Raw genomic sequence first — 56,772 nt, 5'->3', positions numbered from 1 at the left:
CGGGCATCGCTGCAATATCCTTTGCGCTTTCAGTGGTTTTCACCATGTTGTCCGCTCAGGCATTCGACCCTCGTCTGATTTGGGATACTGCTCCAAAGTCTCTAAACGCCGAAGGTGAACCTGCGCATGGCCGATGAGTTTGAAGTGTCTGGCGAGCGGCTGAACCTCGCCGAGCCAACACCCGAAAAACGTAAGCGCCGCCTATCGGTCGTGTGGTTGATGCCTCTCCTCGCGCTCGTCGTTGCGGGTGTGGTGGTATGGGGCAACTACTCATCGCGTGGGCCACTCATCACTATCGTGTTCCAGTCAGCCTCGGGCATTTCCGCGGGCTCTACCGAATTGCGTGTGCGTGATCTTCGGGTCGGCGTGGTCGAAAAGGTCGGGTTTTCTGATGGAATGGGCGCTATCGAAGCAAAGTTGCGTCTCGATAAATCGATTGCCCAATTTGTCGATGCCGATGCCCAATTCTGGCTTGTCGAGCCGCGTGTCAGCGCACGCGGGGTTAGTGGCATCGGTACGTTGTTATCCGGTGTTTACATCGCCGGTAACTGGGATGGAGAGTCCGGCGCACCGGCAGAATATTTTGAAGCATTGCCTAACCCACCATTGGTCGGACCGGGCGAAGAAGGTACCCGTATCGTCTTGCGCACGCGGGCAGGTGGTCAACTCTCAGCCGGTGCTCCCGTTCTGGCATCTGGCATCGAAGTCGGACGCATTGGCCAACCGTTGCTTTCGGAAAGTGGAACTACCGTCACCATGGATGCTTTTGTAAAGGCCCCCTACGACAAGCGCCTTACGGTGAACGCCCGTTTCTGGAACGCTTCGGGAATTTCCGTCAATGTTGGTGCCTCTGGTCTGGCGCTAAAGGTAGATAGTCTAGCCGCGCTGCTCGAAGGCGGCGTTAGCTTCGGCACGCCCGTCACCGGCGGCAAACCGGTTGCGGAAGGTCACGTATATGATGTTTTCACCACAGAGGCGGCAGCGCGGAGCGATGCATTTGAATCCGATGTGGCGCCTGACTTACCTGTGTCCATTGTCTTGGACGGTGATGTCGAAGGTCTTGGTATCGGCAGCATAGTCCGCCAACGCGGCGCAAAGGTTGGCGAAGTTGTCGATGTTGTGGGCGTCGCAGGGGATGATAGCGAAACCAACGCCGTCAAGCTGCGCATCGATATGGACATCTCGCCAACGCGATTGGGAATGCGAAAAGATATGAGCGTCGAAGAGATGCAGGATATTCTAGCCCAACGCGTAAGTAGGGGGTTGCGCGCACGCGTCGCCAGTGAGGGACTGTTCGGTCAAACCGCAATTGTCGAGCTCGTCACGCTACCCGATGCAACTGCTGGCGAGATATCGCTCAACCAGTTCGGTCGCGTGACCCTTCCTGCCGCCCCGGCGGCGATTGCCGATGAGAATTCAGGCGTCAACGGCCTCATAAAACGCGTTTCCAACCTACCGTTCGAGGCCTTGTTGACCAATGCGACCCAAGCGCTGGCAGGTGTTGCCAGTGTCACGTCGGCTGCAGAGGACGTGTTGCGTTCGGATGGTGTCGCCCAAGTTCCCAAGTCGCTGGAGCTGACTTTGGCGGAAATCAGGGGCCTTGCCGAAGACATCCGCAAGGGTGGTGCTATCCAGAACCTCAACGAAACGCTGCGAACGGCAAACGGGGCGCTCAAATCCATCGACGGTGCGGCCAAGACGTTGCCTGGTCTTGCCAAACGCCTCAATAGCGCCGCAGATGGCCTTCAGGCCGTGGTCAACGGCTACTCGCCACAATCGCGCGTTTACAAGGATCTGCGCGGTGTTTTGCGCGAACTCGCATCCACTGCGGAATCTTTCCGTTCCCTAGCCCGCACCATTGAGCGGGACCCCAGCTCCGTTCTCAGAGGTCGCTAACTTGCGTATCGCATACACTTTCATTCTACCTGTCGTCCTGATGGCAGGCCTCGTTGGTTGCGTAAACGAACCGTCCCCCCGATTTTCGGTCGACACCGTTCTGTCGACCATGAAGGTAACGCCGCGTTCGCGCACGATCGCAGTCGATAAGGTAACGCTGCCATCCTACGCGAAGGAAACTAACCTCTTCATGCGCAATGCAGCCGGAGCCTTGGTGCCGGTGCCGCAGGCGGACTGGGCCGATGATCCAGAACGCGCGCTAAGTTTGACGTTGGTGCGCAATCTGACAGAGATTACCGGCGCAAAGGTGGCTCTTGATCCATGGCCACTAGATGGTGAACCCGAAGCCGATTTGCGGGTTGAGGTTGAAGAAATGATCGTCAATGCAAACCGCGTCATGACGTTGTCAGGTCAATATGCAGTGCGCCGCGGTTCATCCCGAACCAGCGATACCGTTCAACCTTTCTCGGTCAAAACAAATGCAGCCTCATTAAAAGCCCAAGACATTGTCGCCGCCCACGCACAGGTATGGAAGCAACTGGCAGAGCGCATCGCTAAGTCGTTGTAAAGTATCATCATAAGCGAACAGGTCTGGTGAAAACATCATACGTTAAGCAGTGTCGATAGAGCCATAGAACCGGAACTCGCCATACGCTACGAAAGGGATGACGAAAGCGTGCGCTTTATGTCTAAATAATCTCGTCTTCATCAAGCAACACATCATCTTCGAGTTCGCTGGTCAGCCCGTCGATACGCTTTTCTGCAGGTATGTCGGAGCCGATGCGTGCGACGTGAAACAGGCCGTCACCCTCGTTGACGATCGGGAGATGGGTACGACCAATCATCAGGCCTGAGAACTCGGCCACGACCGGGGTTTCCTCCTCCCCGAACGGATCGGAGATGGTGCCGAGTATATCGCCCTCGGTCACGGCTTCCCCGATATTCTTGTGGCTTCGCAGCAACCCACCTGCCGGAGCGCGCAACCAAGAGCTTGACCGTGATACAATGGTCGGCAGTTTCCGTTTCGGTGTGGCGATGCCGGGTATCATGTCCAGATGACGCATGATCCGCAGGATACCGGACACACCCGCGCGTACGGCAAACTCATCGAACCGCAGGCCCTCGCCCGCTTCGTAAAGAAGGATGTTCACGCCCTTCTTATCAGCTGCATCGCGCAACGAACCGGGGCGAATTTTTGAAGTCAGCGTCAGTGGTGCGCCGAAAACATGCGCCAGTTCCATAACTTCTGGTCGGTCCGGCGTTACGCGAACTTGAGGCAGGTTGGTGCGGTGAACGGCGGCGGAATGCAGATCGATACCCAAGTCGGACCGCTCCACAATTTCGGTCAAAAACAGATGGGCCAACCGTGAGGCCAGAGATCCTTTTGGCGACCCGGGAAACGAACGGTTCAGGTCACGTCGGTCCGGTAGATAGCGCGAGTGATTCATTAGCCCAAAGGCGTTGACGATGGGGATCGCCAGCAACGTACCTCGAATGCTGCGAAGCGCCGGAGTCCGCAAAAGACGGCGTACAATTTCAGCACCGATCACCTCGTCGCCATGAACGGCAGCACTGACAAACAGCACTGGTCCCGGCCTTTTGCCGTGCACGACATGTACAGAAAGCGTTACGGGCGTGTGGTCAGACAACACGCTGACGGGCAGGTCCACCGTTTTACGGGTTCCTGCATCAATCGTGTGCTCGCCGACAGTAAAGCCATCGCGCGTTTTGCTCGACATTCCGTTCAGCCCGTACCCTTGGTTTTGGTACCGCCTTTGGGGGCCTTCTTTTCCAACAGTTCGATGATCTTGCCTGCAATATCGATGCCAGTCGCTTTTTCTACGCCTTCCAAACCGGGCGAGGAATTCACTTCCATCACCACAGGCCCGTGGTTGGCACGCAGCATGTCGACGCCGCAGACATTGAGGCCCATCGCTTTGGCAGAGCGGATAGCCGTCGAGCGTTCTTCCGGTGATAGTTTCAGTGTCTTCGCTGTACCGCCCCGATGCAAGTTGGAGCGAAACTCGCCATCGGCACCGGTGCGCATCATCGCGGCGACGACTTTGCCACCAACGACCAGCGCACGAATATCGGTGCCGCCAGCTTCTTTGATGAACTCTTGCACCAAGATGTTGGTGTTGGAGGCCCGGAAGGCTTCGATGACAGATTTCGCGGAACGATCTGTATCGGCCAGAACGACACCTAACCCTTGCGTGCCTTCCAGCAGCTTGATGACCAACGGCGCACCACCTGCAAGCTTCAGCACTTCTTCCGTCTGCTTAGGATCATGCGCGAAAGTTGTGACCGGGAGGCCGATGCCTTCACGTGCAAGGATCTGCGTAGAGCGAAGTTTGTCGCGTGAGCGACCGATGGCGACGCTTTCGTTCAGCGGATAAACACCAGCCATTTCAAACTGCCGCAGCACGGCTAGGCCGTAGAAGGTGATCGACGCACCGATTCGGGGAATAACCGCATCATAGCCAACCAGCTTTTCGCCATTGTAGTAGATATGTGGCTTACGCGAAGCGATGGTCATGGTGCAGCGCAGCGTGTTGATGATGTCGAGCGTGTGGCCCCGTTGTTCTGCCGCTTCCTTCAAACGCTTGTGCGAATATAGGTTGGGGTTGCGGGCCATCATGGCGATTTTCATGTGCAATCTCCTAAAGAGGCGCGCTACTGCCGACGGCTGTTGTTAGAGGTTTATTTCGGGCGCCTGGCAACAGGTTGGCCTATAAGGAAAGACTTCCCCGGCGCGACCATCAGCTTGTGTCGACGGATGGCGGTTCGGCCCAAAATAATGTCGAAAACCATTTCTTCGCGGTCGGCCAATGACACCTCAATGCGCCATTTCCGTTTGCCAATCAGCAGCAGTGTTTCGATGACGTAACGGCTTTCCACCACGCCACTTGTGTTCTTGATATCCCGCTTGTCCACGAGCGGAGCCCGGTCACGATGAGTTCGCGGAACGCCTGATCGAGGTATGTGGAACGAAATATGCGGGACGCCATCAACGTCTTCCTGCTTGAGATCGACGGCATGCAACGCCGAAGTTCGCGCACCGGTGTCGATCTTGGCCTTGATAGTGTCGATGTCGAAGTCGGGTAGCGCTATGTGTTCCTGCCAGCCGATGATGCTCCAGTCAGAATAAGCCGAATGTGTGTTTGTATCGTCTCTCACGGTCATTTTTCCCCATCACCGGCTTTCGCCCGGCAAGGCTCGCCCACTTTGGTTTGTCTCACACGAGCCGCAATCTTCAGTCGCGACCGGTAGCAACACCATTGGCCTTGCTGCAGACGTTTAGCAACCGACATCAAACAGAGTTACGTGACCTGAGCCTACGATGCCACCGGTCACAGCAAAGCGTATGATCATCCGGACTCGTTTTCCAAATCGGCGGTGGTAATCTTTGTGCAGCTGTTCCGAACAAATGCTGTCTACCGCGACGTATGCGAACTTGAACGTCCAAACACGGCCAATGTGCAGGTGATGATGGTCGTCGGCCATCGACGGTCCGGCACACTGTTTCCACCCTCTGAGATTTTGGCAGAAGTGCAGTGAGTCGGCTGACTGACTGAGCGCATTCTTGCAAATCACAAAAGTTGTATAAGAATGGTATGGTATATTTCTTTGTCTAAGCGTTCGGCAGATTCCGATCTGCCGGCAGTGCTTTCTATAACGACAGCTCGCTTGTCTTCGACCGGTTATGGTCAAGCAATTTCCATCTGGCACAGAAGTCTGCGGAGTTTTGTTTAGACAAGTAAGACTGGTTTTGCAGGACGTTGCAGGTGCTGGCGGAAACCAACATTAAGACTCGGTTGCGGATAGGAGTTTAATCGCTTGACCTCACAATCATAGATTGCAATTCTTAACCTACACGCTTTTGTTGCGTGAGGGTTGGGTCGTTGGTTAAAGCGAATAAGCGTGCGGGGGGTGATGCCAAGAAGGCCCGGTTTTGGGTTGGCCTTGGTGCGTCTGCTGGTGGGTTGGAGGCGCTGCGGGGGTTGGCGCGCAACCTGCCGGATGATTTGCCCGTCACCTATATCGTGGCGCAGCACATGGCGCCGCATCACAAAAGCATGCTGGCGGAAATCATCGGTCGCGAGGCGACCATCGATGTGCAGGATGTGACGGACAATCTGGCTCCGAAGCCGAACACGATTTACATCACGCCGCCCAACAAGAATGCCATCGTCAAAAACAACAAAATCAGACTGGTGGACCCCAGCACCGAGCCGGGTGCGCCGAAGCCTTCCATCGATACGTTTCTCACTTCGCTTGCGATGGCAAAGAAGGAATTTGCGATCGGGGTGATCCTGTCAGGCACGGGGTCCGACGGGGCCAAGGGCATTTCCAGCATTCGTGCCCATGGCGGCATCACCATCGCGCAGGACGAGCTGACCGCGAAATATTCCAGCATGCCGGTGGCTGCCATGGAGGGCGGCAATATCGACCTCGTGATGTCGCCGGAGGAGATCGGCGCGCAAATTCCCAAGATCACCAAACTGCCGCGCAATCTGGGGGCGCTGCGGGCTTCGCCGCTGAATTTGGATGCGACGTCGGAACTCGTTCAGCTGCTGCACGACCAGACCAAAGTGAACTTTCGCCACTACAAGACGGCCACATTTCAGCGCCGGGTCGAGCGGCGCATGGCGGCCACCAAAAATGCACGGCTGGAAGACTATGTGGACATCGCCCGCCACTCGCCCGACGAGGTGCAGTTGCTGTTCAAGGATTTGCTGATCTCGGTCACGTCCTTCTTTCGCGACCCGGTCGAGTTCGACGCGCTGAAAACCCATATCGCGGCCATCGTGGCCGGTAAGGGCAAGGACCATATCCGCGTTTGGGTGCCGGGCACCGCGACGGGCGAAGAAGCCTATTCCATCGGCATGTTGTTTTCCGAAGCCATGCGAGAAAACGGTGCCGCCGATAACGCGAAATTGCAGATTTTCGCTACCGACATCGACACCCATGCGATTGAAATTGCCCGCAGGGGTTTTTACCCGCACAGCGCGCTGGACCAGGTGCCACCGCACTTAATCCGCCGCTATTTCGACGAGGTGCCGTCCGGCTACACGGTCAAGAAAATGCTGCGTGAAAAGATGGTGTTCTCCGTCCACAACATCGCGCAGGACCCGCCTTTCCTGAAGGTGGACATGATCAGCTGCCGCAACCTGCTGATCTATTTTCAGGCCAGTTTACAGTCGGAAGTGTTCAACAGGTTCCACTACGCGCTGCTGCCGCGCGGGCTGCTGTTCTTGGGGAAATCGGAAGCCGTGTCTGCCTCCGAAGCGTTATTCAGCCCCGCCGATGGCGACAAGCATCTGTTTTTCCAACGCCCGTCGAAGGAGCGCCGCGCACCGCGCGAAATGCTGTATCAGCGCCCTGCGCCCATTAATAAAGCGCAGCAAAATGTCGAGATGGTGCCTGCTGTCCAACTTGCCCAGGCGGAGGGCCGGTTGGAGGCCTTGATCGCGCGGCTTGGTACGGCTGCGGTGCTGATCGATACGAAACTAAACATCGTGAAATCCTACGGCGATTTTCAGCGCTATGTCGGCGTGTCCTCCGGCATGGTCGACACCAAGGTAACGTCGCTTATTCGCGAACCTTTTTGCCGTGATCTGCAAGCCTCTGTGCCCGGTGTGTTGCGCAATCAAATCGTGTCGGAAGGGTTCACCCAAACGGTAGAGGGCAGCGAGGGAACCCTGCGCGAAAAGGTGACGATCTACCCAATCGAGACCGAACATTGCGAAGGGCCGATGGCGCTGGCCGTGTTCAAGGAATGGAAAGAGGAAAGCGTCGAGATCGAACCGCTCGATGCCAGCCCGTCGGCCGCGGCTCTTCGTAAACAGGTAGCGGACCTCAGCAGCGAATTGGTGATCGCCAAGACCACGCTGCAACAAACCGTGGAGGAGTTGGAAACCTCGAATGAAGAGTTGCAGGCGCTGAACGAAGAGATGCAATCCAGCAACGAGGAGTTGCAGTCCACCAACGAAGAGTTGGAAACGTCGAACGAGGAACTGCAATCCACCAACGAAGAATTATCCACCGTCAACGAGGAATTACAGGTTAACGCGCAACAGCTGTCGATCCTCAACCAGAGCCTGTCTAGCATTTTGGACAATGTCACCATTCCGCTGCTGGTGGTGGACCGCAACCTTTCGATCACGAATGCCAGTGTCGTGTCGGAGGAATTTTTCGGCATCTCCCACGACCTGACGCTGGCCCATGCCAGCCGCTGCAGAATGCGCCCTGGCTATCCCGATCTTGTCGACAGCCTGCAGGCGGCGCTCGATACAGGCGAGCCGATGGAATGGCATATCCGCAACAAGACGCAGAGCGCGACAATGAAGATCGTGCCGCATTTTTCCAGCTCAAACGAGTTGCTGGGTGCCATCGTGCTGGTGGTGGACAACACGTCGGAACTGATGAGCGCCCGCGACGAGTTGCAACTGATCTTCGATACCGTGCCGGTTGGCATCATGGTGCGCGACCGGAAAGGCCGCGTTATCCGCTCCAACGGTCAGGCCGCCAAGCTGTTGGGTAGCACGGTTGAAGATTTGAAAAAGGGCGTGTTTGCAGACAATTTCAGCAAGGATTCCGGGGCAGCGATCAAGCGGCGCGATCTGGAAATTCTGGAAACAGGCGATCCCAAATTATCGGAGACATCGCGCTACAGGCTGAAAAACGGGCAGGACATCTGGGCGCGCACTAGCGGCATTCCGGCCAAACACCCCACCCAAAACGACACCGCCATCTACGCCATCGTGCAAGACGTAACGGAGCAATACGAGGCAGAAGCCGCGTTGATGCAAAGCGAACTGCGCCTGAGCCAGGCCCTCAAAGCCTCCCGCATCGGGCTGTGGGAAGAGGACCTGATTTCCGGCGATGTTTATCTGTCGGAACGACAGAGCGAAATTTTGGGTGTGCGCAGTGAGGGCGGCAGACACTATAGCCGCGCCATGGATGCTTATATTCACCCCGAAGACCGCAAGAAGGTGAACCGCAGCCGCAAGCAACACCTCACCAGCGACCACCCCTTCAACGAAACCTATCGGGTAAAGCGTGGCGACGGCCAATATATCTGGGTGAAGTCTTACGGGCAGGTGGTGCGCGACGACGAGGGCACGCCGATCAAGCTGGTGGGCACAATGGCGGACGTGACCGCCGACCGCGATATGCTGAACTCGATACGTGAACGAAAAGAGCAGCTGGAACTCGCCGCGGCCCTGTCCGGCGTCGGCTACTGGAAGGTCGATTTCAAACACGATGAGGTGTTCTGGTCCGAGCAGGTGCACGTCATTCATGGCACCACCCATGAGACCTATTCGCCTGATCTGGAAAGCGCGCTGAACTTCTATCATGCCGACGACGTGTCGATGGTACGCGACCATCTGGAAGCAACGGTGGAGCGCAATGCGCCGTTTGAAATGGTAGCTCGCATCATCCGCGCAGATGGTAAGGAGCGCATCGTTCGCACCATCGCCACGTTACACAAGGGTGATGATGGTGAAGCGGAATCCCTGTTCGGCGTGTTCCGCGACATCACGGAAGAAAAGAAGAAAGAGGTCGATCTGCAATCCACGCTGGAGGAACTGGGCCGCTCCAACGAAGAGCTGAACCGCTTCTCCTATGTCTGCTCCCACGACCTGAAGGAGCCGGTGCGGCTGATCGAATCCATGGCCACGTTGCTCATCGATCCTGATTTCAATGTGGATGAGACAAAGCAGACCGAAATTCTCAAACGCATCGGCAGCAACACCTCGCGGTTGAAAGGCATCATCGACAGCCTGCTGGCCTATTCCCGCATCGACGCGCGGGTGGAGCTGGAAGATGCCGACCTGTCGAAAATCATGAAGGATGTGCTGGATGGCCTCGCGCTGGCCATCAAGGAACACAACGCCGTCATCGAGGTTGCCGACCTTCCCGTTATCAAGGGTGCATCGGTGCATTTCATGCAGCTGTTTCAGAACCTCATCGGCAACGCACTGAAATTCTCCGACAAACTAAAGCCCGTCGTAAAGCTCTCCACATCACAAACGGAAACCGGCTGGCTCTTCGTGCTGGAAGACAATGGACCGGGCATTCCAGCCGATTCGCGAAAAGACATCTTCAACTTGTTCAGCCGCTTACAGCGCCGCGACGAGGTGGAAGGCACCGGCCTCGGCCTGTCCATCGCGCAGCGTATCGTCATGCAATATGGCGGCACGATCGAATGCACCGACAGCGCGCTGGGCGGCGCGGCCTTCCACATCTACCTGCCGCACAAGGTGTCAGAAGATGGCTGATATGGTGATCCCGGAAATTCATTATCTCGATGATTCAGACGACGAGGCTTTCATCTCCAAGCTGCTGCTGGAACGGCAGCAGGTCAGCGTGCGGCTGAAGCATCACGTAACATACGCGTCTTTAAAAGCCGCGATGAAGAAACGCGATGCAGACCAGCCCATGGTCATTCTGGTCGACCTCAACATGCCGGGCATCAATGGCAACGAGGCGTTGAAACTGATCGACAAAGAATTCGGCGATGCGCGCCTGATCGCCGGCATGTGCTCCGGTTCCGATGATCCTGCCGACAGGCAAAACGCGTTCAAGGCTGGCGCGCATTTCTTCGTCAACAAACCACTCGACAAACAATGCCTTGCAGCCATTTGCGGAGTCATCGACCAATTGCACATCACTGAAAACGATGCCGCCACACAGTTGGTCTGGGCGGCGTAAAATCGCACGAAACAGGCAACCAGAAGAGGAAAATCCAGCGTAAAAATTCAGCGTAATACGGGCGGAACGTAGAACCTGAAAGAACGACCAAAATGACGAAAATACTCTTGATCGATGATAACGCCCACCAGCACGAGCTGTTTCGGTGTTACACGATGAATTCTGATGATCTCGAAATGCGCTACTCGCAGGAGCTGCAAGCGGCCGTCGATGTGATCGCCGAAGATATGCCCAACATCGTGCTGCTGGATAACCGTCTGCACCCGTTCACAGACTTCCGCAAAACTGTGCCCAAAATCCGCGAAGCAGGCTTCGACGGAAAAATCGTCGTCATATCCTCCGATGTCGATCACCCCGTCTTTCAGGACGCACCGAATTATGCAGTGCATTGCTGCATCGACAAAGCTGACCTCAATTTAAAAAACTTCCGAGAGAAGATGGTTATGATCGCCGATCAGCCTGCTGCAAGCGCCACTTGAAACGCGACCACTGATTGCTAACGGCGAACATCGGCTCGTTAGCCCGCCAGATATTTTGGCAACGCGAGCATATGTTTATGAATAACTGAACACGCCGCAGATCGTGCTGGTCGCGGCGAGCCTTTCATTGGGAGTTCATGTTTGCCTGCGCCATGCATAAGACGCCAGATATTATAGAACAGCACAGGCTGCTGACGTGGGTAGCAGGCGAAATCGACGCGGGCTGCATTCGTGCAACGGGCACCGAGACCATATCGCCGGTCAACGCTGTCTATATCCGCAAGGCGCACCAGATGGTCGAAACCGAACGTACCATCGGGAAGATTATGTTGGAAGGTTGGGGCCTCATCAGAAATCGACTTAGGTTTTAATGATCGGCAGACGGCAGACGCCGCGCACCTTCCGACAGTGTGACAGATGCAATTGCGAATACGAGCCCAAAACAGATCAGCACTGGCAACTGTGTGGAGGACGCGGAAAAAGGATCGCCAAAAACAAAAGTGAACGAAAGCAGGATGATGAATGACAGTGCTGCTGGCAGCGCCGCTGTCGTGGCCGGATATGTTCGGTATCCCGCCACTGTGCATGCCATCATCACGGTCATGAACATGGCCAAGTCGTCGCCTTGCAAACGGCTGCTGCCAAGGGAACCAGACACCACCACCCGTACGCCCTGAAACGCAGCGAAACTGGTTATCATCACAGTGTGGGTCGGCAATTCCTTGGTGAAGATAGAGACCAACGCTGCCGCCACGAATGGTGCAGCCCCATAGATCAAGGCAACATTTGCAACACTGCTCAGCTTGAAGGCCGGAATGAATGTGGCTGTCCCAAGGCCCATCATGACCGTGACGAAAAATGCAGGTTTACCGAGCACGCACATTTCGAGGACCGAATGCCTGCGCATTACCAGATAAATCAGCGTAAAGTTCGCAGCGGAAACACCGCGCCAAAAACGATATCCCCGATGGTGTGGGCGCCCATTTGGTAAATATGCCCGCAGAGCTGAAAACGATTGCAGGCAGGACAACTAGCGCGACACCTGTTGTTCAGGTCTCGGATTCTTGATTTTTCACAGCACGATTCTCAAAGAGATTGCGCTATCGATACTGGGTCGCTGCTGCCAACTATGCGTCAGTAGTAATTCAGTTCGATGCAATTCTACGAGGTTTGATCGTGTCCAAGGCAACAAGATTTTTCGAAGTCATTCAGCTTCTGCGCACTGCCAGAAAATCGGTCTTGGCGCACGATCTTGCAGCGACATAGGAGGTGTATATTCGAACGATATATCGTGACATTGCTACCTTGCAGGCCATGCAAATCCCGATTCTATGCGAACCTAGAATAGGCTGCGTCATGAGGCAGGGATGCGATCTTCCCCCGTCAATTTCGATGGGGATGAAGCGGAGGCTATTGCAGTCGGTTTGAACATGATCGCGCGAACCGGCGATCCAAAATTGTGGCAGGCCGCACGTCGTGCGTCGAGCAAACTGCAAACAATTGCTGCCAGAACCTGCAAATTGATTGCATCGTCATTGGGCGCGAAAAATATACCTGCGGTCGACCTGTCGAAGCTAAGGCTAGTTATCCGGCAAGAGCAGAAGATGAAACTAACTTACGCTGATGTGAAAGAACGATGAACGGTACGGGTTATCTGGCCTCTGGTGCTTATATGTTATGTCGACATGGCGCTCGCCGTTGCATGGTGCAAACTACGACAATCAGCGCACCACTTCAGGTTGGACCGTGTTTCAAAATGCACTTTCCTGGCTGATGAGTTCAAAGGCAAAGGTGATGCCCTGATCGCGGAATGGGAAAACACGCAAAGTCATGATACTGTCTCAACGAAGAGCTTGGCGAAACTTGATATGTAGAGCTCGACTTTACCGGCAGATCAAGTCTTCATTCTGCCTGTAAAGATGATAAAGTAAGCTAGGTTTAAATGTCCGCTTTTCGTTGAATTTCGAGGATCATGAAGTTTCTGGTTCCGGCCAAATGCGGTCCTCGCCGCGTAGTCCAGCAAGCAAGATACGGATATTCTCCTTGCTGGCGGAGCGCTTGCGTGTCTTGCGACGGATGTCCTTCGCCGTCCGATCGGCGGCATCCTGGTGGAGTTCTGTCTTCTGTCTCATCGGTCACTCATCGTGGGTGATGATGAGCCAGACCACTCCGTTAGAAAATCAGCGCGTGCTATTCCATTGGTGCTGACGCCGGACTTAGAGGGTACGCGTTGACCTGCGCCCCATTTCTTAATCCAGTTTTGGGTAGAATTTGTCATCTTTAAGGAGGCGGATTATGAAGCGATCACGGTTCAGCGACGAACAGATCATCGGAATTGTGAAGGAGCAGGTCTCCTCTGCCGATTGCTGAGGTTTGCCGGAAGCATGGTGTCAGCACGGCGTCGTTCTACAAATACAAGGCGAAGTTCGGCGGCATGGATGTGTCTGACACCCGCAAGTTGAAGGCCTTTGAAGACGAGAACGCCAGGCTAAAGAAGCTGCTGGCGGAGCAGATGCTCGACAATGCCATGCTGCGAGACATCAACGCAAAAAAGTGGTGACGCCCGCCGCCAGAAGGCAAGCCGTGGCGCACCTGTGCGAGACGCACGGCGTGAGCGAGCGGCGGGCGTGTTCCACTTTGGACATTGATAGGTCGACGGTGCGCTATACAAATGTGAAGCCGAATGACGCCTATCTGCGTGAGGCCATGAAGGCGGTTGCGGCGGAACGCTGCGACGGATGTATCGCGAGGAGAAGCTTCAGGTGCGCAAGCGTAGCGGCCGCAAGCGGGCGTTGGGGACGCGTCGATCGATGGTCGTGCCAAGCTGTGCCAATGAACGGTGGAGCCTCGATTTCGTGTCGCACGCCTTCACCGATGGACGCAGGTTCAGGGTGCTGGCTGTAGTTGATGACTTCAGCAGGGAATGCCTAGCGCTCGTCGCTGATACGTCGCTGATACGTCGCTGTCCGGCCTGCGGATGACACGTGAGCTGGATGCGATCATCCAACGGCGTGGACGACCACGCACGATCGTCTCTGACAACGGGACTGAGATGACCAGCATGGCGGTCCTGAAGTGGTGCCAGGAAACGGGCGTCGAATGGCACTACATCGCGCCCGGCAAGCCGATGCAGAACGGCTTCGTCGAGAGCTTCAACGGCAGCTTCAGGGATGAATGTCTCAACGAGACGCTCTTCTCGTCCGTGCGGCAGGCCCGCCAACAGATCAGTGAATGGAAGGAAGACTACAACCGGGAGAGACCACATTCCTCGCTGGGCGACATCACGCCCATCGAGTTCGCCATGAAAACGGCGCTGCAAAAACAGGCCGCATAAGGCCATCAATCAACCGACGAATTCTCCCTATGGCTGGAGGGAAGTCGGATCGCAGGTCAGCCAATCAGACTGAGGCTAAGCTCTACGTCGCTCATAACTGGCCACTTGCGGCGAGATGCTCACGAACCAGCCTGTTTATTTCACTATGGAAGTCGGCAGGCGCGCGGTTTGGTCGCCATTGATAGGTTTCCCAGGCAACTCCAGGCTGTGAGCTTATCGATCATGTCGGTATTGCGTCCGCTGGGATCCTCAAGAAACTGATACGGCAGAACCGCAAATTTCACATCGTTCAACGGTACGTGCCGAGCATATGCCACTTCGATGGCGGAAGCGCGTCGATCCGGACGATTGCTGCCGACAGAAGCCAGTCTTGCTATCTTACCGAATGTTTTTGGACCGGAATCCCAGTCTGGAATGTCCTTTCCAAAGTCTGACCTCAACTTGCCATCGTAATAATCGGCAGAATTCCCGAAAGCCCATGCAATATGATTGTTGACAGCTCGGAGTGTTTCTTCGAGCGCATAATCTTCAAGATACACTGCGGGGCTGGCCCCCTCATCGAGGGCGCCGCCCGTGTCAAAAGGGTATACATGATAAGGAGCGCCGAGATTTTCCGTACTGACCAGGAAAAAATGGGAAATAATCGAGAATGTCATTCTTCTGGTCTTCGCCCAGTAACTTGTATGCTGGACGCATCGCGAAAAAATATATGAGATTCTCCCCCAGTGCCTTGCAGACACGGGATTCGATTTAATCTGCTCGAATAATCTCGCGGGCCACCCCAACCGCTGTAACATGAGCGAGATAGAAATCCGCATTTGCGGAGATCGCCCGACCCCGGAGAATACAGTTCGGGATTCCGCTTGTTCGTCTTTTCAATACTGCCACACAATGCGTTCCTACTTCCAAAATGATTTCATCTATATACGGTCTCTACGGCATCTTCGCCAATGCAAGGCTATAACAATGATAGAGCAGAGCTAAACATGGCTGTAAGCATTAATGCTCTCGGGCCGGATCAGATAGCTAATGCACGCTTGCTCTCATTATGATTGAACGCATCGGCGTAAATTTGCACGGTTACTGTGGAACATCCTTCTTCGCGCAATGCTTGTTTCCAGTTATTCGCGATCATCTCCGCCATCTGGAACGCCTTCTGCTTAGCATCGACAGGCGTAATGTCGAAAAACTCACAGGCTTCTAGCGCGATATCAAGCGAGGCGTGGAACGAACCGCCCTGGACGATACCGGTCTCCAGAACCCTGTGCCGTGATGGTGAGGGATTGATGTTGAAGGCTGGTGACAGCCGCCAACGATCACCACCTGCATAGATGAATCCGTGGTTCTTCAGATGATCGTCCTTGTTTGACACGAGGATCGTGAAGACGATCCGCCGCCAGAGCTCGTGCAGGTCATCCACGGGCTTGCTGGAAATCTGCCGGATCACATCTGCGATATCCGTATAGTAGCCGCCTTCGTCACCCTGCCAGTCCAGCGCGGTTCTCGCTGAAATATAAGGGATGCGCGTCTCACCGCGGCGGTCGAACCGCCGTATGAGCGCGATCGGGCTGTCACTGTCCCGTAACTCCAACTTCGCCTCGGCAACCCGCAATCCGCACATGGCCGCAAGTTTCAACGTGGCGACCTCTGCGCGTTCGACAGGCTTGGTGTCCTGCGCGGAGGTGAACTTGGCAATCCAGAGGTGGCCATCCCCCTCGACATTGGCCTTCGGGCGCGCGCCGCCGAGCGAGCCGGCAATACCGGCCAGATCGCGCGCCTCTTCCTCCGCGCCACCAGGATCGCGTTCGAACCGCTGGGTAAGCCCGCGCAACCGTTCAAGCTCGACCAGACGCGGGATCGTCGGCGTCAGGTCGGACAGCGGCTCCATGTCTTCGCCGAGAAACCGTAACGCGCCCTGCCGTGTGCGATCGTCGGACAGCACGAGATAGTCGAACTCGCTGAGACCGCCGCCGAGCGCCTTGGTCATCAAAGCCCGCCCCCAGGAATCCGGTGCGGCGTCGGCAAAGCATCCGGACAATGCCGAACGCTTGTCCTCCTTGCCGGTGCTGAAATGGCGGCCTTCGCGCAGGGGTAATCCGGGCGACAGCGCGAAATGGTCGGATGCGGCCAGCCATTCGTCGGCGTACTCAAACTGCGAATGCTGACGCCGCCCGTCACTCTCAAAGCGCAGACGGCCGACGACACGCTTGCCTTCTCCAAGGGCGACGATCGCTTCCGGCATCAGAAACCGACCCCTTCTTCATCATCCGCATCGGACAAGGGGGCGGAGTGGCCTTTGTCGGATGGCGGTGATCCGGGTTTTCGCTTTTTATCGATCCGTTTGGGGAGCGCTTCCCGATCAAGAAGCAGCCCGGTATCGTCGGACCCGGCATCAAGAAAATCGGAAATGCGCTCGATCTCGCCAAGGACGAGGCAAGCCATCGCCAGCGTGCCAATGCTGACACCGTCGTCGCCTTTCTCCAGGCGTGTGATGGTGCTTTCGGACACACCGACCCGCTCGGCGAACCCCTTTACGGAGATGCGTCGCTTCAAGCGCGCAGTCTTGACGTTCGCGCCCAGAGCCTCAAGCGCCCGCCGTGCGTTCAGTGAACTTATATTAACTGCCATATCTGACGCTCTTCCAGTTATTAGCCGTCAAATATGACTGTTTGCGGAAAAAACGTGTGGGCGCAACTATCCTTGACAGTTATGCCAAGAGTTCAGCAACTGGTTGAGAACCCAGTTCAGCTTTGTCTCTCTTTTATGGCCATGGCGATATAAAGATATAATTTCAAAGCTCAGCGCCTATTCACTTTAGTGATCATGAATTTTGTCGCCTGTGGGGCGACCAAATTAGCCAGAGACACCGTGACAATGCCAGCCGACCGAACGTTGGGATAGAGCTCTGACAGCCGATACTTCTAGGAGACCAATATTTTCGCACCTCTCATTCTGATGAATGAATCCGACGGCTGTCCGCACCTCATATATATTGTAGAAATTTAGATTGATATCATAATAATCAGTAATTTTCTAAGAAATACTGAGGATGGTTCTGAAATGCGGTTGATTGAAAAAACAGACGGGTTTTCTGTCCAAGCAATATCAGGGACGCGCGCGGTCATGCTCGCCATGAATGCGCGCAAAAATGCACTGGATGGATTCCTCGGCTTTGGGGTCGGAATAAAACCCGCAGTTGGTGACGCCATTCGTTGGCTCAACGGGTTCAAATGCTTCCAATAAGTTGAACCCGATCCGGAACGAGCGGAACGTTTCAAAACCGCCGAACACCCGGTGCAGGATTTCAAATGGGGTCATTATTGGGCCGAGCTGGACACCGAATACCACTATGTGATCCGCCCAATGTTTCGGCCAGCGAACGGCGATTCATCCAACCTGCGCGCGGGAACGGATATCGAGATCACTGTCCGAACCGAATCCAAAGACGACGGCACCCACTCGATCTTATTCAATCGTGGGGCCATTATCAGTCAGGCCTATGCCGAGAAATTTGAGCAAGGGAGTTTGCTAACACAGCAAGAGCTGGCCGATGAGCTTAACGATCCCGAAGCAGAGCCTACCAAATGGATCTCGCGCGGGCTGCTGGAAGGCGCTCTGTCCTTCATCGCGCAGGCGCGTGACAGTCGTTTCAGCCTGCATTGCGGGTTTTATGAATTGACCTACCTGCCCATATTGCAGGCACTTGCCGACGCTGCGGCGCGCGACGTGCGGCGTGCGGGTTGAGGTCGCCTTCGAGGCAGACTTCTTCAAACGCAGCGAGAACCGCCGGGTCGAAACCAAATATGGAAAGATGAACCGCGCTGCCATCGAGCCCTTCACCGGTCGAGCCAATCTACACTTCAAAGAGCAGATCAACTTTATCGCGCTGACGCACAACAAGTTCATTGTCCTGAAAGAGAACGGCCACCCGACACAGGTCTGGACGGGGTCGACCAACATCACCGAATCCGGATTTTGCGGTCAAAGCAACACCGGACATATCGTCCGCGATGAAGCGGTCGCAAGAACCTATGCGGACTACTTCGAATTGCTTGCTGTCGATGCACAGCGCGAAGACATGAAAGCGTTCGCCGCGCAGCATAATCCAGATCCGAATGAGCAGTTACCGCAGAACAGCATAACGCCGCTGTTCTCGCCGCGGCCAGGCTCCGCCATGCTCGATTGGTACGGTCGTCGTATCGAAGAAGCGCAACAGACGGTGATGCTGACCTCAGCTTTCGGCGTTACTACGCGGCTTGCAAAATATTTTGACAATGATCGCGACTATCTGCGCTACGTGCTGATGGAGCAAAGTAGCCGGGGCGAAGGCGCTCAGGACATGGTCGAGCGGGACAGGGACACGCGTGTTGTCTTTGGTCAGGGCCTCGGCATCGTCGGAAGTATGGGCAATTGGCGCGAGGTCCCGGGCTTCGAGCTCGAACATTGGATGTGGCGGGAGCATCATTTCCGGTCATCCGGCCACGTGTTCTTCATCCACACGAAATATATGGGCGTCGATGTCATGACCGACGATCCATTGATATTTACCGGGTTGGCAAATTTCTCTCCCGACTCACTTACCAGCAATGATGAAAACATGCTCCTCATTCGTGGAGATACCCGGGTCGCCGACGTCTATGTCACCGAGTTTTTCCGCCTGTTGAACCATTTCTACTTCCACTAGGTCGCCAATCGGAAAGCCGAAGACGGGAAAAGCGATCCCAATATCCGTTTTCTGCAGGAAGACGATGGGTGGGTTGCCGGTCATTTCCGTGCCGAAAACTATCGGTCCAGGCGACGTGAGCTGTTCGGCGTGCCGGCCTAAGTTCCAAATTAATAATCAAAACAAAATTGATTTTTTTGGAGGGGGAAGCCTTTCCCTGCGGTCGAGCCTGTAGTCTCGCCCTACCCCTTCAGCGGGGAGACCCCGCAACGCCCCCTTTAGAGGAAGAGGCCTGCGGCTGTCGCCGTGACGGGTTTGGAGGTCGAGAGAGAGGTTCTCGGACCGTCCGTCTAGGAGAACAGCAACGACAATGATGTAAATGACGAGCGGCCACCCCGCGCTGTCACCGGTCCGGACTACGGTCGCATCTACGACCACGAGCTGGTCTCGACCCTGCAGCGCATCGCAGGAGACTGCGTTGGCGATTCGCGCTGGAAGGTTCCGGGCGTGCTCAACTGGTCGAGGGGCGTCTACAACCCGAATGTCGACGTCACCAAGGACACTACAACGCTCTACGCCTCGGACCGCGACGTCTTTAACTTCGCCTTCTCAAAAAAAGCATGATCGCGGATGGGGATAGAGGCCGCCAGTGCGCCGCCGGTTCGAGCACAAGGCCGATGATCGAATGAGATATCGCGCATCCGAGAAGCTTGAGATCATCAGATTGGTGGAAAAGTCACATCTGCCGACAAAGCAGACCATCGACAGGTTGGGTATTCCCCGCACCACGTTCTATCGCTGGTACGACAAGTACCTGACCGGTGGGGCTGAGGCTCTGGAGGACCGTTCTCCCAAGCCTTTGCGCGCCTGGAACCGCATTCCCGATGATGTTAGGAAGCGGATCGTCGATATGGCACTGGACGAACCAGAACTGTCGCCACGCGAATTGGCCGTTCGGTTCACAGACACCCAGCGCTACCCTCGCGCTGGTCACTTGGACCAGTGGCGTTCCTGCGCGCTCGATATCCGAAGCCAGCGTCTATCGATTGTTGAAGGCGCACGATCTCATCACCAGTCCGGCCTTCGTCGTTATCAAGGCAGCCGATGAGTTCCCCTATGTTTTGGGAGACAAAACCACGGCTATTAACCAGATGTGGCAGACGGACTTCACCACCATCAAGGCTTGTCCTCGGACTTGATCCGGGGATCGTCGGTTGGGGCTGGTACTATCTATCGACCCTCCTCGACGACCCCCGGGTCAAGCCCGAGGGCATGCTTCTCACGCTACGTGGTGGCTTGGAAGCTGTGCACCACCATGAAGACCAGCGATGTGACCGACACGCTGGAGCTGGCTCTACAGACTTCCGGTTGCGATCAAGGTGCTGTTCGTCACAAGCCACGCCTGCTGTCCGACAACTGTTCCAGTTACGTCTCTAGTGAACTCGCAGATTGGCTGGGATCGCAGAACATGGATCACGTTCGTGGCGCTCCGTATCATCCACAAACGCAGGGCAAGATCGACCATGTCGGAGACATGCTTCCAGCATGGTGGCACTAGACCCTGAAGAACCGGATCCTGCTGGAGAACACCTTTCTGCCCGGTGATTTCAAAGCCAGCATCGAGCGCTTCGTCGAGCATTACAATCACCACCGCTACCACAAGAGCCTGCGGAACCTGACGCCTGCCGACGTCTACTTCAGACGTGGCCAGACCATCTTACTCGAACGCGAAAGGATCAAACGAGACACGTTTAAACAGCGGCGTTTGCAATACCGCAACCAAGCCGCATAAAATCAACCAACAGATGAGCCAAGCTCTCGCTCAAACTAAGCTGCAATCCCTCCCAAAAACCCTGACGACGGACACCACAATAGCCCGGGACCGGACGTCGAATGTCAGCAATGGCGGGCCGAAGGCAAGGCCGGCATGTTCAGCAATGAATATGTGTTCGGGGAGGTGACGGGATTGGTGCTGGGAAGCATCCGCAGCAGAACCGGGCGGGGCGAAGGTGTTTGTCACCAACGCCGAGACTACCGGCAAGAGACGAAGACCTTCGCTTCGCTGGCTCATCTTTGCGCTCACGCTGTTGGCCTCTTGGCCTTCGCTGCGCGGGCGCGGCAAGCTATTGCCGGGCGGCTCTTCGCCGCCTGCTCATTTTTACGGTGTCACCATTCGCAAAGGGCGAATGGCGACACCTTGCTTATCGTTTGGACGCCGGAAGGCGGATCGAGGTTTTCACACGCCCGCAATCCACCCACCGCCGTCATCCCCGCCCCCGGGTCAAGCCCGAGGACAGGCTCCGGCGGGGACCCACTTTCCAGCGGATGACATTGTTGGCGATTCAGTTGGTTGCTGACCGGCGTGGCAGCAAAGTAGCCGCCGCCACGTCTTGCGGAGGAGTGGGTCCCCGCTTTCGCGGGGATGACAGCTGTATGATTGGCTGGGATCAGCTCTCTTTGACCGGCGGCTCGTCGCCGTCATTGCGGTCCATCGTGGTTTTCATTTCCTCGATGCCCTGTTGAACGCGCTCGCGCAGCACTGCCATGTTGTCGGACGTGGTGTCTCGCATGGCGGAGCCTACGGCACCTGCGGTTTCCAGCGTGCGCTCGAAGCTGCGCTGGGTGAAGGCCACCTGTTCAGCCAGCAGCTCACGCGCCGTTTCGCGGTTCATGCCACCTTCGCGGGCGGTTTCCACCATCTTGGTGATGTCAGCCAGCGTCGCTTCCAGCGCCTTGCGCTGTTCGGCCATCACGGCTTTCGTGCCTTCAGTGGTGTTGCGGGCAGCCTTTTCCATCGCGGCAATGTTGGCGCGGTGATGGGCCATCATGTCGTCGACCGTCACCGTGGGCAGGCGCAGATTGGTGCCGAAATTGCGGAACGCGTCGAAGAAGGGGCCAGCTGGATTGCTCTTATCGTCTGCCATGTGATTGTCTCCCGTTGAAAATTTCTGTGGGGGTAACGGCGAAGGCCGTGATCCCGTTGCATAATTTTAAAACAGCGTGATGTCGAAACTGTGCAGGATAACGCCTGCCACCGCACCAATCGCCATGCCGTTGAAGCGGATATATTGCAGATCAGCGCCAACATTGGCCTCGATCAGCGTGACCAGCCGCTTGAAGTCCCAGGAGCGTACCTGATCGGTGACGAAAGCGGAAACTTCGTGCTTGCGGGCCTCCACCAGCAGCAAAAGCGCGGTGACCATGCCCTCGTTGATATCGTGGCGCAGCTTGTCATCGGCGGAAACGCGGGCAGCGAGACTGACCAGCATCGATGCCAATTCGCGGGCCAGAACAGACTTATCGCGGGAAGCGTCGGCGGCCACATAGCGCTGGAGATTGTGCCAGATGCCATCAGCGAGATTGGCGAGTTCGGGGCTGTTGAGAAGATCGTTCTTCAACCGCTCTACACGACGGGCAAATTTCTTGTCGCTCTTCAGGCGGGTAACGTAGTCGCCGAACAGTTCGCGCACTTCCTCGCGCATGGGGTGTTCGGGGTCGGCGCGTACCTCGGCGAGCAGCGTGGAGCCGGATTTGACGATTCGGCTGATGATCGTGGACTCTGCTTGGACGACATAAAGCAGCGTCGGTAGCTCGTCGGCGACGTGCTTTCGCAGCGTGTCCAGCGTTGTTTCGTCGTGGAGCAGACGGTCGAGGGCTGACAGAATTTCGTCGGTCAACTGTGTCATACGCCGGTCGTGGGTGAAACTGTCGACGAGGTTTGCTGCCAGCGGCGCGATCTGCACTTTGGATATTTGTTTGCTCACCTCGTTGGTCGCAAATGTCTTGAAGCCTGAATTTTCGATAGCGCCCAGCACTTCCGGCACCATTTTCAGCGCCAACCGGGAAAGGTTCTCCGCGCGTTTGTGATCTGCGATATAATCGGCAGCGTGGCGGGCGAAGTCGATCTCTTCGAGTTTTTCGCGCACCAGTTCCGGCTTCATGAAGTTGTCTTCAATGAAGGTGCCCATGTTTTCGGCAATCCGCTCCTGATTGGAGGGGATAATAGCGGTGTGCGGAATTTTCACGCCTAGCGGATGGCGAAACAGCACGACGACGGCATACCAGTCGGCCAGCCCACCGATTGTCGCAGCTTCTGCGGCTGCTGCCACGAAACCCAGCCATGCGGCCTGCGCGGGAAAGGCGCTCATGCCCCAGCGGGCGGTGAGAAAAATTGCGAAACAACCGATAAGTGCTGCAACGGCCACACGTTTGATGCGCGCCAGCCGTGCGAGCCGCTCTTTATCCTGCGCGGTCAAATCGATGTTATGATCGCGGCTCATCTTCGGGCTGGGTGCTTTCTACATACTTTCCACGGTGAAACGGGAAACGCTCCGCAATCCGTTTGGTTCTTAGTTATACCGCTTGGTGTGGCGCATGGCGGGCGTGCAGGGAAGCGAAAAGGAACAATCGCCCATATCAGTAGGGTGCTTTGAGGCCACCTAAATCGCACTGCAACACGATAAAATGAAAAATCTGAAAATTTCTTATCACTAAAATTCAATGACTTAATCAAAATTGCACGACTTACGCTTACGTAAGATGTATTATTTTGTTGCAACGCACAAAAATCGGCCTAGATAGGGTTTGTCACCGCGACGCTCATGCCAATTGAGGGTGAGCCTACCGCAGAACCGCTTGAACCAAGGAAACATGACAATGACCAACAAGACCGCAAAAACCATCAAAACCGACGACACCATCAAAGCTGAAGACGTGACCACGGCCGCTACCCGCGCCACGACGAAAGTTGCCGAAGGCACTCGTGAGTTCGTTCGTCGCTCCGCTGCAACCGCTAAAGAGCGTGCTGATGACCTGTATGAAGGTTCCGAAAAACTGAACACCACACTCGAAGGCTCCTTGAAGCGTATGGCTTCCGGTTACGTCTCCATGCTGGGTTCCGTTGCAGAACTGACCCACAACAACGTCAACCGCGCACTGACAACCGTCGAAAAACTGGCAAACGCCAAATCGGTTTCTGAAGCCGTCCGCATCCAGTCCGACTATGTTCGCGACAACACTTCCGCAAACGTCAACTACGTGCGTGACGCTGCTGAAACCGTCCGCGACGTTGCTTCCGATGGCTTCACCGTTGCACGCGAAAGCGCGATGAACGTGTGGCCATATGGCAAGAAAGCCGCCTAACGGCGACTTTTAAGACCAGACTCTCCGCGGGCCATTTTCCTCCCAGATAGGCCCCGGAGCATAGCGGCCCCGTCGAACCTCCTCCCGGTTCGGCGGGGTCTTTTTCGTTTTCAGTGGCAATTATCCCCGCCCGCCAAATCACGACTAAACTGTGCGGCATCGTTCACGAGGCTAAGCGGAGTGATATGTCACAGATGAACCAACTGTGCTGACGGGTTTAGCGATAAAACTCCGGTCAACTCAGTTGCCCGTCAGGCTTTTGGTGGGCTTTCGTTTGAGGTCGCATCAATTGTCTTGCGCGGTTTTAAGAAGTCCGGACGACCCCTAGGCGCATTTGGTGCTTTACCAGCCAGAGCGCTGGCGCTGACCACAGCAGGTGGTGCAGCGGCTGAGCCGGAACCGGGCCGCGGGCCGCCTGATGGTGCGGTTGGCAGAGTGGGCACTGCTCCCTCGACACCGCCTTGCGAACCCTGATTGCGGGACGCGATTTCCGCCTTGCGGGCATCCACTAGCTCCTGCAGTTTTTTCGCATATTCTTCGCGGGTATCGAAGAATTCGACGTTGCCACTGTTCAGACGCAGCACCATATCAACTGCCGCCAACACCTGTTTGCGCTGGGTGACCAGAACAACAGTGTGGCCATCATCCTTTGCAGCGAGCAGCGCTTTGTGAAGCGCGATTTCGCCGTCTTCGTCGAGATTGGCGTTGGGTTCGTCCAACACCATGATCTGCGGATTGCCGTAGAATGCACGGGCCAAACCGATGCGCTGGCGCTGGCCACCGGACAGACCGGTACCGCCAATGCCGACGCGGGTTTCGTAAGCGTCGGGCAGATTTTGAATGAGCGACTCAACCTGCGCTTTTTTCGCCGCTTCGCGGATCATCGCGTCATCGGGTTGCGGATCGAAACGGGCAATGTTCTGCGCGATCGTGCCGGGCAACAAATCAACCTGCTGCCCGAGATAGCCGATATGGGGGCCGATCTGCTCAGGATCCCAGTTGGTGAGGTCGTGCCCGTCAATGCGCACGGAACCGGATTGCGGAACCTGCGCGCCAACGAGCAAACGCGCGAGTGTCGACTTGCCTGAACCGGAAGCCCCCACGAGGCCGAGAGATTGACCCGGTTTAAGCGCAAACGAAACACGATTGAGAATGGGAGGAGCGGATGCGCCGGAACGGTCCATAACTAACACGCCCTGCACATCGATCGCGCCCTGCGGTGTTGGCATTTCTGTGCGGGGCATAGGGTCGCCCTCGCGCTGCAACATGGCCTGCACGCGCTTCCAAGCTTGGCGGGCGGACACCATTTGCTTCCACGAGCCAATGGCCTGATCGATAGGTTGAAGACCACGGCCTGCAATAATCGAAGATGCGAAGATCGCACCGGCAGTCATTTCCTGCTGCAACACCAGCAAGGCACCGACGCCCAAAATGGCAATCTGCAAGCCCAAGCGGAGTGTGCGCGACAAGCCTGTGATCCAGTTATTGCGTTGCTCAAGCTTGTCCTGCGCGATGAGTTTTTCCGCGTTGAACGAACCCCAGCGGGCAATGCCGTTTTGCATCATGCCCATGGCGCGCAGCGTTTCAGCGTTTTGCGACAGCGCTTGCGACATGGCACCGGCACCGGCCTGTTGCTGGCCAGCTTCCAGCGAAGGACCGTTGATGAGCCACTGGTTGAAAATAGCGAGTGCGGCCAGAACTATGACACCGGCCAGTGTCATCCAGAACAACACCGGGTGAATGAACCAAAGGATGCCGATAAACAGCGGCGCAAAGGGTGCGTCCATCAAAGCAAAGACAGCGCGGGAGCCGACGAAGCCACGCACCTGATTGAGATCGTTAATACCGTTTCCAGCAGCCTCCGGCGCGCGGTTACGGCTCATCATGGCGCCAAGCACTTCCGAACCCAACATGACTTCGAGACGGCTTGCAGCACGGGAAGCGAGTATGCCGCGCAGGGCTTCCATCAGGCCCAAAACTACCAGACAGATTGCTGCAAAGATCGACAGGAACGTCAGCGTGCTCATGGACTGCGAAGTCAGCACGCGATCATAAATCTGCAGCATGTAGAGAGGCATTGTGAGCATCAGCAGGTTCACCACGAAGGAGAACAGTGCAAGCCACCAGCAGGCTCGTTTGAAGGCCGCCGAGGCCTGTTTCAAAGCTGTCATGATATTCCCGCTCCTATCGGCAAATGCCGCACCGGCCAACAATCTGTCCGACAAGCCCTACCCCACTTGTTCTCTTCAATGAAGCGGCATGGTTACCGTTCGGTTACGGCGTGGCACAAGGTTAAGCAGGCTGCGCAGCAGGACCAATGAGATTCATCACAGCATGTTACGCGGGTCTTTGTGCTTTGAGGTGCGCAGAAAACTTAGGCTGACGGCTCCCACAGACCGCGCAACACGTCGATAGCGGTCGCTTTCACAGGGTCCATCGTTGCCTGTAAAATGCGGTTGCGGTCGAACTGGTCCGGCTCCGCGGCCAGGCCGTCGCGCAGGGATTTACCGAAAGCCATGCGCAGTTCTGTGCCGATGTTGAATTTGGCGACGCGGCTGTTTGCGGCGAGCCAGCGGCGGTCGATATTGGCAATGCCACTGCCGCCGTGCAGCACAAGTGGCGCGGTGGTGCGGGCTTCTATTTCCGTCAGCAACTCGCGGTCGATGGTTGCCGCCTTCTCCTGTTGCAGATGCACATTTCCGATGGAGATTGCCAACGCGTCCGGCTCCACGGCAGCGTCGTAGCGGGCAACTTCTTCGACAGATGTGCCATGAGAAGCTGCACCATCGGTATAACCCACAACGCCAACTTCGCCCTCAAAGGAAGCATTGGCAGAACGTGCGGCTTCCGCGATTTTGCAACTCGTCGCGATGTTCTCATCCACGGGCAGCAATGAGCCATCATACATAATTGACGTAAAGCCGTGCTCAAGACCGGCGATGCACTCGTCGAGCGCTTTGCCGTGGTCGAAGTGGACGGCCACCGGCACGCTGGCGGCGTCAGCCAAATGGCGCATCATCGGGCCGATGAGGTTCACCGGCATATGGGCCCGCGCACCCGGCCCGGCTTGCAGGATAAGTGGGCAACCGACCTCTTCGGCAGCGTCCACATAGGCGCGGGCGTCTTCCCAACCGAGTACGACCACGCCCGCAACAGCGCGGCGTTCACCGAGAGGGGCAGCGTTGGTATCGGCGAGCATCCGTGTGATGGAAACGGCAGGCATGTACGGACTCGTTCTTTATGCAGGAAGGCAAGGTCGGGAGGCTAACGCCTCACTTGAACTTGGCGATCATGTCTTTGATGCCGGGGATGGTTTCGATCTGCCACGCATGGTCGGGCTGGAAATACTGCACAAGCGGGCGCTGGGACAGGCCGCCGAGAATGGTGAAATAATACATCTCGTAGCCAGGCGCGACGACACAGGGGTGGAACCCTTTGTCCAGCACGATGGTGGACCCGTCTGTCAGATGCCACGCATCGCCGGTCTTGCCGTCTTCGCGCTGTTCGAGTTGCAGGCCAAAACCGTTGTCGGGCTTGAAGCGGAAATTATAAGTTTCGTCGTGGCGGCTCTCGTCCGGCAGGCGATCGGTGTCGTGCTTGTGGGGCGGGAAGCCCGACCAGCCGCCTTGGCCCACGGTGAACAGTTCCGACACCAGTAAGCGGCCCACGCGGTCGTTATATTTCGTGCCGAGAATGTGCTTGATCTTGCGGTGGGTCTTGGTGTCGTCGGAGCCGTATTGCACCAGATCGAGATCGGCCTCGCGCACGTCGAAGGGCGTGAGCACCTTGTCGTATTTTGCGCCCGCCACGAACACTTCTGTTTCGGTGACGGCTTCCATAACGGCTTTTGCGCCGACGGGCACATACAGCCCTTCCGGCTCACCACCCCACACATCGCCGGTGCGGTTGCCGAGGTTCTCGAACCGCTCGCCTTCGACGTCGACATGCACAGTGCCGGTGGCGGGTACGATGCAGGTTTCGTAGCCGGGTGTTTGATATTCGAAGGCCTGGCCGGGCTTCAGTTTGACGATGTTGAAATAGTTCAGCGGAACGCGGCTGTCCTCGACATCCACGATGGGAGCGTTGGCATTGTCATGGGGCGGAAAGTGCATCGGATAGCCTCAGGCGGTTTGCGAAGAAGGGGCAGACATAAAGTCAGCGAGTTCAATTTCGGTGGGCATAGCGGGCGCGCAGCCGACGCGGGTGACAACGATGGCGGCGGCTGCAGAGCCACGCGCGACGCAAGTGCGAAGATCGACATCACGCATGAAATTATGGGCGAAACTTGCCATGAAAGCATCGCCCGCACCGGTGGGTTTAATGGCGGTGACGGGGTAGATGCCGGTGTCGAAACTGTCGCCGTCGCGTCCGTCGCCCCCACTGCCATCAAATGTGATCGAACCATCTGCGCCCCGTTTGTAAACGCAGATGCGTCCATCGGTGGCCAGCGCCTCAGCGTGGGCGCGGCCCTTGTCGTAATCGCCAGCCAGCACACCGAACTCGTCATCATTGCCGATGATGATGTGGCACTTTTCGGCAGCGGCTCCGCAAACCTGCGCGGCCTCCTCGACGGACGCCCAGCTATAGGCGCGGTGGTCCACATCGAACATCACCGTGATGCCGTGGGCCTTGGCCATGTCGATTGCGGTCAGTGTTGCGGTGCGCGATGGCTCCTTCGCCAGCGATGTGCCGGTGAAGATGAGCGCGTTCACCGTCTCCCACTCGACCCATTCGACGTCTTCAACTTGCAGGTTCAGATCGGCGGCATCGTTGCGGTAGATAACGGTTTGCGTGTCGCCGGTGCGGGTCTCCGACAGGGCAAGCGTTGTGCGGACTTCGCTGCGTTCCACAACGACATTGTCCGTACCGATGCCGTAGGGGGCGCATTGGTTGAGCGTATATTTGCCCACCGCATCATCCGACACGCGACCCAGCAGCGACACGCGGGAACCGAGGCGACCGAGGCCAGCAGCGATATTGCCGGAGGAGCCGCCAAGCGCGGAGGTGAAGGTGAGCGCGTCTTCGATCTTCGTGCCCGGCGGGTCCGGATAAAGGTCGAGGCCCGCGCGGCCCAGAACTATGATGTGCGGATTATCCATTTTTCGGCTCCCACCAGCAGTCGTGCCAAGCGCCATCGGCTTCCGCGCTGTCGGCAGCGGCTTCGGAGAAGAACACGCCTCGCGCTCCGTCGGTCACATCGGGCACAAGCACGGTGCCTGCTTCCAGCGTAATGCCGTTCAGTTTCGCGTCCAGCGCCACGGCGATTTCGGTGTAGAGATTGCACCACGCATCGGGCAGTGCCTCGGCATGGCCGCGTGGCAGGCGCACCAGCTTTTCAGCTTCCGGCAAAATCCCCGCGCCGTGGCCACGTGATATGATGCGGGTGGCTTCACCTATTGGCGTGTAACGCAGAAATTCCGGCTCCTGCTGGTCCCATTCGATGCCGCCCGCTTCGCCATAAATGCGAATCCGTAAACCACAAGCGTTGCCGGGGGCCGCTTGGGTGCACCATAGCGTGGCAGGAATACCGCCTTCCAGCTGCAGCTGCATGAAGGCGGTGTCCTCCAGCCCCGTCGCAGTGCCGCATTGATGGAAGCGGGCCGAGACCTTCCGCGCCGGACGGTCGGTGATGTGGGTGAGCAGATGGAACGCATGGGTGCCGATATCGCCGGTCACGCCAGTGCGACCGGACTTTTGCGGGTCGTCGCGCCAGCGGCCCGTGCCGTTTCTTTTTGGTCCGGCGGCGTGCTCCTGCACATATTCCACATGGGCCTGCCGCACCGTACCGATCATGCCCGCCGCCACCATCGCCCGCGCCTGCCGCGCCATGGCGTGAAAGATGTAGGGGTAGGTGACCGCGAAAAAATGACCGCCTGTGCTGGCCTGCTCGGCAAGCTGTTCTGCCTCAGCCCAATGGGCGGTCATGGGCTTGTCGCACACCACGGCGATGCCAGCGTCCATGAAGGCCTTTGCGATGCGCGCGTGGGTGTGGTTCGGCGTGCAGATCGCCACCGCGTCGATACCATTGTCGCGCGCGGCTTCCGCCTTCGCCATATCTGCGTAACTTGCGTAACTGCGGTCCGGGGCGATGCCCCAATCGGCAGCGGAGGCCGCCGCGACATTGGGCTTGGACGACAATGCACCGGCCACGATATCCCAGCGGTTCGACATACGAACGCCCATGGCGTGCCACTGGCCAACAAGCGCACCGCGCCCGCCGCCGACGAAGCCGATGCGAAGTTTGCGCGATGGGGCAGGATAGGAAGGAATATCAGTCATAGGTGGACGTTACGGGGAATGGGCCATACCCCGCAATCCTGATATGCAATCAAGCGCGTGCGCCGCGCACACCTTTTGCAATTTGTGACACCACATCGAGCGCGTTGCTCACCGTGTGGCTTGTCGCTTTGCCGCCATCGAGACTGTCGGCAATGGCTTTCACGATGGCAGAGCCCACCACGACACCATCGGCGGCGCGACCGATACCGGCGGCCTGTTCGGCGTTCGTGACGCCGAAGCCGACGCAGATGGGGAGATCTGTGCTCGCCTTGATGTGGGCCACGGAAGCGGCGACCGCATCCGGATTAGGCGCAGCCGAACCGGTGATTCCGTTGATCGACACGTAATAGACAAAGCCAGACGTGTTGGAGAGCACCTTTGGCAAGCGCTTGGCATCCGTCGTTGGTGTCGCCAGGCGGATGAAGTTTAGATCACGTTCCAGCGCGGGAATGCACAACTCCTCATCCATCTCCGGTGGCAGATCGACGATGATCATGCCGTCGATACCGGCAGCTTTCGCCTCGTCGAGAAAACGCTCTGCACCGTAAATGTAGATCGGGTTGTAGTACCCCATCACCACGATAGGGGTCTCATTGTCCGTCTCGCGGAAGGCGCGCACCATCTCGAAACATTTCGGCAGATTGTGCTTCCCCGCCAACGACCGTTTGGCAGCAGCCTGAATGGATGGGCCATCGGCCATAGGATCGGAAAACGGCATGCCGAGTTCAATCACATCAGCACCTGCTGCAGGCAGACCCTTCATGATCTCGATCGACGTTTCCATGTCCGGATCGCCCCCCATGAAATAGGTCACGAAAGCCGGACGGTTTTCTTCAGCCAGCTTCGCAAAGCGGTAGGTCATGCGTTGTGTCATATCAGTCGTTTGCTTTCTGAAGCCCGCTCAGGGGTGCAGTTCCGTTTCTCATTTCATGGTCGTCGAACCACACCAGTTTTGCGGTTTCACCACGCACTTCATCCACGGTCATCAGTGGTCCGCCGGATTTCAGCTGCACCACGTCTCCAGCTTCCAATTTACGTGCCATTCTTGCCTGCCCTTTTGTTCGTTACATCTCGACGCCGAGCGCCTCGCCCACGGTGAACACATCCTTGTCGCCGCGACCACACAGGTTCATCACGATGATCTGGTCCTTGTCCATACCCGGCGCGCGTTTGATGACTTCGGCCAGCGCGTGGCTGGGTTCCAGCGCGGGGATGATGCCTTCGAGACGGCAGAGCAGCTGGAAGGCTTCCAGCGCTTCCACGTCCATGATCGGCACGTAATTCACGCGACCGGAATCCTTCAACCAGGAATGTTCAGGCCCGATGCCGGGATAGTCGAGACCGGCAGAAATGGATGCGCCCTCTTCGATCTGGCCTTCGGATGTTTGCAGCAAGTAGGTGCGGTTGCCGTGCAGCACGCCGGGCGAACCAGCGGTCAGGGAGGCGCAATGTTCGTCGCCATCCAACCCTTTACCACCGGCTTCAACGCCGACGATCTGAACCGCATCATCATCGAGGAAGGGATGGAACAGGCCGATGGCGTTGGAACCACCGCCGACCGACGCCACCAACATATCCGGCAGGCGACCTTCGGCCTCCATCATCTGCTCTTTGGTTTCCTTACCGATGACCGACTGAAAATCGCGGACGAGTTCCGGATAAGGGTGCGGACCGGCAGCGGTGCCGATGAGGTAATAGGTGTCTTCGACGTTGGTGACCCAGTCGCGAAGGGCTTCGTTCATCGCGTCTTTCAATGTGCCGGCACCGGCGGTGACGCTTTCGATTTCTGCGCCCAGCAGCTTCATGCGGAACACGTTGGGCGACTGGCGGTGCACGTCTTTCGCGCCCATATAAACGAGGCAGGGATAGCCGAAACGTGCGGCTACTGTGGCGGATGCCACGCCATGCTGGCCCGCACCGGTTTCCGCGATCAGGCGTGTCTTGCCCATACGTTTGGCGAGCAATATCTGGCCGAGGCAGTTGTTGATCTTGTGCGAACCGGTGTGGTTCAGCTCGTCACGTTTGAAATAGACCTTCGCGCCACCCAGATGCTCGGTCAGCCGTTCGGCGAAATAGAGCGGGCTGGGACGACCGGTGTAATGCTTGTTCAAATAGGCCAGCTCGTCGGCGAAGGCCTTGTCATTCTTGGCTTCTTTATAAGCCTCGTCCAGCTCCAGGATATTGGGCATCAGCGTTTCGGCAACAAAGCGCCCGCCATAGATGCCGAATTGACCCTCTTCATCGGGGCCGTTTTTGAACGAATTAGGGTTCTGCACATTCATGGCGGCGGCTCCGGTTCAGGCGGGCAGGATGTTACGTCGTGCGTGTTTGCTGCAGCAGGGCGGCAATCGCGCTCGTGTCCTTAACACCGGGTGCGCTTTCCACGCCAGACGAAAGATCGATGCCGATAAGAGACTCGTTGCCGCGCACGGCGGCCAGCGCATCGTCGATATTGTGGGTACCGATACCGCCGGACAGCAGGACGGGCGTGGTGGTGGAAAGGGCATCCAGCAAAGACCAGTCGAAGGTCACGCCGTTGCCACCGGGCAGGTCCGCACCCTTGGAGGGCTTGGCGTCGAGCAATAACAGGTCGGCTTCGCCATCATAGGTCGTGGCGCGGGCCAGATCATCCGCATCGCGCACCGCTAGCGCCTTGATGACGGGCAGGCCGAAACGGGCCTTCACCTCGCGCACCCGATCGATGCTTTCGCCGCCGTGGAGTTGCAGCATATCGGGGCGCATGGTGCTGACGATGTGGTCCAGCGTGGCATCATCGGCATTCACCGTAACAGCGACGCTTCTCGCCTCACCTTTGTGGGTGACAAGATCGCGGGCCTGTTCGGCGGTTACGTTGCGGGGCGATTTTTCAAAGAAGATGTAGCCGAGATGGCTTGCACCATTATCCCGAGCGACTTCCACGGCTTCCACTGTCGACAGGCCGCAAATCTTTACATCAATCATGGCGTCACCGCGTGTAGACCTGAACCGTGGGCGCGCAACCACGCTTTGTGAGCTTCCATGTCGGGGCAGATGTCTTCTACCAACGCCCAGAAACGGTCTGAATGGTTCATTTCGCGTAGATGAGCGACCTCGTGGGCGGCGAGATAGTCCAACACCGCGGGCGGCGCCAACACAATGCGCCATGAGAAATTCAGCGCACCGGATGACGAGCAAGATCCCCAACGCGAAGTGGTGTCGCGCATGGTGATGCTCTTGGCCTTCACGCCCAGCGAAGCTGCGTGAATATTCACCGCCTTGGTCAAATCCTGCTTGGCTTGCCGCTTCAGGAACTCCGTCACTTTGCGCGGCAGAAATCTCGGATCGCCGAACACACGAATGACTTTGATTGTGTCGGGTCCGTCCTCTTCCATGCCGACAGATACGACACCTCGTCCGATACCGGAATGGACGATGCGGTGCGGTTCACCGCGCAAGGGAATGGTCGCACCGTTTTCAATGCGAATGACATCCGGCAAGCGCGCAAGGCGAGCGGCGGCCCAGCCCTTGTTCTTGGTCAGAAACCGGTCGACCTCATGGTCCGGCGTGCCGGGGGGAACAGTGACCTTCAGGCTTTCCTGCGTGTTGGCGGCGGGAACGAGACGCAGCGTAAGGCGGGACGTGCGCGGATTTTCGACAATCTTCACATCGACATTGCGGCCATCGATATCCAGCAGCGTCCAGCGCTCCACACGACCGGCTTTCGGGGCGGTGCGCTTTTTCAGCAATGACAGCATGTGACTCTCCCGATGCGTGGTGATTCATCAATATAGGCAATACGCCTCGTCGCCCATCCTTGTCATCCCCATCGATAATGGCTCTGGCGGGTCAAGCACGAAACGCGGAGGCGTAACGCAATATTTGATTTCAATTTTTCTGGGAACGTCCACAGCGGTAAGCCGTTGATGGCGCAGTTCAAATGCTTCCAAAGGAAATGATAATATGAAAACCGGAACAACAATTGCTATCGCCGCCGCAGCCGCCATTCTCGTCGTGGGTGGTATCTATTTTGTCGACGTCGACATGACACAAAGCGCAAAACTGCCGGATGTCGAAGTCACCGTAGAAGGCGGCCAAATGCCTGCCGTCGAAGTCGAAACAGGTTCTGTCGATGTGGGCACCACCGAAAAGGTCGTGACCGTGCCAGAAGTCGTTATGACGGAGAAGACGATCACAGTGCCAACAGTCGAAGTCGAACCCGCACAAAACTAGTCAGAGAGACCATTCGCCGTAAGGCAACAGTCATAAAAAAGGCCCGCTGTGATGCGGGCCTTTTCTTTGGGATGGTTCAGGCTGGAGACCTATAATCCCTCATTTCAGTTCACAAGTCTGTCTGCTGGCGCTCACACGCCAGGGACGGTTTTTCCGCCGGAGGATTTCACCTTTTTGGTGGACTTCACCGGCTTGGCAGCTGGCTGGTTGTCCACTTCGGTGGCGCGGGAGGCCATGAAGGTTTCAAACTCTTCAGCGTCTTTGGCGCGGCGCAATTCGCGGGCGTAGTCGTCGAATTCTGCGCGCATTCCGTCGAGTTTCATACGCTCCTTGTGAAGGCGGTCGAGTTCGGCTTCACGCCAGTCGTCGAAGGCGACGTTGCCGGTGCGACCGGAATTGAACTGCGGTGACTTCACGAAGGAAGCGGCTTTGTCGGTGGCGTCGTTGATGTCCGTTTTGAACTTGTCGAGGCGGTCGCCCCAGATAATGTAGGCCAACATGGCGAGGCCAAGGGGCCAGAAGATCATGAAGCCGATAATCATGGCCGCGATTGTGGCTGGCGTCCAAGCGGGGCGAAGAAGTGCGTTTGTCATATGAGACGAACCTTTCATACAGATGGTCGGTCGGCCCCAAGGTTGATAAAAGGCGGGCTCTCCGTTGACCTTAACGTAGGAATTCCTTCCCGCCGTTCAAGAAAAATTACCTCAAAATATGTCGCAAACCGTCGCAAAACGGCGGATTTGCTGACTATTCAACGCCTTCGACGAGGATCAATTCGCTGTCGGCCACCGACTGACGGATCTTCACGGCAGCCTGATAATCGTCGGAATTGTAGCAAGCGAGCGCGTCTTTCATGGATGCAAATTCAATGACCACGTTGCGCGCACGGCCCGGACCTTCGAGGTCGTGGGCCTTGCCACCGCGCACCAGAAATTTCGCACCGTATTTCTCAAAGGCGGGTTTTGCTGTGCTGACATAGTCAGGGTAGCCATCGGCGTTTTTTACATCGACGCGGGCAATCCAATAGGCTTTTGGCATGGGTGTTCTCCTCAAACGGTAGACATTTCTTCTGCAATTTTCAGCGCCGCTCCGCGCGGGTCGTCTGCCGCCATAATGGGGCGTCCGACAACAAGGTGCGATGCACCAGCCTTCAAGGCATCAGCGGGGGTGACAACGCGCTTCTGGTCACCGGCATCTGCGCCAGCGGGGCGAATGCCCGGGGTGACGACGGCCATGGTGGGACCAACAACTTCGCGGGTCGCAGCCGCTTCCTGTGCGCTGGCTACAATACCGCCCATGCCAGCGTCACGTGCCTGGCCGGCACGTTTCAAAACCAGATCACGGGCGGTGCCGGCATAACCGGCCTCCGCCAGATCAGCATCGTCCATAGACGTCAGAACCGTAACGCCAAGCAGGGTGAGGTCCGTGTCACCGAGCGCTTCGACCGCTGCGCGCATCGCTTTCGGGTAGGCGTGGAGCGTCAACATTTTTACGCCCATGGCGGATACGCTTTCGACGCCTTTGGCGACGGTGTTGTCGATGTCCAACAGTTTGAGATCGAGAAACACGTCCTTACCAGCATCTGCCAGTTCTTGCGCCAACAGCAGCCCGTTCTCACGGCCCGCTGCATAACAAAGCTGGTGGCCGATTTTATAGAAGGAGACAGCGTCGCCAAGCGTTTCGATGGCGGCTCGCGCATCTGCCACTGACGGAACGTCTAGCGCAACGATGAGGCGGGGATCGGCCATCTCTATGCGTATCGCTTGGCAGAGGCGATGAGCTTGTCGCACATGGCGTCCATCATCGCGGCAGGGCGCTCTGCGGTCAAATGGCCTTCATCATTAAACGCCTGTCCTGCTCCGCTAACGGCCAGCTGCGCGGTTAGCGTATCAGCGCCAATGCTGACCATCATATCGCGCAGATGGGATAGACAACGAATGCCGCCCAATCCGCCGGGCGAGGCCGCCGCCAATGCGAAGATGCGTCTCTCGTAGACGTTGTGTTCTTTCTCCCGCGACAGCCAGTCGATGATATTTTTCAAAAGCGGCGTGGTGCAGGCGTTATATTCAGGGCTGACCAGAATGACAGCCTGATGACGGGCCAGTTCTGCGGCCAGCGCATCCAGTTTTTCGGGAAAATTGCCATTGGCTTCATCATCGCCACTATACATGGCCAGCGGATAATCTGCCGGTTCGACAACGCTTGCAGACACACCCTTGGCTTGCAGCGCCAGCGCAAAAGCCTTGGCAAGCTGTCTGTTCACCGAAGCTTCGCGGGTGGAGCCTGGAAGTATGGCAATGGAAATATCGGACATCAGAAACCTTGGGCTGGGAGAACTTACCTTCGTGTTGCGGATTGCGCCGCGCGACGTCAAGACTTGTAGCCGTGCAACGCTTGGCCGCCCATCCCGTTGTCACCCTGATCGTAATCGTAGCCAACCATCGCCGGACCAAAACCGTGAAGCCAGACAAGCTGCTGCATCCGACCCCGAAAGGTCTCTACTGCCCGCCCGGTGATTTCTACATCGATCCGGTGGCACCGGTCGCGCGCGCGCTGATCACCCACGGCCACGCTGACCACGCCCGCTCCGGCCATGATACGGTTTGGGCTACGGACCAGACGCTGGACATCATGGCGATCCGCTACGGGGCCGACCATTGCAAAACGCCGATTGCTGCGCCGTTGCGGGAAATGTTCGAGATCAACGGCGTGAACATCGGCTTTTGGCCTGCGGGGCATGTGCTGGGGTCGGCGCAGATATTGGTGGAACATGATGACACGCGCATCGTGGCATCGGGCGACTACAAGCGCCGCCGCGACCCGTCCTGCGCGCCGTTCGAGGTAATTCCCACGCCCAAGCGGCTGGACGCTTTCATCACCGAAGCCACCTTCGCGCTGCCGGTGTTTCGCCATCCCGATACAGCAGGCGAAGTGGCGAAACTGCTGGAAAGCCGCAGGCAGTTTCCAGACAGCGCCCACATGGTCGGCGTCTATGCGTTGGGAAAGGCACAGCGCGTCATCCGCCACCTGCGCGAAGAGGGCCACAAGGACACGATCTACATCCACGGGTCGCTGGCCAAGTTGTGCGAATATTACGAGACGCAGGGCTACGATCTCGGCCCGCTTGCCCCTGCCACATTGGCCAAGGGCGAGAAGGGTAATTTCGCAGGCGCCATCGTGCTCGGCCCGCCATCGGCCATGACCGATAAATGGGCGCGGCGCTTTCCGGACCCCATCACCTGCTTCGCCTCAGGCTGGATGCAAGTGCGCCAACGCGCCCGCCAACGCGGCGTCGAACTGCCCATAGTCTTGTCGGACCATTGCGACTGGGACGAGCTTCTCGACACGATAGAAGAAATCGACCCGAAGGAAGTGTGGGTGACACACGGGCGCGACGATGCGCTGGTCAGGTGGTGCGAGCTGAACGGACGAGTAGCAAGGCCGCTGCATCTGATCGGGTATGAGGATGAAAACGAGTGAGGAGGTTAGGAGTCTCTGATTTGAGCTTTTAATAAGTCCTGCAAATACTCTGCCAAAGCGCTGACATCAAAGTGTCCAGCGGCCCAGTTCTGATCCGCTTCTTTTAGTGCTTGGTAATATGGGATGCGATTTTCGCGAATTCGCTCAGGCACAGTTTTTTCCCCGCCAAGAAGTTTGCCCTGTCGCATACAGATTAAATAATAGCACGCAGCTCTCGCTGTTCGCCCATTACCCTCCACGAATGGATGTATCCAATTCATCCGCCAGAGTGCGTAGGCAGCAAGCTCGGTAGGACCATCTATCAGATTCCAGTTTTCATGAACTACTGACAAAAACTGATCCATCAAATCTGGAACATGATTATAATGCGGAGGTATGTGATTACCGACATAAATCGGCTGTTCGCGATAGCGGCCACCGAATTGTGCAATGTTTGATATCGCAGCCGAGTTGAGCCACCAAAGCGTATATTTATCAAACGCTTCTATGCCTTTCGACAAACCGATTTCAATGCAGTTTGTCAACAATGCATATTGCCGGAGCAGATTGTGCTCCTGAATTCTTGCAAATAGAACTGGGTCGTCAGCTTCTCTAACAGACAAAGTGTGACCCTAACGAAGACGTGTAGTGCGTGATGCCTGACGAACTGATTCTTTCGTAATCAAATCGGAATCTGGTGCATTGCCGAAAGCAAAACTTATTCGTTGTTCAGCTAACTCACTGTCCGTTGCAGGCTTAGCAACCTTTAGCATTTCCAGCAGTTCCTTATCGGGTGTCACCCTTGTTAAAAATTGCTTCCGATCTGCCATGAATTTACCCCATCGTGTAAAGATATTAGTATCTGAACATTCCGAAGACGCATGACCAACGAGAGGCCAAATTCGATGTTCACGTCGATTTGTCGAGAAATCTATAATGGGCAAAATTCGTTCAAATGGTCAAATCAATTCGTTAGCTGAACGGTAATCTGAGTTGACATGAAACCCTTCGCCACTCTTCTTGACCGGCTCACGCTCACGCCGTCGCGCAATCAGAAAATTCAGCTGATGGTGGATTATTTTGCCAGTCAGCCGGATCCTGATCGCGGGTGGGGATTGGCTGCGATTACGCGCGATCTCGACATTCCAGCCGTCAAACCCGCCATGCTGCGTGGCATGGTGGCGGAGCGGATGGATGAGCAACTGTTCCGCATGAGCTACGATTATGTGGGCGATCTGGCGGAAACCATTGCGCTGGTTTGGGATGCGGACCGCCGCACGGCGGGCTTGGTGGATGCACCCAGTGCAGAAGACGCGCCGTCCATTTCCGACGTGGCGTTGATGACCCGAGATCAGCGCGTTGCCACGCCACCCAAACACGGGCGCAATTCGCCGCTTACCCTTGATGAGGTCGTCACCCGCCTGCTGCGCCTACCCAAGACAGAGGCGCTGCGGCAGGTGGAGGAATGGCTCGATCTGTTGGACGCGTCCGGCCGCTACGCGCTGCTGAAATTGATGACCGGCGGCATGCGAATTGGCGTGTCGGCGCGCCTTGCCAAACAGGCCTGTGCGGCGTTGGCCAAGCGCAATGGCGTGGACGTTGATATCATCGAGATCGAGGAAATCTGGCACGGGCTGGAAGCGCCCTATGAAGACTTGTTCGCCTGGTTGACGGGGGCTGCTGAAAAACCCACCCACCGCGCAGAAGCGCCGTTCCGCCCCGTCATGCTGGCCACGCCGATTGCCGATGCGAAAATGTCCGAACTCGACGCTTCGGCTTACGCGGCGGAATGGAAATGGGATGGCATCCGCGTGCAGGCCACCGGCGAGGGCGACACGCGCCGCCTCTACTCCCGCACCGGCGATGATATCGGTCGCGCCTTCCCAGACCTGATCGACGCGCTGGATTTCCACGGCTCCATCGATGGTGAATTGCTTGTCGGCAGCCCACTTGATGACGGCAGCATCCAAGCCGGTAGCTTCGCAGATCTTCAGCAGCGGTTGAACCGTAAAACCGTGTCGAAGAAGATGCTGACATCTCACCCCGTCTTCATCCGCGCCTACGACCTGCTGGACGATGCAGGCGAAAATCTGCGCGGGCTGACATTTGAAGAACGGCGCGGACGGTTGGAGAAATTCATTCCCAAGCTGAACCCGCAGCGTTTCGATTTGTCGCCAATGGTGCCGTTCCAGACTTGGGATGATCTGGCCGAAACCCGCGAGAACCTGCCTCACCCCATCATCGAAGGGGTGATGGTGAAGCGGTGGGATTCGACCTATGTGCCTGGTCGCCCCAAGGGGCCGTGGTTCAAGTGGAAACGCGACCCGATGATCATCGATGCCGTGATGATGTATGCCCAACGCGGCCACGGAAAACGCTCCAGCTATTACAGCGATTACACGTTTGGTGTGTGGACCGAAGAGGGCGAGCTGGTTCCCGTCGGCAAGGCCTATTTCGGCTTCACCGATGAAGAGTTGAAGAAGATGGACAAGTTTGTGCGCGACAACACCATCGACCGCTTTGGCCCTGTGCGCTCGGTCAAGGCGCAGCCGGATTTCGGTCTGGTATTGGAGGTCGCTTTCGAAGGGCTTCAGCGTTCCACCCGCCACAAAAGCGGCATCGCCATGCGCTTTCCCCGCATCTCCAAACTGCGTTGGGACAAGCCTCCGCGTGAGGCCGATACTCTGGCTTCTGTCGAAGCGCTGCTGGAGCAGCAAACTTCTGATTAAGCATGTGGGACTTTGGAGTGCGGCCTTAATTCGCCGGTCATCGAAGCGCGCTAAATTTACGCCAAACGCATCAATGTTCGTGGAGCATCACCATGACTGTCCTTATCACCGGCGGTGCCGGATATATCGGTTCGCACATGGTTCTCGAATGTCTCGACCACGGCGAAGACGTGGTTGTGCTGGACAATCTGGTGACCGGTTTTCGCGCTGCCGTGCCGGATGCAGCAGCCTTTGTGGAGGGCGATATTGCAGACGCTGTGCTGATGGCCGATCTGATCGCCACGCACAAAGTGGACTCCATCGTGCATTTCGCGGGCTCCGTCGTGGTGCCGGAGAGCTTCGAAAACCCGCTCAAATATTACACCAACAACACGTCGAAAACCTGCTCGCTGGTGGACACTGCAGTGCGCTGCGGCATCGACAAGCTGATCTTTTCCTCCACCGCGGCACTTTACGCGCCGCCTTCTGAAAACGTTCCGGTGACAGAGGATTCTGCGCTCGATCCAGCATCGCCTTACGGCTCGTCCAAACTGATGAGCGAGACGATGATCCGCGACACGTTCGACGCGCACGATTTGCGTTACGTCATGCTGCGCTATTTCAACGTTGCCGGTGCTGACCCTGCGGGTCGCGCGGGCCTTGCCACCAAGGGCGCGACCCATGTGATGAAACTGGCCTGCGAAGCCGCCACCGGAAAGCGCGACGGGTTTGATATTCTCGGCACCGATTACGACACCCATGATGGCTCCGCCGTGCGCGATTTCATCCACGTGTCGGACCTTGCCAACGCGCATTACGTGGCGCTGAAATTCCTGCGTGAAGGTGGCCGTCGCTTCACCGGCAATGCGGGCTATATGAAAGCGTCGTCTGTGCGCGATGTGGTCGCTGCCGTGAAACGTGCTTCGGGTTCGGACTTCGAAGTGCGTGAAAAACCACGCCGTTATGGTGACGTGCCTTACATGGTGGCCGACCCATCACGTTTGATGAAACGCCTCGATTGGAAACCCCGCTTCGACGATCTCGATACCATCGCCCGCGATGCGATGGCATGGGAGCGCAAACTGGCGGCAACGCCTCCCGGTGATAATCGCGCACCGCGCCGCGATACGCCGTTCGGGAGTGCACAGACAGCCAAGCCTGCGGACGAGAAGGCCGCGCCAAAAATCAAAGAACTGGCGAAGCGCGTGGCGATGAAGCCCACATGCTTTGGCTTGACGGACCGCGCCACACTGGTTTGATGCGGCCAACGGGAGCCTAGCTCCACACTGGTTCTACAACTATGGCTCTTCTGCTAGGCATCGACACTGGAGGCACGTTCACCGATGCCGTCGTGTTGGACAACACAGCACCCCGCAACACTGCGATTGTAGCATCTGCCAAAGCACTGACGACGCGGCATGATCTGGCGATTGGTATTGGTGGTGCAGCTTCAGCCGCGTTGCAAGCCGCGGGCTGTAACGCTGGCGATATAAAACTCGTGTCGCTTTCCACCACGCTGGCCACCAATGCACTGGTCGAGGGACAAGGCGGTCGTGTCGCGCTGATTGCCATCGGCTTTGCGCCCAAGGATTTGGAGCGTGCCGGGCTGGCAGATGCATTGGGCTCCGACCCGCTGGTTATATTGCCAGGGGGACACACCACCCATGGGGCCGAGCAAGCACCACTCGATTTGGCCGCGTTAGAAACCCAGCTGGATGAACTTGCAGAAGGGGTCGCAGGTTTTGCGGTGGCCGGGTACTTTGCAGTTCGCAATCCAGCCCATGAATTGGCCGTGCGTGAACTGCTGCTGTCCCGTACCGACCGCCCCGTGACGTGCAGCCACGAGTTATCTGCCCAACTCAACGGCCCGAAACGCGCGCTCACCACCGTGCTGAACGCCCGCCTGATCCCCATGATCACCCGTCTCATCGACGCCACAACACGAACATTGGACGCGCAGGGTATCGACGCGCCGGTTATGGTGGTGCGCGGCGATGGCGCACTGGTCGGCGCAGACTTTGCGTCGCGCCGCCCCATCGAAACCATCCTCTCCGGCCCCGCCGCTAGTCTAGTTGGTGCGCTGTGGCTGACGGGCGAGGAAAACGCTTTCGTCAACGATATCGGCGGCACGACTTCTGACGTTGCTGTGCTGGAAAATGGGCGACCAAGGCTCGACCCTGCTGGCGCTCAAGTGGGTGCCTACCGCACCATGGTGGAAGCGGTGGCCATGCACACGTTCGGGCTGGGCGGTGACAGCCAGGTCTGCCTTGGCGGCACGGGCCTTGCGCCGATGATCGAGCTTGGCCCGCGTCGCGTGGTGCCGATCAGCTTGCTGGCGGTGGAGCATGGCGATGCGGTCCATCACGTTCTCGACGAACAGCTGAAATCCACATTGGTGAACCGCAACGATGGCGGCTTCGCCATGCGCTCCGGCACTGGTATCGCCGCCGGGCTTTCCTCCCGTGAACAGGCGCTGTTCGACCGGCTGGCCGATGCTCCTCTTCCGCTTGATCGTGCATTGCAGGCGACATCTGATTCCGCAGCGCTAGACCGGCTGGTGGAACGCGGATTGGTGTTGCGTTGCGGTTTGACACCAAGCGACGCGCTGCACGCGCTCGACCAACAGGACGTCTGGGACAAAGAGGCCGCCGTAAAGATGCTCACCCTGTTCGGTCGCGTAAAAGATGGCACCGGCAAACCCGTCTATGGCGACCCTGTGGAACTGGCGCGCATGATCGTTGCCCGTGTGGAGCGGCGTTCGGCAGAAGTGGTTTTGCAAACGGCTTTTGCAATTGATGGACAAGACCCGCAAGCCGTTCATGATCCGCTTATCGCATCCGCGTTGGACAGACGCGTTGGGCATGATGACGAGAACTCTCCAGCCACAATGGCGAAAGTCGATGTCACGCTCGGCAGGCCGCTGATCGGCTTGGGCGCATCGGCTCACGCTTGGCATCCTGCAGCAGCGCGATTGTTGGGCACCAATATCATCGTCCCGCCCTATGCAGGCGTCGCCAACGCTGTTGGTGCGGTGGTGGGGCAGGTTTCGCTGACGGCAAAGACCACCGTGTCACAACCGGCGGAAGGACATTTTGCAGTCACCGGCTTGGACCAACCGTTTCCATCCGAAGACACAGCCGTGGAAGCCGCGCGCTCGCGGGCAAAAGAACTGGTCGAGCAATTGGCCAGTGATGCCGGGGCGCAGGAAATTCGCGTCACGTTGGATGTCGAAGAACGCCGCGCGCAGATTGAAGGTCGAGACGTTTTGGTGGAAGCTGTCCTTACCGCCCGCGCTACGGGCAGGCCACCAATCGCAGGTTAAAGTTGGCCTTCGAGGAAACGGTCGATCCCGGCGTTCAAGTCGCAGGCGACGGGCAAGACACCATCGACCGGTTGGACCTTCGCCACCAGATGGCGCGGCTCCGTTGCGCCAGCTGAACCGGTTTCCCAATCGTCCCAGGTAACGAGGTCTTTCTTACCGAAGCGCACCGCAATGCTTCGCAAGAATTCGCCCATATGGGTGGGTTTGCCAGTTGCCAGATTATGGGTGCCTGTTAGCCCCGCAAAACAGGCTGCAACCATGGACGCGGCGATATCGTCAGCATGAGCGATGTCGCGCCACGCATCACCAGCGCGAAGGTGTAGCGGTTCGTTAGCGGTGAGTTTCCGCAGCAGAACCGAGGTTATACGGTTCTCGTTTTCCTTCTCGCTGAAAGGGAAGAAGATGCGTCCGGCGAATGTATTCTTCATCTCCTCCAGCGCTTGCGTGACGCGCAGTTTTTCACGTCCGTAAAGCGTGGCAGGCCGAGCTGGTGTCGTCATCACATTCAACCGTTCCTCGCCCCATTCGTATTCCGCGCAAGTTCCTGCAAAACCGAACCAGCCGCCATGTCGAGTGACGGCTTTTGCCAATGCGATGGAAGCGTCAGCCCATGAGCTGTTGATAGGGTCGGTCCAATAACTGCCGTGGGTGGTTTCCCATGCCAGATGAATGACGGCATCGGGCTTCATTTGTTCCACCAGCGCAGCCATTGCGTCTGTGTCCAACAGATCGGCAGCAACATCATGCCCGCTCAATGGTTGTCGAGTTATGCAAGTGAGACTTACATCGTTGCCAAGATCGGAATTGTGTTCCAGCAAATGCTGCTTTACGTAAGCGCCGAGCGCGCCGCTTGCGCCCGTCAACATAATGCGGGTCGAGGGTGGAGCCATTTTATCAGCCATCCGTCGGGCCTGCCGCACGCGCTGGAACTTGTAAAGGTAAAGTCACATGAACCCCATTACAGAATTTGAGCAGGAATGCCGCGACCGTATTGTCGAGCAGGGCAAGAATGATGATTTCAAAGCCATCGCTAACAGCTTTGCAACTGAAGCGATGCGCTCGAAATACATGTATAATTTCACGTCGTTGGGCCGCCCGATTATTCAGTTTCCGCAGGACATGGTTGCCGCACAGGAACTGATCTGGGAGATCAAACCAGACCTGGTGATCGAAACCGGTATCGCCCATGGCGGCTCGCTCATCCAGACGGCTCTGATGCTCGGGGCGCTTGATCTGGCTGACGCCATGGAAACAGGTGAGCCGTTGGTTCCCGGTGAATCCAAGCGCAAAGTTTTAGGCATCGATATCGATATTCGCGACCATAACCGCGAGGCCATCGAGGCACATCCATATGCCAGCTATATCGAAATGATGCAGGGCTCGGCCATTGCCGAAGACATGGTGGAAAACGTCCGCACCTACGCGAAGGACTTTAACCGCGTGATGGTGTTCCTCGACTCCATGCACAGCCACGACCACGTGTTGGGCGAGTTGCAAGCCTATGCCGAGCTTACCTCAGTCGGTTCTTACTGCGTGGTGTTTGACACGTTCGTGGAAGATTTGCCCAAGGGCTTCTTTGATGATCGCCCATGGGACGTGGGCGACAACCCGAAGACCGCCGTTCACGAGTGGATCAAGGACCGTTCCGATTTCGAGATCGACAAAAGCTGGGATGACCGCTTGCTGATCTCTGTTGCACCCGATGGCTTCCTGAAGCGCACTGCCTAGGCGGTTGCTGGTTCAGCCTTTGGCCGCAAGCGCTGATAGGCAAAAATTGCTATGAACAGCGCCAGCCCTATCAGGTCCGTAAAGTTGCCACCCATTAGCAACAATACAGCGCATGCTGCCAGCAAGACGCGAATAAGCGCGTTTGCTGGCGCTGCAATGTAGCCCTGCGCCGCAGCTGCGAGCGCAATGATGCCTATCGTCGCCGTGATTGATGCCTGAACAACTTGCGGCCATGTGCCTTCCAACAACAATGCTGGCGTAGCGATAAAGATGAACGGCACCAGATAGACAGCAACGCCCAACCGCATCGCGGTGAAGCCGACCGCCTGCAGGTTCTTGTCTCCCGCAATCGACCCCGCCGCATAAGCGGCCACCGCTATAGGTGGCGTAATGGCAGACACGATGGCGTAGTAGAAGACGAACAGATGCGCTGAGAGCGGCGAAATACCGAGTTTGATCAGCGCGGGTGCAGCGAAAATTGCCACGATAATATACGCAGCAGCCGTGGGCAGGCCCATGCCCAATACGATGCAGGACAACATGACGAGCGCCAGTGTGATGTAGAGTTCGCCGTTGGTCACCGACAGCAGCAAAGCCGTGAAGCGGAGGCCAAGACCGGTGAGTTCGATGGTGGAGATGATCATCGCTGCCACAAACAACGACATGGCGATGGGAATAATAATACGCCCACCGGTTTCAAACGCGTCCAGCACGCCCTTTAACGTCATGCGGGTAGCGGGGAAAATTTGCGCCAGAACGATGGTGGAAACGATGCCCCAATAAGCGGCGTTGTAAGGCGAGCGGCCTTCAATCAGCAGATAAACAATCACCACCAGCGGAATGCCCAGATGGACATATTTTACAAAGTCGCGCTTTGCTTCGGCGATGATGCCATCACCCATGGCCGGTATCGCGTATTTCGCCGCCTCAAAATGCACCATCATGTAAACGGCAAAGAGATAGAGAAACGCGGGAATAACAGCGGCCTTCACCACGTCAATGTAAGGCACGCCGGTGAAGTCCGCGATGAGGAATGCAGCAGATCCCATAATAGGCGGGACGAGCTGACCGCTGGAAGATGCAATCGCTTCGATGGCCGCTGCAAAGCGAGGCTTAAAGCCGGTGCGGATCATCAGCGGAATGGTGAACGAGCCGGTAGCATAAACATTGGCCACGGCTGAGCCCGAGATCGAGCCGAACATGCCGCTGGCAAAGACGGCAACCTTGCCGGAACCACCCTTCAGGCGACCGGCCAGCAGGGCCGACACATTCATGAAGAACTTGCCGCCTTGCGCGCAATCCAAAATTGCGCCGAACAGCACGAACATCAGCACATAGGTAGCCGACAGGCCGGTGAGCGAACCGTAGAGACCGGCAGTCGTCATGAAGGTGTGGTCAATCAAGCGCTCAAGGCCGATGGCAGGTTGGTTCAACACGCCGGGAAAATACGGGCCAAGCATCGCGTGTCCTACGAAGAAGGCAAGCATGAGCGTTAGTGTTAGCCCAAGTGCACGGCGGCAGGCTTCTGCTGCCAAAAGCATGGCGATCAGGCCAACGACCCAATCAACGGTCGTAAGGGGTTCGACATAGGGGTAGCGGGTGGAGATGCGCTCGTAGTCGATGATCATCAACACGGCGGGCGCGAAGGCCAGAATGGCGAGGCCGTAGTCGTACCATGGAATGCGGGTCTGGGTTGCGCTCTTCCAAGTGCCATACGCAAGGAAGGCGAGCGCCGTATACATGGCCACATGCAGTGAGCGGAACATCAGCACCTGCGGCTGGCCGAACTGCACGGTGTAGAGGTGGTAGAAGATGACCACGAGCGCGACGGCCCGCAAAATGTGATTGTGAACGCCCGTTAGTGCGCGCTGTCCGCTGACTTCAACTGCCATCAGGCCCACCCGTTCTCGTCATCTGAGTTCGTCGTTCGCCAAAAAATCGGGGTGGATGTGTGTACACCCACCCCTTTCGTCCGGGAGAGACCTATTTGAGAACGCCGACCTCGCGGTAGTAGCGTTCGGCACCGGGATGCAACGGAATGGTAAGACCGGTTGCCGCCTTGTTGATGTCCAGCGCCTTGAAGGCGTTGTGGCCGGTGACCAGCTCGTCCTTCTTTTCAAACAACAGTTTGGTCATCTGATAGACGACCTCTTCATCCGTATCGGCACGGGTGATGAAAAGTGGCGTCTGATAGGTCGTGGCAATATCGCCGGTCTGGCCTTCATAAGTTCCAGCAGGAATAACGCCGGGCACGTAGCCGTATTTCTCTTCCATCTCTTTGATGGCGGCAGGCTCCTGAGCCAGCAGAAGGATGTCTTCCTTGGCGGCAAATTCTGCAAACAGCGGTGCACCGGGAATATCATCGTTCAGGAAGGCGTCGATCTGCTTGTCGTTCACGCGGTCCATCGCTTCGCGGTAAGGCGAATAGGTGATCGAGCCGCCACGTTCCTTGATCTGGTCGTAGGACGAGCCATGGGCTGCCAACACGCGACCGGCAGCGAGTTCACCGCCACCACCACGCGGGCCGGTGTCGACCTTCAGCGCGATGTTCTTGTCGGCGATTTCCCGGATGGATGTGACGCCAAGCTTCTTGTCGACATAGATGTGCATGTAGGCGGACAGGCCGGTGTTCGCGATGGCACGAACGTTGTCGATCTTCGCCTTGTAGGGCGCATCGCCACGGGCAGCTGCAAACAGGTTGGTCGAGTAGGACATGCCGAACTGCGACTGGCCGCCACCGACGGAAATCGGGTTGGCAACGGAACCACCGGGAACGGTGGTGTAGGTCAATCCATCGATATTGTTGCGATAAGTCTCGAACATCGTGGTCACGATGGCGAACCAGCTACCGGAAATGGAACCGGCGGAAACGGTGTAGGCCTTGTCCTGCGCTGATGCCGGAGCAGCAGCGATTGCTGTGGTCAGGGCGAGGGCCGCGAGCGCGCCCTTTGCGAAATGCTTCATGTGATACCTCCCAAAGGCCGCGATGGGCCATAAAATCAACCGGCTGTGCCACCAGAGTTGAAAGAGATCACGCTGTTCAGCCTCATCTCATTCCTCATTTGTTTCCGGTCCGGCCAGGCCGGTGCACGTTCGATTCAACTGGTCTTACCAGTACTGGTCATACCAGTTGAATCGAACGTGCTTGTCAAGCGACAGCCGTTGGCTAGTCGATGTTCAGCGCTTGTTGGTGCGGTGGTAGAGCGGGTTGGCGCGGGTGAGGTGGTCGCGCATGGCGCGGCTCGCCTTGGCAGAAGAGCCTTGCTCAACGGCGCGCAGGATATCGCGGTGCTCTTCGATGGTAAGCGCTTCGCGGCCGGGCTGAATGACAACGTCGGCGTGAAAATCCTGCATCCACGCGAAGAGCGCTTCGCTTACAGCACCATAAATCGGGTTGTCGGCAATGTTGGCAAGTGCCCGATGAAACGCACGGTCGTGGGCCAGAAATGCCGCGGTATCGTCATGGACAGAAGCCTGCTGGTCGATGATCGCTGACAGTCTTACGATATCATCTGCATCTGCATCTTTTGCAGCACGAGCGGCAGACCCGCATTCAAATTCAAGCCGTGCGTCTTTCAGGTGGTCGAGGCTGGCAGGTGATGTGACCAACAGATGTCGGATCGTTTCAGCCAATTGGCCAACCACAGTATCCGGCGTTGGTTCGCTGACCTTTGCGCGGCCACCATGCCGGATTTCCACGAGCCCTCGCGCTTCCAACGCCTGCATCGCTTCGCGCACGGCGGGGCGCGATACGCCGCAAAGACGGATCAGTTCACGTTCAGATGGCAGCGGGCTGCCCGGTCCATACTCATCGCTTTCAAGAAGCTTCAGCAGATAGTCGCGAACGCCTTTGGCAAGGCTGGGTCGATCTTTCTTGCCGTCTGTTGCGGTGGGCTTTTTGGAAGGTGCATCTGTGGTCATGCGGAGGTCTTTGCCCTTTGCAGGTCACGAATGGAACGCACGAGCGGAATAATCAGCCCCAATGCGGTAAGCACCAACAGGAAAAGCGCGATTGGGTGGTCCGTCAGGAAAGCCATGAAGGAGCCATCGGTTATGATGAGCCCTTGCCGCAAGCTGAGTTCGAAAGCCGGGCCCAACACCATGCCGATGATGAGCGGCGCCATAGGATAACCCGCGCGGCGCAGGAACAGGCCGGCGACACCGGCAACCACCATCACCAACAAATCGAACGGATTGCCGCGCACATAATAGACACCGATGACGCAGAGCACGCCGATGGACGCCAGCATCAGCGGTTCACGAATGCGCAGCAGCGGTGCCGCCAGTTTCGACACCACCATGCCCAAGGGCAAAAGCAGGATATTGATAACGAAAAAACCGAGGAAAATCGCAGCGATGAGCGACGGGTTATCCTCCATCAAGCGCACACCGGGCGTGATGCCGTGCAGCGTGAAGGTTGCGAGCATAACGGCGGTGATGACGTCACCGGGAATGCCCAGCGCCAATGTCGGAACAAGTGCACCACCCGTCACGGCGTTGTTCGCGCTCTCTGCAGCGATAATGCCGTCCGGTTCGCCGGTACCGAACTTATCGCCTCGCGGGGAAGATCGCTTGCCTTCCGCATAAGCGATGAAGGCTGCCGTGGCGGAACCGGTACCGGGCAAGATGCCGACGACATTGCCGATGGCGGTGCCACGCAGCAGCGTAGAGATACGGCCTTTCCATTGGGAAAGCCTCGGTATCACGAGTCCGTTGAATTCCACCTGCGCGCCGCCGCCGTCAGCGCCATCTGCAATCCGCATCAGGATTTCGGAAAACGCGAAAATGCCGATAACGACCGCAAGCAGATTGAAACCTGCGATGAGTTGATAATTGTCGAAAGTGAAACGCACTTCGCCGGTGATCGGGTCGCCACCGACAGATGACAGAAAGATGCCAAGCGCACCCGCAGTCAGCCCCTTCACCACGGAGCCTTTCGACACTGTTACGATGCACACAAGACCAAGGCAGATGAGAGCGAAAGTTTCGATTGGTCCGAAGCGCAGCGCAAAAGCTGCCAATTGCGGCGCGGCCATTAGCAAGACAACTGCGGAAACCAGACCGCCGAAAACCGACGATACGGTTGCCCATCCAAGCGCCTCGCCTGCCTTGCCAGCGCGCGCCATAGGGGTGCCGTCCAGCACCGTAGCAGCGCCTGCCGGTGTGCCGGGAGTGTTGATGAGGATCGCGGAAATCGACCCGCCGTAAACCGAGCCTGCGTAAACCGCGAGCAGTAAAATAATGGCCGGTGCCTGTTCCATCGTCAGCGTAAACGGCAAAACCAAGGCGACGGCTACGGTCGAACCTATTCCCGGCAAGGCGCCCAAAATGATGCCAAGCGTCGTACCGGCAACAAGCGTCAAAATGCCTTGCAGTGTGAAGAGCAAGGCGGCGGCTGCCGGAAGGACTGCAAGCATGGCGGGTTCAGAATCGGTAGGAGAAAGGCGAGGTCGGTAGCGGCAGGCCCAGCATATGATGGAACATCACGAAGAGGGCTACCGGCACCAGAAATGAAAACAACACGATCAGCACCGGCTTTCGCAGACCGAGTATCAAAAGCACGGCCAATGAGAACCCGATGCCGGACAGGACAAAACCCAGCCGCGTGAAAGCAAAAACGAAAACCGCCATTGCAATGCTGACCGCGATGATTTGTGCCCAGCGACTGCCAGTAATCGGCGCGCGCCCGTCGGTGGTGCGGCGCATTAAATCTACAGCAAGCGCAATGCCAGCCGTGATGGCCCAGCCCCACAGGATAATGGTGGGGAAGAACATCGGCGAGAACGCTCCGCCAAGATCGGCGAAGGCAGCATCACGCGAAACGATGAGAAGGACCAATGGCGCGATGAAAAGCACCGCACCAAGAACTAATGGTTCGAGAGGGCGGCCTGTACCAGCCGCCCCCCGAGTATTTTTGGACGTGTCGCTCACGTCAGTCTCCCTCAAACGGTCCGGCTAGAGGCCAGCCGCCTTGATGAGCGCTTTGTTGGCATCCCACTGTGCGCGGAAGAACTCGTCGAACTCTTTCGGGCCACGCTGATTGATGACCGTGCCGGTCTTCTTGGCGAAGTCCTGAAACGCGTCAGATGCAACTGCCGTTTCGCAAGCGCTGGCGAGCTTTGCCGTCACATCTTCCGGCAGACCTTTTGGTGCAAACAGACCGCCCCAAAGGTACAGCTCGTTGAGCGGCGGTTTGATGCCCACTTCTGTTGCGGTGGGAACATCCGGCAAGGAGGGAAGGCGCGCGTCGGAGAACACGGCCAGTGGCTTCAACTCGTATTTCGACATCATGACTTCGGTGTCACCGAAGAACTGAATGATGCCGCCCGCCATGGATTTCATAGCAGGACCCGAACCTTTATGCGGCAGATGCTTCACCTTGTCGGAAACGCCGAGGCCTTCCATCGCCGACACCATAGTGAGATGGGTGATGGCGCCGGGACCAGACGAGCCGAAGATCAACTTGCCCGGGTCTGCCTCGATGGCTGCCTTCACATCTTCCATGGAATTATACGGTGCGTCCGGGCGCACGTAGAACATGGTGGGCGACGCTGCGACGGAGCAGATCGGGGTCCACGATTCTTTGTCGTAAGGTACGTTCTTTATCTGCGGCTGGATGGTGGACACCGTCACCGACAGGTAGCCGAGCGTATACCCGTCTGGCGTCAGACCCGCGAGGTGCGATGCGGCCACCGTGCCGGAACCGCCGGACATGTTGGAAACGACAGCGTTGCCACCAAGCGCATCTGCAAACGGCTGTTGCAAACCGCGCAACAGAAGATCGGTACCGCCGCCAGCATTGAAAGGCGCGATCAGCGTGACGGGTTTTTCCGGAAATTCAGCGTGTGCGGGCGCGAAGGCAGTGGCTGCAAAAGTGAGCGCGGTGGTGGCGGCGAGCCAGAACTTTTTCATGGTGTCCTCCCAGACATATTCGGACTGCGACGATGCAGCCGTTAACTCAAGATAATCACGAGCCGACGGTGAGAGCAAGAACATGTCAGACCAGTTGGGGATAGCGTGGCAACGTGTCATGGTTTCGCTTGCTGCCGCAGATGAGTTGGCGATGCTAGTGACAGTGTTATGTCGATGGGCAGTTGAGAGGGAACGATTATGAAGGTTGCTGTTGTTGGATTGGGATCAATGGGCATGGGTATCGCCCGCTCCACGCTTGCCGGTGGACATGAGGTCTGGGGCTATGATCTCAACGCGGCAAACGCTGCCGATTTCAAGAGCCATGGCGGCGGCGATGGCCAGCTGACGGACGTCGCTGAGACGCTCGATTGTCTCGTTGTGGTGGTGTTGAATGCCGACCAGCTGAATGCGGTTCTGTCCGATGAACTGCTGGCTTCCATGAACGGCGCGGTGGTGATTGCCTGCGCTACCGTACCGCCACAAGCCGCTCGTGATACGGCACAAAGATGTGTCGACCACGGTTGCCTCTATCTCGATGCGCCGATGTCCGGCGGCGCGGCCAAAGCGATGACGGGCGAACTGTCCTTCATCGCATCCGGCTCCCGCGACGCTTTTGCCAAGGCAGGTCCGGTTTTGAAAGCGGCGGGCACGACCACATTTGATCTTGGCGACGAACCCGGCGCGGGTTCTGCCATGAAAGCGGTGAACCAGATGCTGGCGGGGGTGCACATCGCAGCCATGGGTGAGGCGCTGGCTTTCGGTCTGTCTCAAGGCATCGAGATCGAACGCATCGTCGACATCATCCCACAATGCGCGGGAACTTCATGGATGTTCGAGAACCGTGCGCCCCATGTGCGCGATGCCGATTATACGCCGCGTTCCGCCGTTGATATCTGGCCGAAAGATCTGGGCATCGTAATGGATGCCGCCAAAGCCAGCCGCGTGCCGACCCCGCTTACCGCTGCTGCAATGCAGCGCTTTCTCGCGGCCAGCGGGCAAGGTTGGGGTGGTGATGATGATGCTGCAGTCACGCGGGTGACGGCGCGGGAAGCTGGGCTGAAATTACCCGGCGAAGAGTAAGCCGAAGATGGTTAGGCCGCTGCTTGCTCCAGCAACCAGTCTTTGAAAATCTCAGCATTCGGGTGGGCAATAGCAGGCGAAGTCTCCACCAGATGGAATGCTTCTTCGATGGGCAGTTTCAGATCGAAAGGCGCTACCAGCCGTCCGGCATCCACCATGGGTTGCGATAGCGATGATCGCGAAATCGACACGCCATCACCGGACGCCGCCATCTCCAGCGCCATGAGAGACGTGTCCACATGCACACCACCACCGGGGTCGATATCGTCCAATCCGGCAGCGCGAAGCCATGTGGCCCAACCCCGTTCGTAGCCGAGCACGTGAATAAGGTCTTGATCGGCCAGATCGGAAGGCTCGCGCAACCGTTCCACCATATGCGGCGCACATAGCGGCTGAATGGTTTCCCATGTCAGTTGATGCGCCACCGCACCGGGCCAATCCCCAATACCGTAGCGAATATCGAGATCGAATTCACCGCGTAGATCAGCTTCGTTCCAAATGCTCGATGTGATGCGAATATCTATGTCCGGGTGCAGTGCGCGAAACTGCGGCAGACGTGGCGCGAGCCACGCGACGGAAAACCCGATGGACGAGCGCACCGCCAGCGCTTTGCCGCGACGACGACCGAACACCTCCCGCGTGCCGTCGCGCAGCTTGTCGAAGGCATCGCGCACCTTTGGCAGATAGGCGTCTGCCGTTTTGGTCGGCTCAAGGGATCGCGGATGCCGGATGAACAGCCGGTCGCCGAGATGCTCCTCCAACTGCTTCACCTGTTTCGACACCGCGACCTGCGACAGCCCAAGCTCTGCAGCCGCCTGCGTGAAGCTGAGATGGCGTGCAGTTGCTTCGAATGCGCGCAGCCAGTTGAGGGGTGGAAGACGGTCCGCCATGACCAAATGGTCCATAACTAAAATTGGTGCATTGGGTGGAGATTAGTTATTGGACCAAACGGAACGCAAGAGCGAAATGAGCGCACTTACAACGCATCACGACCAAGCCGATGTTTTCGATATTCCCCACCGCTCGTTTGCGGCCCTCGCCTTTCTACGACGCCACTGTCGCGGAGGGTATGAACTCCGCGATGGTCTATAACGGCATGATCCTGCCGGCCTCTTATGGCGACCGCGAAGCGGAATACTGGCGGCTCATCAACGGCGTGTCCCAGTGGGATGTCGCGGTGGAACGGCAGGTCCAGTTGAAGGGACCGGATGCAGCAGAACTGGCGCAAATCCTGTCGCCCCGCGACCTGACCAAATGTAAGGTCGGGCAGGGCAAATACGTCGCCATGTGCAACCACGACGGCGCCATTGTGAACGACCCCATTCTGTTGAAACTGGACGAAGACCTGTTCTGGTTTTCCATCGCAGACAGCGACGTGTGGCTGTGGGCCTCCGCCATCGCTGCCGAGCGCAAGCTGGACGTGGAAATCACCGAACCCGACGTTTCCCCCATGGCGCTACAGGGGCCGATGGCGGAAGACGTGGTGGCCCATGTCTGCGGCGATTGGGTGCGCGACCTGAAATATTTCTGGTTCCGCGAAAGCCACATCGACGGAATTCCTGTCGCCGTCCAGCGCTCCGGCTGGTCGAAGCAGGGCGGCTTTGAAATCTATCTGCGTGACGGCACGAAAGGCACGCAGCTTTGGAACATCTTCAAGGAAGCCGGTCAGCCATGGGGCATCGGCCCCGGCGCGCCCACGAGTGCAGAACGCACGGAAAGTGGCCTCGTGTCCGTGGGTGGCGACACCAGCGACAACACCAACCCCTACGAAGTGCGGCTGGGTCGATATGTCGACCTGCATGTGCCGGACCATGTTGTGGGAATTCAGGCGCTGCGTAAGATTGCCGAAGAAGGCCCGAAGCGCCACCAGCTAGGCGTCATTCTGGAAGGCGATGTGCCCGCACCGCTCGGCCTGAACTGGGAACCGATCATCTTGAACGGCGAACATCTGGGCGACATGACGAACTGCGTCTGGTCGCCCCGCATGAATGCCAATATCGGCTACGCGCTTATTTCTGTGAAGGCGCAGATAGGCGACGACGTAACCATCCAGCGACCTGCCGGTGAGGTGAGCGCGAAACTCGTCGACCTGCCTTTCATCTGATCCATATTTCCACCGCGAGACCGACACCATGCAACTGCCAGACCTCGACCTGAAAAACATCACCTTGGCCGCTGATGGCGAAATCGCCGTGGTGTCGTTGAACCGCGCCGCCAAGCGCAACGCGCTGAATGCGGAAACCATCGAGGAGCTGATTTCCATTTTCTCCACGATCCCGAAATCCGGTGCGCGGGCCGTAGTGTTGCGCGCGGAGGGCGACCACTTTTCAGCCGGTCTCGATCTCGTGGAACACCACCAGCAACAGCGCAGCGCTGCCGACTTTATGCATGTGTGCCTGCGTTGGCACGAGGCCTTCAACAAGATGGAATATGGCGGCGTGCCGATCATCGCTGCGCTGAAAGGCGCTGCTGTTGGTGGTGGATTGGAACTGGCCTCCGCCGCGCATATTCGCGTCGCTGATGAAACCAGCTATTTCGCTCTGCCTGAAGGCCAGCGCGGACTGTTCACCGGCGGTGGCGCAACATTGCGCGTGGCAGAAATGGTGGGACGCGCCCGCATGACGGATATGATGCTGACCGGACGTATCTACAAAGCGCGCGAAGCGATGGACGTCGGCCTGTGCCAATATGTCGAAGCCGACAGCGAGGCCAAGGCAATGGAGCTGGCCCACGCCTGCGCGTCGGTACCACCGCTTTCCAACTTCGCAATCTGCTCCGCAATTTCCCACTCCCGCAACATGTCGTCGATGGATGCCGCCTACATGGAAGCCTTCGTGGCGGGC

54 protein-coding genes and 3 pseudogenes (2 of these 57 running past the window's edge) are annotated in these 56,772 nt (G+C 57.4%); 25 read left to right on the top strand and 32 right to left on the bottom strand.

The window, feature by feature from the left end:
• The 3 genes in view from R2A130_RS16460 to R2A130_RS16450 are tightly spaced (at most 1 nt apart) and all read left to right on the top strand, a layout consistent with a single transcriptional unit that may run on beyond the window.
• Positions 1–137, top strand: the final stretch of a protein-coding gene (locus tag R2A130_RS16460; protein WP_040306383.1) for a paraquat-inducible protein A. Its footprint begins 526 nt before the window's first position; only the last 137 of its 663 coding nucleotides appear in the window; the start codon falls outside the window, past its left edge; it ends in the stop codon at positions 135–137.
• Positions 127–1,896: an intermembrane transport protein PqiB gene (locus tag R2A130_RS16455; protein ID WP_009465321.1), complete on the top strand. Its 1,770-nt coding sequence runs from the start codon at positions 127–129 to the stop codon at positions 1,894–1,896. Before R2A130_RS16460 ends, R2A130_RS16455 begins: the two co-directional genes overlap by 11 nt.
• A 1-nt stretch (position 1,897) precedes the next feature.
• The gene (locus R2A130_RS16450; RefSeq protein ID WP_050786202.1) at positions 1,898–2,464 is read left to right on the top strand and encodes a membrane integrity-associated transporter subunit PqiC; all 567 of its coding nucleotides are present in this window, start codon (positions 1,898–1,900) and stop codon (positions 2,462–2,464) included.
• 121 nt (positions 2,465–2,585) lie between these two features.
• Here R2A130_RS16450 and R2A130_RS16445 read toward each other — a convergent pair whose 3' ends face one another.
• From R2A130_RS16445 to R2A130_RS16435, 3 genes are read right to left on the bottom strand one after another with little or no spacing between them, the layout of a single operon-like run.
• Positions 2,586–3,635: a succinylglutamate desuccinylase/aspartoacylase family protein gene (locus R2A130_RS16445; protein ID WP_009465319.1), complete on the bottom strand. Its 1,050-nt coding sequence runs from the start codon at positions 3,633–3,635 to the stop codon at positions 2,586–2,588.
• A 5-nt stretch (positions 3,636–3,640) separates the two neighbouring features.
• Positions 3,641–4,546, bottom strand: coding sequence for a 30S ribosomal protein S6--L-glutamate ligase (gene rimK / locus R2A130_RS16440; protein ID WP_009465318.1), 906 nt, complete (start codon positions 4,544–4,546; stop codon positions 3,641–3,643).
• A 50-nt stretch (positions 4,547–4,596) separates the two neighbouring features.
• Positions 4,597–5,079: a RimK/LysX family protein gene (locus tag R2A130_RS16435; RefSeq protein WP_009465317.1), complete on the bottom strand. Its 483-nt coding sequence runs from the start codon at positions 5,077–5,079 to the stop codon at positions 4,597–4,599.
• Between the two features lie 719 nt (positions 5,080–5,798).
• Here R2A130_RS16435 and R2A130_RS17865 point away from each other — a divergent pair.
• From R2A130_RS17865 to R2A130_RS16410, 4 genes are all read left to right on the top strand, one after another.
• Positions 5,799–10,181 carry a chemotaxis protein CheB gene (locus R2A130_RS17865; RefSeq protein ID WP_050786201.1) on the top strand — a complete coding sequence of 1,461 codons (4,383 nt, stop codon included), beginning with the start codon at positions 5,799–5,801 and terminating at the stop codon, positions 10,179–10,181.
• Positions 10,174–10,614, top strand: a complete 441-nt coding sequence (locus tag R2A130_RS16420) for a response regulator (protein WP_040306381.1) — start codon at positions 10,174–10,176, stop codon at positions 10,612–10,614. The genes R2A130_RS17865 and R2A130_RS16420 overlap by 8 nt, the downstream gene beginning before the upstream one ends.
• 92 nt (positions 10,615–10,706) lie before the next feature.
• Positions 10,707–11,093: a response regulator transcription factor gene (locus R2A130_RS16415; RefSeq protein WP_009465312.1), complete on the top strand. Its 387-nt coding sequence runs from the start codon at positions 10,707–10,709 to the stop codon at positions 11,091–11,093.
• A 152-nt stretch (positions 11,094–11,245) separates the two neighbouring features.
• Positions 11,246–11,464: a hypothetical protein gene (locus tag R2A130_RS16410; protein WP_247869288.1), complete on the top strand. Its 219-nt coding sequence runs from the start codon at positions 11,246–11,248 to the stop codon at positions 11,462–11,464.
• Here the strand turns inward: R2A130_RS16410 and R2A130_RS16405 are convergent.
• Positions 11,461–11,970 (bottom strand): hypothetical protein, encoded by a 510-nt coding sequence (locus tag R2A130_RS16405; RefSeq protein WP_009465311.1) that lies wholly within the window; start codon positions 11,968–11,970, stop codon positions 11,461–11,463. The genes R2A130_RS16410 and R2A130_RS16405 overlap by 4 nt on opposite strands.
• 490 nt (positions 11,971–12,460) lie before the next feature.
• On the opposite strand from R2A130_RS16405, the gene R2A130_RS17860 reads away from it, so the two are divergent.
• The 3 genes and pseudogenes from R2A130_RS17860 to R2A130_RS16385 all read left to right on the top strand — a co-directional run bounded on the left by R2A130_RS17860 (position 12,461) and on the right by R2A130_RS16385 (position 14,427).
• A complete protein-coding gene (locus R2A130_RS17860; protein ID WP_009465310.1) occupies positions 12,461–12,733 on the top strand; it encodes a hypothetical protein in 273 nt (90 codons plus the stop codon).
• Between the two features lie 12 nt (positions 12,734–12,745).
• The gene (locus R2A130_RS19165; protein ID WP_371179401.1) at positions 12,746–12,967 is read left to right on the top strand and encodes a hypothetical protein; all 222 of its coding nucleotides are present in this window, start codon (positions 12,746–12,748) and stop codon (positions 12,965–12,967) included.
• Between the two features lie 421 nt (positions 12,968–13,388).
• Positions 13,389–14,427: pseudogene (locus R2A130_RS16385) on the top strand (IS3 family transposase).
• A gap of 143 nt (positions 14,428–14,570) precedes the next feature.
• Here R2A130_RS16385 and R2A130_RS16380 read toward each other — a convergent pair.
• The 3 genes from R2A130_RS16380 to R2A130_RS16370 form a co-directional block, all read right to left on the bottom strand.
• A complete protein-coding gene (locus R2A130_RS16380; protein ID WP_040306377.1) occupies positions 14,571–15,083 on the bottom strand; it encodes a hypothetical protein in 513 nt (170 codons plus the stop codon).
• Between the two features lie 362 nt (positions 15,084–15,445).
• A complete protein-coding gene (locus tag R2A130_RS16375; protein WP_009465305.1) occupies positions 15,446–16,669 on the bottom strand; it encodes a type II toxin-antitoxin system HipA family toxin in 1,224 nt (407 codons plus the stop codon).
• Positions 16,669–17,055 carry a helix-turn-helix domain-containing protein gene (locus R2A130_RS16370; protein ID WP_009465304.1) on the bottom strand — a complete coding sequence of 129 codons (387 nt, stop codon included), beginning with the start codon at positions 17,053–17,055 and terminating at the stop codon, positions 16,669–16,671. The genes R2A130_RS16375 and R2A130_RS16370 overlap by 1 nt, the downstream gene beginning before the upstream one ends.
• A gap of 432 nt (positions 17,056–17,487) precedes the next feature.
• Between R2A130_RS16370 and R2A130_RS18585 the strand changes: the two genes are divergently transcribed.
• The 5 genes and pseudogenes from R2A130_RS18585 to R2A130_RS16345 form a co-directional block, all read left to right on the top strand.
• Positions 17,488–17,670 carry a hypothetical protein gene (locus tag R2A130_RS18585; RefSeq protein WP_156798583.1) on the top strand — a complete coding sequence of 61 codons (183 nt, stop codon included), beginning with the start codon at positions 17,488–17,490 and terminating at the stop codon, positions 17,668–17,670.
• Between the two features lie 51 nt (positions 17,671–17,721).
• A complete protein-coding gene (locus R2A130_RS16360) occupies positions 17,722–18,171 on the top strand; it encodes a hypothetical protein (RefSeq protein WP_009465302.1) in 450 nt (149 codons plus the stop codon).
• Positions 18,131–19,111, top strand: a complete 981-nt coding sequence (locus R2A130_RS16355) for a phospholipase D-like domain-containing protein (protein ID WP_009465301.1) — start codon at positions 18,131–18,133, stop codon at positions 19,109–19,111. The genes R2A130_RS16360 and R2A130_RS16355 overlap by 41 nt, the downstream gene beginning before the upstream one ends.
• A 375-nt stretch (positions 19,112–19,486) precedes the next feature.
• A pseudogene (locus tag R2A130_RS18980) lies at positions 19,487–19,693 on the top strand (DUF932 domain-containing protein); the annotation flags it as partial.
• A gap of 82 nt (positions 19,694–19,775) precedes the next feature.
• A pseudogene (locus R2A130_RS16345) lies at positions 19,776–20,882 on the top strand (DDE-type integrase/transposase/recombinase); the annotation flags it as partial.
• 655 nt (positions 20,883–21,537) lie between these two features.
• On the opposite strand, the gene phaP reads toward R2A130_RS16345, so the two are convergent.
• Positions 21,538–22,014 carry a TIGR01841 family phasin gene (gene phaP, locus R2A130_RS16340; RefSeq protein WP_009465297.1) on the bottom strand — a complete coding sequence of 159 codons (477 nt, stop codon included), beginning with the start codon at positions 22,012–22,014 and terminating at the stop codon, positions 21,538–21,540.
• Between the two features lie 66 nt (positions 22,015–22,080).
• Positions 22,081–23,370 carry a DUF445 domain-containing protein gene (locus tag R2A130_RS16335; protein ID WP_009465296.1) on the bottom strand — a complete coding sequence of 430 codons (1,290 nt, stop codon included), beginning with the start codon at positions 23,368–23,370 and terminating at the stop codon, positions 22,081–22,083.
• Positions 23,371–23,746: 376 nt separating this feature from the next.
• On the opposite strand from R2A130_RS16335, the gene R2A130_RS16330 reads away from it, so the two are divergent.
• Positions 23,747–24,232, top strand: a complete 486-nt coding sequence (locus R2A130_RS16330) for a phasin family protein (protein WP_009465295.1) — start codon at positions 23,747–23,749, stop codon at positions 24,230–24,232.
• A 251-nt stretch (positions 24,233–24,483) separates the two neighbouring features.
• Here the strand turns inward: R2A130_RS16330 and R2A130_RS16325 are convergent, their stop codons facing one another.
• The 10 genes from R2A130_RS16325 to R2A130_RS16285 form a co-directional block, all read right to left on the bottom strand.
• Complete coding sequence (locus R2A130_RS16325) at positions 24,484–26,403, bottom strand: type I secretion system permease/ATPase (protein ID WP_050786200.1); 1,920 nt, start codon at positions 26,401–26,403, stop codon at positions 24,484–24,486.
• Between the two features lie 203 nt (positions 26,404–26,606).
• Positions 26,607–27,455 carry a class II fructose-bisphosphate aldolase gene (locus tag R2A130_RS16320; protein ID WP_009465293.1) on the bottom strand — a complete coding sequence of 283 codons (849 nt, stop codon included), beginning with the start codon at positions 27,453–27,455 and terminating at the stop codon, positions 26,607–26,609.
• 49 nt (positions 27,456–27,504) lie between these two features.
• Positions 27,505–28,344, bottom strand: a complete 840-nt coding sequence (locus tag R2A130_RS16315) for a 5-deoxy-glucuronate isomerase (protein WP_009465292.1) — start codon at positions 28,342–28,344, stop codon at positions 27,505–27,507.
• A 9-nt stretch (positions 28,345–28,353) separates the two neighbouring features.
• Entirely contained in the window at positions 28,354–29,331 is a 978-nt protein-coding gene (gene iolC, locus R2A130_RS16310; protein WP_009465291.1) for a 5-dehydro-2-deoxygluconokinase, read from the bottom strand.
• Positions 29,324–30,511 carry a Gfo/Idh/MocA family protein gene (locus R2A130_RS16305; protein ID WP_009465290.1) on the bottom strand — a complete coding sequence of 396 codons (1,188 nt, stop codon included), beginning with the start codon at positions 30,509–30,511 and terminating at the stop codon, positions 29,324–29,326. The genes iolC and R2A130_RS16305 overlap by 8 nt, the downstream gene beginning before the upstream one ends.
• Positions 30,512–30,560: 49 nt before the next feature.
• On the bottom strand, positions 30,561–31,385 hold the full coding sequence (trpA, locus tag R2A130_RS16300; protein WP_009465289.1) for a tryptophan synthase subunit alpha: 825 nt from the start codon (positions 31,383–31,385) through the stop codon (positions 30,561–30,563).
• A gap of 1 nt (position 31,386) precedes the next feature.
• The gene (locus R2A130_RS18265) at positions 31,387–31,554 is read right to left on the bottom strand and encodes a YodC family protein (protein ID WP_009465288.1); all 168 of its coding nucleotides are present in this window, start codon (positions 31,552–31,554) and stop codon (positions 31,387–31,389) included.
• A gap of 21 nt (positions 31,555–31,575) precedes the next feature.
• Positions 31,576–32,793: a tryptophan synthase subunit beta gene (trpB, locus tag R2A130_RS16295; RefSeq protein ID WP_009465287.1), complete on the bottom strand. Its 1,218-nt coding sequence runs from the start codon at positions 32,791–32,793 to the stop codon at positions 31,576–31,578.
• A 31-nt stretch (positions 32,794–32,824) separates the two neighbouring features.
• The gene (locus tag R2A130_RS16290) at positions 32,825–33,472 is read right to left on the bottom strand and encodes a phosphoribosylanthranilate isomerase (protein WP_009465286.1); all 648 of its coding nucleotides are present in this window, start codon (positions 33,470–33,472) and stop codon (positions 32,825–32,827) included.
• On the bottom strand, positions 33,469–34,245 hold the full coding sequence (locus R2A130_RS16285) for a M48 family metallopeptidase (RefSeq protein WP_009465285.1): 777 nt from the start codon (positions 34,243–34,245) through the stop codon (positions 33,469–33,471). Before R2A130_RS16285 ends, R2A130_RS16290 begins: the two co-directional genes overlap by 4 nt.
• A 205-nt stretch (positions 34,246–34,450) precedes the next feature.
• Here R2A130_RS16285 and R2A130_RS16280 point away from each other — a divergent pair, with 205 nt between their 5' ends.
• A complete protein-coding gene (locus R2A130_RS16280) occupies positions 34,451–34,720 on the top strand; it encodes a hypothetical protein (RefSeq protein ID WP_009465284.1) in 270 nt (89 codons plus the stop codon).
• Between the two features lie 131 nt (positions 34,721–34,851).
• Here R2A130_RS16280 and R2A130_RS16275 read toward each other — a convergent pair whose 3' ends face one another.
• The 4 genes from R2A130_RS16275 to R2A130_RS16260 form a co-directional block, all read right to left on the bottom strand.
• Positions 34,852–35,313: a DUF2852 domain-containing protein gene (locus tag R2A130_RS16275; protein WP_009465283.1), complete on the bottom strand. Its 462-nt coding sequence runs from the start codon at positions 35,311–35,313 to the stop codon at positions 34,852–34,854.
• Between the two features lie 154 nt (positions 35,314–35,467).
• Positions 35,468–35,758, bottom strand: coding sequence for a DUF1330 domain-containing protein (locus R2A130_RS16270; RefSeq protein ID WP_009465282.1), 291 nt, complete (start codon positions 35,756–35,758; stop codon positions 35,468–35,470).
• 11 nt (positions 35,759–35,769) lie between these two features.
• Positions 35,770–36,468: an orotidine-5'-phosphate decarboxylase gene (gene pyrF / locus R2A130_RS16265; RefSeq protein WP_009465281.1), complete on the bottom strand. Its 699-nt coding sequence runs from the start codon at positions 36,466–36,468 to the stop codon at positions 35,770–35,772.
• Positions 36,469–36,470: 2 nt separating this feature from the next.
• The gene (locus R2A130_RS16260; RefSeq protein WP_009465280.1) at positions 36,471–37,034 is read right to left on the bottom strand and encodes an NADPH-dependent FMN reductase; all 564 of its coding nucleotides are present in this window, start codon (positions 37,032–37,034) and stop codon (positions 36,471–36,473) included.
• 143 nt (positions 37,035–37,177) lie between these two features.
• On the opposite strand from R2A130_RS16260, the gene R2A130_RS16255 reads away from it, so the two are divergent.
• The gene (locus R2A130_RS16255; RefSeq protein WP_009465279.1) at positions 37,178–38,200 is read left to right on the top strand and encodes a ligase-associated DNA damage response exonuclease; all 1,023 of its coding nucleotides are present in this window, start codon (positions 37,178–37,180) and stop codon (positions 38,198–38,200) included.
• Positions 38,201–38,205: 5 nt separating this feature from the next.
• Here the strand turns inward: R2A130_RS16255 and R2A130_RS16250 are convergent, their stop codons facing one another.
• Positions 38,206–38,802: a Fic family protein gene (locus tag R2A130_RS16250; protein ID WP_040306371.1), complete on the bottom strand. Its 597-nt coding sequence runs from the start codon at positions 38,800–38,802 to the stop codon at positions 38,206–38,208.
• A 375-nt stretch (positions 38,803–39,177) separates the two neighbouring features.
• Between R2A130_RS16250 and R2A130_RS16245 the strand changes: the two genes are divergently transcribed.
• The 3 genes from R2A130_RS16245 to R2A130_RS16235 all read left to right on the top strand — a co-directional run bounded on the left by R2A130_RS16245 (position 39,178) and on the right by R2A130_RS16235 (position 44,209).
• Positions 39,178–40,908, top strand: coding sequence for a cisplatin damage response ATP-dependent DNA ligase (locus R2A130_RS16245; RefSeq protein WP_009465276.1), 1,731 nt, complete (start codon positions 39,178–39,180; stop codon positions 40,906–40,908).
• 92 nt (positions 40,909–41,000) lie between these two features.
• Positions 41,001–42,146 carry a UDP-glucose 4-epimerase GalE gene (galE, locus tag R2A130_RS16240; RefSeq protein WP_009465275.1) on the top strand — a complete coding sequence of 382 codons (1,146 nt, stop codon included), beginning with the start codon at positions 41,001–41,003 and terminating at the stop codon, positions 42,144–42,146.
• 41 nt (positions 42,147–42,187) lie between these two features.
• Positions 42,188–44,209: a hydantoinase/oxoprolinase N-terminal domain-containing protein gene (locus R2A130_RS16235; RefSeq protein WP_009465274.1), complete on the top strand. Its 2,022-nt coding sequence runs from the start codon at positions 42,188–42,190 to the stop codon at positions 44,207–44,209.
• Here R2A130_RS16235 and R2A130_RS16230 read toward each other — a convergent pair.
• Positions 44,206–45,111: an NAD(P)-dependent oxidoreductase gene (locus R2A130_RS16230; RefSeq protein WP_009465273.1), complete on the bottom strand. Its 906-nt coding sequence runs from the start codon at positions 45,109–45,111 to the stop codon at positions 44,206–44,208. The two genes, R2A130_RS16235 and R2A130_RS16230, sit on opposite strands and share 4 nt — an antisense overlap.
• A 46-nt stretch (positions 45,112–45,157) precedes the next feature.
• On the opposite strand from R2A130_RS16230, the gene R2A130_RS16225 reads away from it, so the two are divergent.
• Positions 45,158–45,937, top strand: coding sequence for a cephalosporin hydroxylase family protein (locus R2A130_RS16225; RefSeq protein ID WP_009465272.1), 780 nt, complete (start codon positions 45,158–45,160; stop codon positions 45,935–45,937).
• On the opposite strand, the gene R2A130_RS16220 is transcribed toward R2A130_RS16225, so the two are convergent.
• From R2A130_RS16220 to R2A130_RS16195, 6 genes are all read right to left on the bottom strand, one after another.
• Positions 45,934–47,829 carry a TRAP transporter fused permease subunit gene (locus R2A130_RS16220; RefSeq protein ID WP_050786199.1) on the bottom strand — a complete coding sequence of 632 codons (1,896 nt, stop codon included), beginning with the start codon at positions 47,827–47,829 and terminating at the stop codon, positions 45,934–45,936. The genes R2A130_RS16225 and R2A130_RS16220 overlap by 4 nt on opposite strands.
• A gap of 91 nt (positions 47,830–47,920) precedes the next feature.
• A complete protein-coding gene (locus R2A130_RS16215; protein WP_009465270.1) occupies positions 47,921–48,901 on the bottom strand; it encodes a TAXI family TRAP transporter solute-binding subunit in 981 nt (326 codons plus the stop codon).
• Between the two features lie 213 nt (positions 48,902–49,114).
• Positions 49,115–49,858, bottom strand: coding sequence for an FCD domain-containing protein (locus tag R2A130_RS16210; protein WP_009465269.1), 744 nt, complete (start codon positions 49,856–49,858; stop codon positions 49,115–49,117).
• Positions 49,855–51,354, bottom strand: coding sequence for a tripartite tricarboxylate transporter permease (locus tag R2A130_RS16205; protein WP_009465268.1), 1,500 nt, complete (start codon positions 51,352–51,354; stop codon positions 49,855–49,857). The genes R2A130_RS16210 and R2A130_RS16205 overlap by 4 nt, the downstream gene beginning before the upstream one ends.
• Before the next feature lie 7 nt (positions 51,355–51,361).
• Positions 51,362–51,868: a tripartite tricarboxylate transporter TctB family protein gene (locus R2A130_RS16200; protein WP_009465267.1), complete on the bottom strand. Its 507-nt coding sequence runs from the start codon at positions 51,866–51,868 to the stop codon at positions 51,362–51,364.
• A gap of 24 nt (positions 51,869–51,892) precedes the next feature.
• Positions 51,893–52,969 carry a tripartite tricarboxylate transporter substrate binding protein gene (locus tag R2A130_RS16195; RefSeq protein WP_211098068.1) on the bottom strand — a complete coding sequence of 359 codons (1,077 nt, stop codon included), beginning with the start codon at positions 52,967–52,969 and terminating at the stop codon, positions 51,893–51,895.
• A gap of 78 nt (positions 52,970–53,047) precedes the next feature.
• Between R2A130_RS16195 and ltnD the strand changes: the two genes are divergently transcribed.
• Positions 53,048–53,929, top strand: a complete 882-nt coding sequence (gene ltnD / locus R2A130_RS16190; RefSeq protein ID WP_009465265.1) for an L-threonate dehydrogenase — start codon at positions 53,048–53,050, stop codon at positions 53,927–53,929.
• An 11-nt stretch (positions 53,930–53,940) separates the two neighbouring features.
• Here ltnD and R2A130_RS16185 read toward each other — a convergent pair whose 3' ends face one another.
• The gene (locus R2A130_RS16185; protein WP_040306407.1) at positions 53,941–54,819 is read right to left on the bottom strand and encodes a LysR substrate-binding domain-containing protein; all 879 of its coding nucleotides are present in this window, start codon (positions 54,817–54,819) and stop codon (positions 53,941–53,943) included.
• Positions 54,820–54,929: 110 nt separating this feature from the next.
• Here R2A130_RS16185 and R2A130_RS16180 point away from each other — a divergent pair, with 110 nt between their 5' ends.
• Entirely contained in the window at positions 54,930–56,033 is a 1,104-nt protein-coding gene (locus tag R2A130_RS16180) for a glycine cleavage T C-terminal barrel domain-containing protein (RefSeq protein ID WP_009465263.1), read from the top strand.
• Positions 56,034–56,061: 28 nt separating this feature from the next.
• Positions 56,062–56,772: the 5' portion of a crotonase/enoyl-CoA hydratase family protein gene (locus tag R2A130_RS16175; protein WP_009465262.1), read on the top strand. The gene runs 84 nt beyond the window's last position; the window shows 711 of its 795 coding nt (coding positions 1–711); the start codon lies at positions 56,062–56,064; its stop codon lies beyond the right edge, outside the window.

Origin of the sequence: Ahrensia sp. R2A130 (genome assembly GCF_000179775.1) — a bacterium.
GTDB lineage: Bacteria > Pseudomonadota > Alphaproteobacteria > Rhizobiales > Rhizobiaceae > Pseudahrensia.
The sequence above is the reverse complement of the archived record's forward strand: the minus strand, read 5'-3'. Positions and strand labels throughout refer to the sequence as shown.

Bases quoted from the DNA above. Each gene is read 5' to 3' on its own strand.
- R2A130_RS16455 (WP_009465321.1), top strand. From the start codon at position 127: ATGGCCGATGAGTTTGAAGTGTCTGGCGAGCGGCTGAACCTCGCCGAG.
- R2A130_RS16445 (WP_009465319.1), bottom strand. From the start codon at position 3,635: ATGTCGAGCAAAACGCGCGATGGCTTTACTGTCGGCGAGCACACGATT.
- rimK (WP_009465318.1), bottom strand. From the start codon at position 4,546: ATGAAAATCGCCATGATGGCCCGCAACCCCAACCTATATTCGCACAAG.
- R2A130_RS16435 (WP_009465317.1), bottom strand. From the start codon at position 5,079: ATGACCGTGAGAGACGATACAAACACACATTCGGCTTATTCTGACTGG.
- R2A130_RS16420 (WP_040306381.1), top strand. From the start codon at position 10,174: ATGGCTGATATGGTGATCCCGGAAATTCATTATCTCGATGATTCAGAC.
- R2A130_RS16415 (WP_009465312.1), top strand. From the start codon at position 10,707: ATGACGAAAATACTCTTGATCGATGATAACGCCCACCAGCACGAGCTG.
- R2A130_RS16410 (WP_247869288.1), top strand. From the start codon at position 11,246: ATGCATAAGACGCCAGATATTATAGAACAGCACAGGCTGCTGACGTGG.
- R2A130_RS17860 (WP_009465310.1), top strand. From the start codon at position 12,461: ATGCGATCTTCCCCCGTCAATTTCGATGGGGATGAAGCGGAGGCTATT.
- R2A130_RS16380 (WP_040306377.1), bottom strand. From the start codon at position 15,083: ATGACATTCTCGATTATTTCCCATTTTTTCCTGGTCAGTACGGAAAAT.
- R2A130_RS16375 (WP_009465305.1), bottom strand. From the start codon at position 16,669: ATGCCGGAAGCGATCGTCGCCCTTGGAGAAGGCAAGCGTGTCGTCGGC.
- R2A130_RS16370 (WP_009465304.1), bottom strand. From the start codon at position 17,055: ATGGCAGTTAATATAAGTTCACTGAACGCACGGCGGGCGCTTGAGGCT.
- R2A130_RS18585 (WP_156798583.1), top strand. From the start codon at position 17,488: ATGCGGTTGATTGAAAAAACAGACGGGTTTTCTGTCCAAGCAATATCA.
- phaP (WP_009465297.1), bottom strand. From the start codon at position 22,014: ATGGCAGACGATAAGAGCAATCCAGCTGGCCCCTTCTTCGACGCGTTC.
- R2A130_RS16335 (WP_009465296.1), bottom strand. From the start codon at position 23,370: ATGAGCCGCGATCATAACATCGATTTGACCGCGCAGGATAAAGAGCGG.
- R2A130_RS16330 (WP_009465295.1), top strand. From the start codon at position 23,747: ATGACCAACAAGACCGCAAAAACCATCAAAACCGACGACACCATCAAA.
- R2A130_RS16325 (WP_050786200.1), bottom strand. From the start codon at position 26,403: ATGACAGCTTTGAAACAGGCCTCGGCGGCCTTCAAACGAGCCTGCTGG.
- R2A130_RS16320 (WP_009465293.1), bottom strand. From the start codon at position 27,455: ATGCCTGCCGTTTCCATCACACGGATGCTCGCCGATACCAACGCTGCC.
- R2A130_RS16315 (WP_009465292.1), bottom strand. From the start codon at position 28,344: ATGCACTTTCCGCCCCATGACAATGCCAACGCTCCCATCGTGGATGTC.
- iolC (WP_009465291.1), bottom strand. From the start codon at position 29,331: ATGGATAATCCGCACATCATAGTTCTGGGCCGCGCGGGCCTCGACCTT.
- R2A130_RS16305 (WP_009465290.1), bottom strand. From the start codon at position 30,511: ATGACTGATATTCCTTCCTATCCTGCCCCATCGCGCAAACTTCGCATC.
- trpA (WP_009465289.1), bottom strand. From the start codon at position 31,385: ATGACACAACGCATGACCTACCGCTTTGCGAAGCTGGCTGAAGAAAAC.
- R2A130_RS18265 (WP_009465288.1), bottom strand. From the start codon at position 31,554: ATGGCACGTAAATTGGAAGCTGGAGACGTGGTGCAGCTGAAATCCGGC.
- trpB (WP_009465287.1), bottom strand. From the start codon at position 32,793: ATGAATGTGCAGAACCCTAATTCGTTCAAAAACGGCCCCGATGAAGAG.
- R2A130_RS16290 (WP_009465286.1), bottom strand. From the start codon at position 33,472: ATGATTGATGTAAAGATTTGCGGCCTGTCGACAGTGGAAGCCGTGGAA.
- R2A130_RS16285 (WP_009465285.1), bottom strand. From the start codon at position 34,245: ATGCTGTCATTGCTGAAAAAGCGCACCGCCCCGAAAGCCGGTCGTGTG.
- R2A130_RS16280 (WP_009465284.1), top strand. From the start codon at position 34,451: ATGAAAACCGGAACAACAATTGCTATCGCCGCCGCAGCCGCCATTCTC.
- R2A130_RS16275 (WP_009465283.1), bottom strand. From the start codon at position 35,313: ATGACAAACGCACTTCTTCGCCCCGCTTGGACGCCAGCCACAATCGCG.
- R2A130_RS16270 (WP_009465282.1), bottom strand. From the start codon at position 35,758: ATGCCAAAAGCCTATTGGATTGCCCGCGTCGATGTAAAAAACGCCGAT.
- pyrF (WP_009465281.1), bottom strand. From the start codon at position 36,468: ATGGCCGATCCCCGCCTCATCGTTGCGCTAGACGTTCCGTCAGTGGCA.
- R2A130_RS16260 (WP_009465280.1), bottom strand. From the start codon at position 37,034: ATGTCCGATATTTCCATTGCCATACTTCCAGGCTCCACCCGCGAAGCT.
- R2A130_RS16245 (WP_009465276.1), top strand. From the start codon at position 39,178: ATGAAACCCTTCGCCACTCTTCTTGACCGGCTCACGCTCACGCCGTCG.
- galE (WP_009465275.1), top strand. From the start codon at position 41,001: ATGACTGTCCTTATCACCGGCGGTGCCGGATATATCGGTTCGCACATG.
- R2A130_RS16235 (WP_009465274.1), top strand. From the start codon at position 42,188: ATGGCTCTTCTGCTAGGCATCGACACTGGAGGCACGTTCACCGATGCC.
- R2A130_RS16230 (WP_009465273.1), bottom strand. From the start codon at position 45,111: ATGGCTGATAAAATGGCTCCACCCTCGACCCGCATTATGTTGACGGGC.
- R2A130_RS16225 (WP_009465272.1), top strand. From the start codon at position 45,158: ATGAACCCCATTACAGAATTTGAGCAGGAATGCCGCGACCGTATTGTC.
- R2A130_RS16220 (WP_050786199.1), bottom strand. From the start codon at position 47,829: ATGGCAGTTGAAGTCAGCGGACAGCGCGCACTAACGGGCGTTCACAAT.
- R2A130_RS16215 (WP_009465270.1), bottom strand. From the start codon at position 48,901: ATGAAGCATTTCGCAAAGGGCGCGCTCGCGGCCCTCGCCCTGACCACA.
- R2A130_RS16210 (WP_009465269.1), bottom strand. From the start codon at position 49,858: ATGACCACAGATGCACCTTCCAAAAAGCCCACCGCAACAGACGGCAAG.
- R2A130_RS16205 (WP_009465268.1), bottom strand. From the start codon at position 51,354: ATGCTTGCAGTCCTTCCGGCAGCCGCCGCCTTGCTCTTCACACTGCAA.
- R2A130_RS16195 (WP_211098068.1), bottom strand. From the start codon at position 52,969: ATGACACGTTGCCACGCTATCCCCAACTGGTCTGACATGTTCTTGCTC.
- ltnD (WP_009465265.1), top strand. From the start codon at position 53,048: ATGAAGGTTGCTGTTGTTGGATTGGGATCAATGGGCATGGGTATCGCC.
- R2A130_RS16185 (WP_040306407.1), bottom strand. From the start codon at position 54,819: ATGGCGGACCGTCTTCCACCCCTCAACTGGCTGCGCGCATTCGAAGCA.
- R2A130_RS16180 (WP_009465263.1), top strand. From the start codon at position 54,930: ATGTTTTCGATATTCCCCACCGCTCGTTTGCGGCCCTCGCCTTTCTAC.